Consider the following 57,671-nt stretch of genomic DNA (forward strand, 5'->3'; position numbering starts at 1 on the left):
GAAGCGGTGGTCATCGCTCGCGAAGACCAACCGGGCGACAAACGCCTCGTGGCGTACGTCATTGCGCAAGAAGGAATTGAAATTTCCGCCGCTGACCTGCGCCAGCAATTGTTGCAGACCCTGGCCGAGCACATGCTGCCCAGCGCGTTCGTCACCCTGAAACAGTTGCCGCTGACCACCAACGGCAAGCTGGACCGCAAAGCGCTGCCAGCACCGGATCAATCGGCGCTGGCAAGCCGTGAATACGAAGCGCCGCAGGGCGAGGCGGAAGAAATCATCGCCCAGCTCTGGCAGGATCTGCTGGGTGTGGAACGGGTAGGCCGTCATGACCACTTTTTCGAGCTGGGCGGCCATTCGCTGCTCGCGGTGAAGCTGATCGAGCGCATGCGTCAGCAGAACCTCAGCGCTGACGTACGAGTCTTGTTCGGTCAGCCGACATTGGCGGCGCTGGCCGCTGCGGTGGGCGGCCAGCACGACATCGGGGTGCCCGAGAATCTGATTGACGAAAACTGCCAGCGCATCACCCCCGACCTGCTGCCGCTGGTGGAGCTGGATCAGGACGCCATCGACCGCATCGTCGCCAGTGTGCCGGGCGGCATCGCCAACGTGCAGGACATCTACGCGCTGGCGCCGTTGCAGGAAGGGATTTTGTATCACCACCTTGCCGCCACTGAAGGGGACCCGTACGTCTTGCAAGTGCTGTTCGGTTTTGACGACCGCGAGCGGCTGGAGAGTTTCGCCGGTGCCTTGCAAAGCGTGGTGAATCGCAACGATATTCTGCGCACCGCAGTGGTCTGGAAAGGCTTGAGCGAGCCGGTTCAGGTGGTCTGGCGCACCGCGACGCTGGATGTTCAGGAGGTCGCTGTGGAGCAGGGTGCGGGCGAATCGGTGCTGCAACAGTTGCAGCAGCGCTTCGACCCGCGCCATCACCGGCTGGATATCGCCCGTGCGCCGTTGATGCAACTGGCCTGCGCGGCAGACCCTGACAACAACCGCTGGGTCGGCATCCTGCTGTTCCATCACATGGCCCTTGACCACACTGCACTGGAAGTCGTGGTGCAGGAAATGCAGGCCAGCCTGATGGGGCTTGCCGCCCAACTGCCGCCCGCCGTGCCGTATCGCAACCATGTGGCACAGGCCCGCATGGGCGTGAGCCGCGAAGAGCACGAAGCGTTTTTCCGCGACATGCTGGCTGACATCGATGAGCCGACGCTGCCGCTGGGCCTGCAGGATGTGCAGGGCGATGGCAGTGGCATCGAAGAAGTTCACCTGATGCTGGACGCCTCCCTGAGTGCAAGGCTGCATGCCCAGGCCCGTCTTCTGGGGGTCAGCGCTGCCAGTGTGATGCACCTGGCCTGGGCGCAAGTGGTCGGTCGCCTGTCCGGGCGAGAGGATGTGGTGTTCGGTACGGTGCTGATGGGCCGCATGAGCGGCACTGCCGGCACCGACCGCGCGCTCGGGATGTTCATCAATACCTTGCCGCTGCGTATCAGTGTGGGCAGGCAGGGCGTGCAGGCAGGCGTAAAAGCCACGCACGCCCGGTTGTCGGCCTTGCTCGGGCACGAACATGCCTCGTTGTCTCTGGCGCAACGGTGCAGCGGCGTGCCGTCCGCACTGCCGCTGTTCAGCACCTTGCTCAATTACCGCCACAGCGCCGGGCAGACCTCGGCGCCTGAAACCGTCGCGGTGTGGTCAGGCATCCAGACCCTGGCGATGGAAGAACGGACCAACTACCCGCTCATGCTCAATGTGGACGATCTGGGTGAGGCATTCATGCTCACGGCCCAGGCCGTCGCCGACATTGGCGCGCAGCGGACCTGCGCCTTCATGCAGACCGCGCTGGAAAGCCTGGTACTGGCACTGGAAGAAAGTCCGCAGGCCCCGCTGAGCAGCCTGGCGGTGTTGCCTGAAGCCGAACGAAACACGCTGCTGGTGACCTTCAACGACACCGCCGCGGCCTATCCCGACACGCAGACCATTCACGGCCTGTTCGAAGCCCAGGTCGAGCGCACGCCGGACGCGTTGGCACTGGTGCATGGCGAAGAACAGCTGAGCTACAAAACCCTGAATGAGCGTGCCAACCGCCTGGTGCATCACCTGCGCAATCAGGGCGTCAAGCCGGACGCCCGGGTCGGTATCTGTGTAGAGCGCGGCGTGGACATGGTCGTGGGGCTGCTGGCCATTCTGAAAGCCGGCGGCGCTTACGTACCGCTTGATCCTGCCTATCCCGCCGAACGCATCGCTTACATGCTGCAAGACAGCGCGCCGACAGCGATTCTGGCCCACGCGGCCAGCCATGACAGGCTGGAGGCATCGTCGGCAACGCTGATTTCGCTGGATCACTGCACCTGGCTGAACGAGTCACCCAACAACCCGCGTGTACCCGGTCTTGCCGCCGACAACCTGGCTTATGTGATTTACACCTCGGGTTCCACCGGCCTGCCGAAAGGGGTAATGATCGAACACCGCAACACGGTCAATTTCCTGACTTGGGCGCAACAGTCGTTCGAACCGTCGGTGCTGGCGAAAACCCTGTTTTCCACCTCGCTGAACTTTGACCTGGCGGTCTACGAGTGTTTCGCACCGCTGGTTTCGGGTGGCTCAATCGAGGTGGTGAGAAACGTACTGGCCCTGCAAGACGGCCCACATGACGTCACGCTGGTCAACACCGTGCCCTCGGCCCTGAAAGCGCTGCTGGATTCCGGGGGCCTCAACGCAAGCGTTCACACCGTCAACGTGGCCGGTGAAGCGCTCAAAGGCCAACTGGTGCAGGACCTGTTTGATCGCACGGGTGTGCAACGTCTGTGCAACCTGTATGGCCCGTCGGAAACCACCACCTATTCAAGCTGGGTGCAAATGCACCGCAAGGACGGGTTCGCCGCGCACATCGGCAAGCCGGTGGCCAATACCCGGTTCTATCTGCTGGATGAGCACCATCAACTCGTGCCGCAGGGCGTTGCCGGCGAGATGTACATCGGCGGTGCCGGGGTAGCCCGTGGCTATCTGAACCGTGATGACCTGACCGCCGAGCGTTTCCTGAAGGATCCGTTCAGTGAAGACCCGACGGCGCGCATGTACCGCACGGGCGATCTGGGGCGCTGGCTGGCGGATGGCAACCTGCTGTACCTGGGCCGTAATGACCACCAGGTGAAAATCCGTGGTTTCCGTATCGAACTGGGCGAGATAGAAACCTGCCTGGCGACGCATGCCCGAATCAGGGAAGCCGTGGTGATCGCTCGCGAAGACGTGCCGGGCGACAAACGCCTGGTGGCGTACTTCACCGCCGACGGCGAAGGCCTCGACATCGAGGAGCTGCGCACGCACTTGCTGGCCCGTCTTCCGGAATACATGGTGCCGGTGGCGTACATCGCGTTGCAGGCACTGCCCCTGACACCCAACGGCAAGCTGGACCGCAAGGCGCTTCCGGCCCCCGATCAACAGGCGCTGGTCTCCCGTGCCTATGCCGCACCTCAGGGCGAAATCGAGGTTGCGCTGGCGCACCTGTGGCAAGAATTGCTGGGGCTTGAGCGAGTAGGGCGCCACGATCAGTTCTTCGCGCTGGGCGGCCATTCGCTGCTGGCCATCCGCTTGATCTCCCAAGTCAGGCTGCGCCTGGGCGTCGAGCTGAGCCTGGCCGAGCTGTTCACCCATGCCGAGCTGTCTGCCCTGGCTGACTTGCTGGCGAAAGCAGGGCGCAGCACCTTGCCTGACATCGTCAGGGTGTCCCGTGACGAAGACCTGCCGCTGTCGTTCGCGCAACAACGTTTGTGGTTTCTCGCGCAGATGGAAGGCGGGAGCACGGCCTACAACATGCCGGCGGGCCTGCGGTTGCGCGGCTCGCTGGATGTCGACGCGCTGCAACGCGCCATTTCACGCATCGTGGCCCGCCACGAAGCACTGCGCACGCGCTTCGCCGTACGTGACGACCAGCAGCCGGTGCAGCAGATCGTTCAGGCCGATGAAGCGTTCGCGCTGACGCATGTTGATCTTCAGGCCTTTGACGACCGTGAAGAACAACTGCTGGTCATGGCGCGGGAAGAAGCGGTCACGCCATTCGACCTGGCCACCGGCCCCCTGATCCGCGGACGGCTGATTCGTCTGGGCAGCGAAGACCACGCCTTGCTGGTCACCCTGCATCACATTGTCTCTGACGGCTGGTCGCTGGGCGTACTGACCCAGGAACTGACCGCGCTCTACGAGGCGTTTGCTCAAACGGAACAAGACCCGCTGCCGCCGCTGGCTGTGCAGTACGCGGATTACGCCATGTGGCAGCGCCGCTGGCTCAGTGGCGAGGTGCTGGAGACGCAAAGCCGCTACTGGCAGCAAACGCTGGCCGACGCGCCGGCACTGCTGGCCCTGCCGACCGACCGACCGCGCCCCGCGCAGCAGGATTATGCAGGTGCCACTTTGGGCATCGTGCTTGATGCGCAACTGACCCAAGACCTCAAGGCACTCGGCCAGCGTCACGGCATGACCCTGTACATGACCGTGCTGGCTGGCTGGGCGGCACTCTTGAGTCGCCTGTCCGGGCAGGACGATGTGGTCATCGGTTCGCCGATGGCCAACCGGATGCGCGCCGAAGTCGAGCCGTTGATTGGCTTCTTCGTCAACACCCTGGCGGTGCGCATCGATGTGTCGGAAGCCCCGACCGTCGAGGCGTTGCTGGCGCGGACCAAGGCTCAGGTGCTAAGCGCCCAGGCCCATCAGGACCTGCCGTTCGAGCAGGTGGTGGAAGTCGTCAAACCGGTGCGCAGCCTGGCGCACAGCCCGGTGTTACAGGCCATGTTGAGCTGGCAGGACGCCAGCGGGACCGACCTGACGTTTGCCGGTCTTGCACTGGAAGGCATTAGTGTCGCCAACACCGTGTCCAAATTCGACCTGTCGCTGGACATGGGCGAACTGCAGGGCCAACTCGTCGGCAGCCTGGAATACGCCACGGCGCTGTTCGATGAAACCACCGTGCGCCGCTACATCACGTACTTCGAACGCCTGCTGCGCGGCATGGTGGCCAGTGAACGCAAGCCGGTTTCCGCCATCGACTTGCTGGACAGCCAGGAACGCCAGCACGTGCTGAACGAGCTGAACAGCACACGGACGACCTACCCGGAGACCTGCACCACACACCGGCTGTTCGAAGAGCGCGTCGCCGCCCACCCGCAAGCGATTGCTGTGGTCTGCGAAGGCGAACACCTGACGTATGAGCAACTCAACTTGCGCGCCAACCGCGTGGCACACACGCTGATCGGGCTGGGTGTCAGCCCGGATGATCGTGTGGCGATCTGCGTGGAGCGCGGCATCGACATGGTGGTCGGCCTGCTGGGCATCCTCAAGGCCGGTGGCGCCTATGTGCCGCTGGACCCGGCTTACCCGGCGGATCGCCTGCAGTTCATGCTGCAGGACAGTACGCCGATGGCCATTCTCAGCCATCGCGATCTGCACCACCGATTGCCGAACCTGAACCTCCCGCTACTGGCACTGGACGCACCGCTGACCGGCGCCGAGCACAACCCGGACATCGAAGGCCTGACGGCACGGAATCTGGCGTATGTGATCTACACCTCGGGCTCGACCGGCAACCCTAAGGGGGTGATGATCGAGCATCGCGGGCTGGTCAACTACAGCCTGGACGCCGCGCGCCTGTTCGAACTCGACGCGCACGACACGGTGCTGCAGCAAAACTCGCTCAACTTCGACCTGTCCGTGGAAGAGACCTTCCCGACGCTGCTGGCCGGCGCGACGCTGATGCCGACCCGAGAGATTTTCGGCAGTGAAGGCTTGCCCGGTGATCCGCAGGCAGAACCGAGCATGCTGCACATGACCGCCGCGCACTGGCACACCCTGACCGGCGACTGGCATCAGCAGCCGCAACTGGCGGCGCAGGCGCTGGCCGGCGTCAGGCTGATCAACGTCACAGGCGATGCGCTTTCGGCGCAGAAACTTCAGTGGTGGGACGCGTTGCGCCCGGCGCATACGCGACTGATCAATACCTACGGCCCGACCGAGGCGACGGTGTCCTGCACCGCCGCTTACGTGGACAGCGACCCGCACACCCACAACGTCAGCATCGGCAAGCCGATGGCCAATACGCGGATTTACCTGCTTGACGCCTGGCAGCAGCCGGTTCCTCAAGGCGTGGCCGGTGAAATGTACATCGGTGGCGATGGCGTGGCCCGTGGCTACCTCAATCTCGACAAGGTCAACGCCGAACGCTTCCTGGCGGATCCTTTCAGCGCCGAGCCAGGCGCGCGGATGTACCGGACAGGCGACCTGGCACGTTATCTGGACGACGCAAGCCTGCAATACCTGGGGCGTAACGACTTCCAGGTCAAGGTGCGGGGTTTCCGTATCGAGCTGGGCGAAATCGAAACCCGTCTGGGCGAATGCGCTGGCGTCAAGGAAGCCGTGGTCATTGCCCGCGAGGACATACCGGGCGAGAAGCGTCTGGTGGCCTATGTGGTGCCACACACCGGGCACAGCCTGTCGGCGGCCGGATTGCGTGACACACTCGCGCCGCAACTGGCGGAATACATGCTGCCAGGCGCTTTCGTGATCCTTGAATCACTGCCGCTGACCCCCAACCGCAAGCTGGATCGCAAGGCGCTGCCGATGCCTGAAGGCGATGCGTTCGCCAGCCGTCTGCACGAGCCACCGCAGGGCGCGACCGAAATCGCGCTCGCGCAGATCTGGCAGGACTTGCTGAACATCGAGCAGGTTGGCCGCTGTGATCACTTCTTCGAACTGGGCGGTCACTCTCTGCTGGTGATGCGTCTGATCTCTCACGTTCGTCAGCGTCTAGGGGCGGAGTTGCGGCTGATGGACGTGTTTGCCCAGCCGACCCTGGAAGCGATGGCCAGAGAGCTGGCGCAATCGGCACGCACCTCGCAACCTTCGGTGGTTGCGGTGACACGGGATCAGGCGTTGCCGCTGTCGTTTGCACAGCAACGGCTGTGGTTCCTGGCGCGACTGGAAGGTGACAGCGCGGCTTATCACATCCCGGCGGGCTTGAGATTGCGCGGCGAACTGGATGCCGATGCCCTGCAAAGCGCCCTGGACCTGATCGTGGCGCGCCATGAGTCGTTGCGAACCACCTTTGCTCAGCAGCCAGGCCATGAGGCCGAACAACGTATTGCGCCAGCAGACAGCGGTTTTGAACTGCGTTTGCAGACGCTCGAGGGGCAACCCGACGCCGAGCAGGCGCTTGCGGTGCTGATGGCGGATGAAGCCCGTGCGCCGTTTGACCTGGGCACCGGTCCGCTGGTGCGCGGCAGGCTGATTCGCATGGATGACGAGGACCATGTGCTGCTGGTGACGATGCACCACATCATTGCCGACGGCTGGTCTTCGGACATCTTCACGCGTGAGCTGGGGGTTCTTTATGAAGCCCTGCGCAACGGCGATCCCGACCCGATGCCGGCCTTGGCAGTGCAGTACGCCGACTACGCAATGTGGCAGCGCTGCTGGCTGACCACCGAGGTGCTGCAACAACAAAGCGGCTACTGGCAACAGGCGCTGTCTGGCGCCCCGGCCTTGTTGAGCCTGCCTACTGATCGTTCGAGGCCTGCACAGCAGGAATACGCGGGCGATGCGGTCGGCGTGGTGATTGATCAGGCACTGACCGAACAACTCAAGACACTCAGCCAGCGGCAGGGCACTACGCTGTTCATGACCGTACTGGCGGCCTGGGCAACGGTACTGGGCCGTCTTGCCAGCCAGGATGACGTGGTCATCGGCACACCCGTCGCCAATCGCAGCAGGGTCGAGGTCGAAGGGCTGATCGGGCTGTTCGTCAACACCCTGGCCTTGCGTGTCGATCTGGCGGCCGACCCGACGGTCGAGTCGCTGCTTCAGCAGGTCAAGGCGCGTACGCTGGAGGCCCAGGCCCACCAGGACTTGCCGTTCGAGCAGGTGGTGGAAGCGGTCAAACCGGTCCGCAGCCTGTCACACAGCCCGATCTTCCAGGCCATGCTGTCCTGGCAGAACGGCGCAGGTGAATCGCTGGCGCTTGGCGACATGAACCTGCAGGCCATCGGCGTCAGCAGCCGCACGGCGAAGTTCGACGTGTTGCTCGACATGGCGGAAGTCGGCGGTTGCCTGTATGGCTCGCTGGAGTATGCAACCGCGCTGTTCGACCGCAGCACCGTTCAGCGTCATCTGGGTTATCTAGAGGCCGTACTGCGCGGCATGGTGGCTGACAGTCGAGCGGTCGTGACCCACATTCCGCTGTTGCAGGATGACGAGCGCCAACAGTTGATCGAAGGCTTCAATGCAACCGAGGTGAGCTACCCGCAAGGCCTCACCTTGCACGGCCTGTTCGAAGCGCAAGTGCAGCGCACCCCGGACGCGATAGCCGTGACGTTCGAAGATGCATCCTGGAGTTATACGACGCTCAACGCCCAGGCCAACCGGATCGCTCACCGTCTGACGAGCATGGGCATTCGGGTGGATGACCGTGTCGCCATCTGCACGCAACGCAGTCTGCAAATGGTGGCGGGCCTGCTGGGGATTCTCAAGGCCGGTGCTGCCTACGTGCCGCTGGACCCGGATTACCCTGCTGAACGACAGGCGTACATGCTCGAAAACAGCGCGCCTGTGGCGATACTGGCCCAAGCCGCGTTGCAAGACAGCCTGCCGCCTTGCCCGGCGCCTGTGTTGCTGCTCGATGGCCAAGGCGCAGACGACCTGTTTGCCGGCCAGCCTGACCACAACCCGGTGATCGACGACCTGACCGCCAGGCACCTGGCGTATGTCATCTACACCTCTGGCTCTACCGGCCAGCCTAAAGGCGTGATGAATGAACACGCCGGTGTGGTCAACCGCTTGCTGTGGATGCAGGACGAATACGGCCTGGATGAAACGGACGTGGTGTTGCAGAAAACCCCGTTCAGTTTCGATGTGTCGGTCTGGGAGTTCTTCTGGCCGCTGTTTAATGGCGCCCGTCTGGTGATGGCGCGTCCTGGCGGCCATCGTGAGCCGGCGTACCTGTGCGAAGCCATTCAGGCTCAAGGAGTCACGACGCTGCACTTTGTGCCTTCGATGCTGGAAATCTTCCTGGCCCACGGCACACCGGCGTATTGCGACAGCCTGAAACGGGTGATGTGCAGCGGTGAAGCATTGCCGGGGCATCTGGTGCGACGCTTCAAGGCGCAACTGACCCGTGCGGGGCTGTTCAACCTGTACGGCCCGACCGAAGCAGCCGTGGACGTCACTGCCTGGGACTGCTCAGGGCCAGAAACGCCGGACAACACGCCGATCGGCAAGCCTGTCGCGAACACGCGAATGTACGTGCTCGACAGCGTCGGTCAACCCGTGCCGCTGGGCTGCACGGGCGAAATCTACATTGCAGGTGTGCAAGTGGCGCGCGGCTATCTGGGGCAACCGGAGCTGACCGCCGAGCGCTTCCTGCAAGACCCGTTCAGCGATGTCCCGGCCGCCCGCATGTACCGCACCGGCGATGTCGGCTGCTATCAGGCAGACGGCACGCTGATGTATCTGGGCCGCAACGATGACCAGATCAAAATCCGCGGTTTCCGCATTGAGCTGGGGGAAATCGCGGCCCGCCTGAGCGATCACCCGGGGATTCTCGACGCTGTGGTCGTGGCTCGCGAGGATGCGCCGGGAGACAAGCGACTGGTTGCCTACTACACCTCGGCAGAGGATCAGAGCGACCTGGGTGTGGAGCAGCTGCGAAGTCACCTGGCGGCCTTGCTGCCCGAATACATGGTGCCTGCCGCCTACGTGCGACTCGCCAGCCTGCCTCTGACAGCGAACGGCAAACTGGACCGCAAAGGCCTTCCCGCGCCGGATCGCGACAGCATTGCCAGCCGGGCTTATGAAGCACCGCAGGGTCCGATTGAAATGGCACTGGCCAGCCTTTGGGCCGACCTGCTGCAGGTCGAGCAGGTCGGGCGTCACGACCATTTCTTCGAACTGGGCGGGCATTCGCTGATGGCGGTCACGCTGATCGAGCGCATGCGTCAGATCGGGCTGAGTGCCGATGTTCGTGTGCTGTTCGGTCAACCGACGCTGGCTGCTCTGGCTTTGGCGGTAGGTGAAAACCATGAGGTGGCGGTGCCGGCCAACCTGATCGCTGCACAGGGCTGCACACGCATCACCCCGGCCATGCTGCCCTTGCTCGACCTGACCCAGGACGAAATCGACGGGCTGCTGTCGGCCGTTCCCGGGGGCGTCGCCAATGTTCAGGATATTTACCCGCTGGCGCCGCTACAGGAGGGGATTCTGTATCACCACCTGGCCTCCACCGGCCCCGGCGATTCTTACCTGCAGCAGGCACTGTTCACCTTCGAGGACCAGGACCGACTGGACGCGTTTGTCGCGGCGCTGCACGGGGTGATCGCCCGCCACGACATTCTGCGCACCGCCGTGTTCTGGGAAGGGCTGAGCGAGCCGGTGCAAGTGGTGCTGCGTGAAGCGCCGCTGCCCATCGAGGTCGTGACGCTGGACCCACGCCACGGCGAGCTGGAGACGCAATTGCGCGACCGCTTCGACCCGCGCCAGTATCGTCTGGACGTCCGTCAGGCACCGTTGCTGCGTCTGGCCTACGCCTATGACGACGAGCAGGCGCGCTGGGTCGGCATCCTGCTGTTCCATCACATCGCACTGGACCACACGGCGCTGGACATCGTCCAGGCTGAAATGCAGGCGTTCCTCACCGGACAGCAGGCACAACTGGGCGCTGCGGTGCCTTATCGCAACTACGTTGCTCAAGCCCGGCTGGGTGCCGGCGCACAGACGCACGAAGCGTTCTTCAAGGAAATGCTCGGCGACATCACGACCCCCACGCTGCCATTCGGCCTTCACGATGTGCAGATGGACGGTAACGGGATCGAGCAGGCCCGTCAGGTGCTGGATGAAACCCTTTCGGAACGCATACGTACCTGCGCCCGACAATTGGGGGTCAGTGCGGCCAGCCTGCATCATCTGGCGTGGGCACAGGTGTTGAGCCTGCTCAGCGGCCGCGACGATGTGGTATTCGGCACGCTGCTGATGGGCCGCATGCAGGGCGGCGAAGGTGCTGATCGGGCGCTGGGTCTGTTCATCAACACCTTGCCGATCCGCATCGACACGGGTGAGCAAAGCGTCAGTAACGGCGTGCGCTCGACCCACACAGCGCTGGCGTCCTTGCTGCTTCATGAGCATGCGTCGCTGGCAATGGCTCAACGCTGCAGTGGCATCGCGGCACCCGCGCCGTTGTTCAGTGCGCTGCTGAATTATCGTCACAGTGCGGCGCAGGCCGATGCCCATACCCAGGCGGCATGGTCTGGTATCCAGGGGCTTGGCGGCGAGGAGTGGAGCAACTATCCGCTGGCGCTGAACGTGGATGATCTGGGCGAAGGCTTTGCACTCACCGCACAGGCCGTTCCAATAGCCGGGGCTGCGCGCATCTGCGGCTACATGAGCCGGGCGCTGTACAGCCTGGTCGAAGCGCTGGAGCACACACCGGACAAGCCGCTGCATGAGTTGCAGGTGATGCCGCTGGCCGAACGTCGTCAGGTATTGCTCGAGTTCAATGACACCGACACGGACTACCCGTCGGATAACGCGGTGCATCAGCTGTTTGAAGCGCATGCGAAGCTGACGCCGCAGGCCATTGCGGTGGACCACGCCGGCATTCAGACCTCGTATGAGGTTCTGAATGACAAAGCCGAGGCCCTGGCCCTGCGGCTCAGGCATGAAGGCGTCGGGCAGGGTGATTGCGTGGCCATCCTGCTGAACCGCTCGCTGGAGTGGCTGGTCAGCGCCTTGGCCGTGCTCAAGTGCGGAGCTGTTTATGTGCCGCTGGATCGCCAGGCACCTGAAGATCGCCTGCGCTTCATTCTGCAGGACAGCGCCGCAGTGCTGACGTTGAGCCTGGCCGGTATGCCGATTCCGGAAGGCACCCGCTGGCTGGACCTCGCGGCACCTTCAGAGCCGGCGTTCGAAAGTCAGGTGACGCCAGTCGAGACGGACGCTGAAGCCCCGGCGTACATCATGTACACCTCCGGCTCCACCGGCACGCCAAAAGGTGTCGTCGTGCCGCACCGTGGTATCGCCCGACTGGTGGTGAACGCCGCTTATGCGCAGTTCCGGGCCGATGATCGAACCGCCTTTGCGTCGAACCCGGCATTCGACGCCAGCACGCTCGAAATCTGGGGCGCGCTGCTGAACGGCGGCCGGCTGGTGATCATCGACCACGAGTGCCTGCTGGATCCGGCGCGTTTCGCTTCCACGCTGGAGAGCAGCAGGGTGAGCGTGCTGTTTTTGACCACCGCCGTGTTCAATCATTACGCGGACCTGATGACGCCGACGCTGGCCGGCCTGCGCCTGCTGATTTCCGGCGGCGAGCGTGCCGACCCGCAGGTGTTCAGGAAGATGCGCGAAGCGGCACCGGCGCTGAAACTGATCAACGCCTATGGCCCGACGGAAAACACCACGCTGAGCACCACCTACAGCGTGGAGGATGTTTCGTCTGACGTAGACAACCTGCCGATCGGTCGTCCGATCTCGAACACGCAGGCGTACGTACTGGATCAGCGGCAAAAACCGGTTCCTGTCGGCGTTGCCGGGGAGATCTGCCTCGGTGGCGACGGCGTGGCGCTGGGCTATCTGAACCGTGCGGACCTGACCGCCAACGCCTTCATCGAGGACCCCTTCGGCGCTGGCGACGGTGCGCGTCTTTACCGCACCGGTGACATGGGCTGCTGGAGAGCGGACGGCACGCTCGACTATCTGGGCCGCTCCGACAATCAAATCAAACTGCGCGGCTACCGAATCGAGCCGGGCGAGATCGAATCAAGGTTGAATCTTCATATGTCTGTCAACGAAACCTTCGTGGTCGCACGGCAATCAGCGGCGGCCGGGCACTACCTGGCCGCTTATTTCACGGCTCATGGCGAGGTGGCCATTGATGACCTGCGAGCACACATGCAAGGGCAACTGCCCGATTACATGGTGCCGACAGCCTTTGTACGGCTCGAACGCCTGCCACTGACCCTGAACGGCAAGGTGGACACCAAGGCCTTGCCTGTACCGGACGAACTGGCGCTGGTCGGTCGGGGTTATGAAACACCTGAAGAAGGCCTGGAAACAGCCCTCGCACAGGCATGGGCGCAGGTCCTGCACGTCGAGCGAGTGGGGCGCCACGACCGGTTCTTCGAGCTGGGCGGGCATTCGCTGCTGGCTGTACGACTGGTCGGCGCGCTGGCGCAGATCGACCCGGCGGTCACCCTGTCCGAGGTGTTCGAGCACGATAGCGTCGCAGCAATGGCGCAGTTGATCCAGAACCGCACGGCCACACAGAACGAGCGCGATGCCGCAGTCCCTGTCCGTCGCAGCGGCAGCCGTTCACCGATCTTCCTGGTTCATGAATTCAGTGGTCTGGACGTGTATTTCCCGGTACTCGGCAAGCACATCGACCCGGACACCCCGGTCTACGGGCTGCCCGCGCTGGCGTGGGGCGAAACGCAGTTGCAGACGCTGGAATGCATGGCGACCCGGCTGCTGGGGTTGATGCGCAACGTGCAGCCGCAAGGGCCTTATCGTCTGGCCGGGTGGTCGTTTGGCGGGGTGCTGGCGTATGAGATCGCCAATCAACTCATCGCCCAGCAGGAGCAGGTCGAGTTCCTCGGGCTGATCGACAGTTACTACCCGCGCTGTGTGGATCAGGGACGTGAGCGCTGGAACCCCGAACGCGCGCATGCCTTGCACCTGCTGGACCGTTGCGAAGTGTTGAACACGGCCAGTACGGCTGAAGGTGCCGAGCGCGCCCGAATCGGTGCCGCACTGTCAGCATTGCACTCGAACGCCAGCGCAACGGATTTCGACACGCTGTTGGCCGCCTGCCGTGAGCAGCGCGTCTTGCCGGCCGAAATGACCACGTTGAGTCGCGATGAGCTGTGGGCTTACCTGGACCGCGAAGTGGCACATGGTCGTGCGCTGGCCAATTACACGGTTTACCCGATCCCGGTGGCCGTACACCTGTTCGTCGCTGCCGAGCGCGCTGCGGATGCTCCGGCCCATGAGGGCTGGCTGGGCTGGGAGGCGGTCATGCCCGCTGCACAGCTACGCTGCGTCTCGGTGCCCGGTGATCACCAGACCCTGATGCAGGTGCCCCATGTCGAGGTGCTGGGTCAGGCCATCAGTGCAGCCCTGGCTGAAGGCAAAGCGCCGATGACAGCGACCTCTTTCAAGCCTTTGCTGACGATTCAGTCGGGCCGTAGCGATCATGTTCCGGTGTTCTGTGTACCGGGCGCCGGGGACAGCGTGACCGGGTTCATAGGATTGGCGGACGCGGTCGGCCCGCATTGGCCGCTGCATGGGCTGCAGCCGCGAGGCCTGGATGGCGCGAGCGTTCCGTTCGGGCTGGTGGAGACCGCTGCGCAGGCTTACCTGGCCGAGATCGAACAGATCCACCCGCGAGGTCCGGTGCATCTGCTCGGGCATTCATTCGGCGGCTGGGTGGTGTTTGAAATGGCTAACCGCCTCAAGGCCGAAGGACGCGAAGTGGCGTCGCTGACCCTGATCGACAGCGAGTCACCCGGCGGCAACGGCGTGGTCGGCAGGCCTTACACGGGGAGCGGGGTGCTCAGGCGCCTGATCGAGGCGATTCAGCTGTCGTCCGGCAAGTCGCTGCACATCGACGCTGCTGCATTCGCCACTCAGGACGACGCTGGCCAGATGCGCATGCTGCACGCCGGCATGGTCCGGGCGGGCATCCTGCCAGCCCGTTCGCCGGTCAATTCGATGTCGGGTCCGGCGCGTGCCTTCGGCATGGCACTGCGTACCCGCTATCAACCGGTTCACCAGTACGACAGCCCCGTCAGGCTGGTGCTGGCTGAAGACCCGACGCTGGATGCAGCGAATAACCAACGTGAGCAGCAGGCAATGATCGATGGCTGGAAGGCACGGGTACCCAACCTGAGCGTCTGGTATGGCCCAGGCAATCATTTCACGATCCTCAAGGAACCCAACGTACGACGCCTGGCGCAATGGTGGCGCGAAGGACTGGCGGCAGAAGGCAGGGAAGTCAGCCATGACTCGGTCCCTCAGTAACAAAGGGATGGATGTATAGCCGCTTTAACCTTGTCCCGGCTGCCGGCCAGCCGGGTTTGTCCTAAACCTATTTGTGGTTCTTTATGCCAAAGTTCAAATTTCGCAAAACCGTCATCGTCCTGGGTCTGCTGACTCTTGTCGGGCTGGTCTACGCCAGCACGCGTTCCGAGGACGCTCCACCGCAATACCTGACGGCCAAGGCCGAGCGCGGCGACATCGAAAACTCGGTCCTGGCCACAGGCATTCTGCAGGGGGTCAAACAGGTCGATGTCGGCGCCCAGGTGTCCGGTCAGTTGAAGTCGCTCAAGGTCAAACTGGGTGATCAGGTCAAGAAAGGTCAGTGGCTGGCAGAAATCGACCCGGTCGTTCTGCAGAACTCGCTGCGCCAGGCCGAAGTCAACGAAGAAGACCTGATCGCCAAGAAGCAGGCCACCGCCGCCCAGCTCGCCAAGGCCAAGGCCACTTATGAAAGGGCCGTCAAATTGCGTCCGGACGATGCCGTCTCGAAACAGGATTTCGAGACCGCCGAATCGGACTATCAGGTCGAGGCGGCCAATCTTCGCTCTCTGAATGCGCAGTTGAAAGACGCGCGCATTCAGGTCGAGACGGCACGGGTCAATCTGGGCTACACGCGCATTGTCGCGCCCATCGACGGGGCGGTGGTCGGGATCGTTACTCAGGAAGGCCAGACGGTCATCGCTCAGCAACTGGCACCGGTTCTGCTCAAGCTGGCTGACCTGGACACCATGACCGTCAAGGCGCAGGTCTCCGAAGCCGACGTCATTCATATCAAGCAAGGCCAGGAAGTCTATTTCACGATTCTGGGTGAAGCCGATCATCGCTATTACGCCCAGTTGCGCGGCATCGAGCCTGCACCACAGAACTTTCTGGAGACACAGGCCAACAATGCCAGTCGCCAGAACACGGCGGTGTTCTACAACGCCCTGTTCGAAGTTCCCAATCCGGACCACAAGCTGCGGATCTCGATGACGGCGCAGGTGCGCATCGTGCTGTCCAAGGCCAAGGACGTGCTGACGGTGCCGGTCGCGGCGTTGGGCGACAAGGACAACGAAGGCCGTTTTGCGGTTCGCGTGCTGGATGCCGAAGGGAAAGCCCAGGTTCGTCAGGTGAAGACCGGCATCAATAACAACGTCCGTGTGCAGATCGACGATGGCCTGCAGGAAGGCGATCAAGTGGTCATCGGCGAACCGTCGACTGCAACCGCCGCCACCACGACGGGAGCGGGGGCATGACGACCACTCAACCGCTATTGGAACTGCAAGGCATCACTCGACGCTTCAGCGCCGGCGACAAGGATTTTCTGGCGCTCAATGACATCAATCTGACGATCAACTCCGGTGAACTGGTGGCGATCATCGGGGCTTCAGGCTCGGGCAAGTCGACATTGATGAACGTGCTGGGTTGTCTCGATCAGGCCGATGAGGGCAGTTACAAAGTCAGTGGCCGTGAAACGCACGCATTGGCCGACCATGAACTGGCCGCGTTGCGCCGCGACCACTTTGGCTTCATCTTCCAGCGCTATCACCTGCTGAGCCACCTGAGCGCCGTCAGTAACGTGGAAATGCCCGCTATTTATGCCGGCGTCGGCGAGACCGAGCGCACAGATCGTGCAAAGGAGCTGCTGTCCCGTCTAGGACTGAGCGATCACCTGAGCAACCGCCCCAATCAGCTGTCCGGCGGGCAGCAACAGCGGGTCAGCATCGCACGCGCGTTAATGAACGGTGGTGAGATCATTCTTGCCGATGAACCGACCGGCGCACTGGATACCGCCAGCGGCCGGGAGGTGATGAAGATCCTGCTGGAGCTCAATGCCGCCGGGCGGACCGTGATTCTGGTTACCCACGATGAAAAAGTCGCGGCCTATGCGGAACGTGTCATTGAAATCTCCGATGGCAAGATCATCAATGATCGCGTCAACCCCGCACGCCCCTCGATGGAGGTCGAAAAGCAAAGTGCCTTGCCGGTGAAGAAGCCACAGGGTAACCGTCTGGTGGCCAGCTTCGAACTGTTCCGCGAAGCCTTCACCATGGCCTGGGTCGCGCTGATATCACACCGAATGCGCACGCTGCTGACCATGCTGGGGATTGTGATCGGCATCACCTCGGTGGTTTCGATCGTGGCGGTGGGGGAAGGCGCCAAGCGTTATGTGCTCAACGATATTGCCGCCATCGGCAGCACGACCATCGAGGTGTTTCCAGGCACCGACTGGGGCGACAGCCGTTCTGCGGCAATCGAAACACTGTCGCTGGGCGATGTCGCTGCGCTGGGGGATCAATACTACATCGACAGCGCCACGCCGAATGTCGGGCGCAACCTGCTGCTGCGTTACCGCAACCTGGACGTGACCGCCACCGTCAACGGCGTGGGGGACAATTACTTCCGGGTACGCGGCATCAAGATGGGCGAGGGCGTGGGCTTCAGCAAGGAAGACAGCGTCAGGCAGGCGCAAGTCGTGGTCATTGACCACAATACCCGCACCCGGTTGTTCGGACCGAACGTCAACCCGCTGGGCCAGGTCATTCTGGTCGATAACCTGCCGTGTACGGTGATTGGCGTCACCGAAGACAAGAAAAGCGTGTTCAATACCAGCAAGAACCTCAACGTCTGGATGCCTTATGAAACAGCGTCGGGCCGATTGCTGGGCCAGCGTTACCTGGACAGCATCACGGTGCGCGTGAAAGATGGCCAACCCAGCAAGCTGGTGGAAGAGAACGTCACGAAACTGATCGAGAAGCGCCACGGCACCAAGGACTTCTTTACTTACAACCTGGACAGCATCATGCAGACCGTCCAGAAGACCAGCCAGTCGCTGGCGCTGCTGCTGTCATTGATCGCGGTCATTTCCCTGGTAGTGGGCGGCATCGGCGTGATGAACATCATGCTCGTCTCCGTCACCGAGCGAACGCGGGAAATCGGTATCCGTATGGCGGTAGGCGCACGACCGTCCGACATTCGGCAGCAGTTTCTGGTCGAGGCGGTGATGGTCTGTCTGCTGGGAGGCCTGATCGGGATCGGCCTGTCCTTTGCCATCGGCTACATCTTCTCGCTGCTGGTCAAGGAATGGCAGATGGTGTTTTCGATGGGCTCGATCATTACCGCGTTTGTCTGCTCGACCCTGATCGGCATCGTGTTCGGCTTTGTACCCGCCCGTAATGCTGCACGGCTCAACCCTATCGATGCGCTGGCCCGGGACTGATACAACCTGGCGCCGCACATTCCTCTGAACGCGCTCTTGACCGCTGGCCCTCGGGCCGGCGGTTTTGCATTGAAGCCCACGGAAAAAACCTGAACCTGATGGACGAGAATGCTCCGCGCCCCCGAACGGGACGAACAGTGCATTGATGAGAGGTGGCGAGTGCCGGATGGTGCAGCGGTCGCGGATCGAGCCCAGTAACAATCGGCCCAGACACCGGTGCCGCTGCATAATAGAAGAGTCTGTCAAGCGTTAAAAAATGAAAACAGGCGTCTGCTCAGACGGCCTTCTGAAACACCTCCATCGGACGTTGCACTCTGTGGGCTGCATGCAACCAGCGGAGCAGCGCACTGCGACCACCGATCCCCATTTTTACTGCCGCGCGTTTGAAGTAGCTCTCGACCGTGCTGACCTTCAACGCCAGCCTTTCCGCCAGCTGGGGCACCGTAAGACCGGCCAGCAGGCCGACGCAGACTTCGGTTTCGCGCAGAGACAGGCTCAGCCCTGATGCATCCAGGCGGCCGAGAAACCGCTGACGCAGACCTTCCATCGCATCACGGTCTTCCGAGCCACTGGAGACCGGCGCGGGCCGGGAGGAAACGAGGGTAGGGGTGACGGTCGCAATATGTTGCTTGACGATGGGCAGCACCACCCAGGACAAATCCTTGAGTTGAGCGCGTTCCTGGGGAGTGAATGCTTTGGCGGAAGGTGATCGATACACCGAGAGTACGTAATGCCCTTTCCCCGGATCAGCAAGGTGGACCTGAGGCGGTGCGGCGTGAGAGTGGATCTGGTTCGGATGCTTCTGCGAGTTGTAGGCCGGCGACTCGAACCTGATGGATTTATCGACTCGGGTATCTGCCAGCTCGGTAGGGCTCAGCAGAATGGGCTCAAGACGTCGGATGTCGATGCCTGACGTCACCGACGGATGAAGGTTTTTGGCGAGCGAGCCATTCGAGGAAAGGCCGGTGGGTTCACCGGCGGATCGCGTAAGGCCCTGAATGACATGCGTGGCATCCACGGGCAGTGAGGCGGTTATCATTTCGTGAAGCAGACGGGCGAACTGGCGGCTTCCAATACCAGAGATGACCTTGCCAAGGTGCGGAAAAAGTTGTTGTACGTTCATCGGAATTCCTTTTTCGTTTTATGAAAGAGACACGCTGAAGTAAAGCCAGGCACCGCAATGGTTCAGCAACTTAATTAATGGGCGCATGGGTTTTTTCCCAACCCTGCGGCTGCACAGATTACATGTCGACATTAATATGACTTTCACCCCCCTGAACAAGAGATTAAAAGTTGGACACTCGCGGTCCCGAAAAACATTCAACATTGAACGGGTCACGGTGTCACGTGAAACAAGTAGATTAAGCACACTCGGTACGCGTCCACCCTCAACAGTTATCGAGTCTGGCGTTAAGCGGGCACTCAGGAGCGGCGTTCATCTATTCCCGAATGACTGAATCAACACCCACAGGCCGCTGGCCAGTCGCCAGGACGCGCCGAGGGATTAAGAGGCTTTTCGATATCATTCAAGAGCATAGGCATGAGGCATGGACCTTATCAATATCCCTGTCGTTGGTGCATCCGAACACGTCGCTGGCTGTACAGAGTTCACGTTTAAAGCGCGAGCGTGTTTATATTAAGGTGACCATATGAGTGACAGAAACCGGTGACTAATCAACGCTGCTGTGTGACCGGCAGTCACCAACATAACCCAGGATCCGAACGCTAATCTCCCTGCCAGATTCCACTAGTAGAGCGCTTGCTCACACCGCGATTTTCGCGACGGCCTGATCTTCACACGGCCAGGTTTCAAAAACATGACAACTAAATTGGTACGGCAGTACACACAAGTAACGGAGCACGGGTTTCTTGTTTGTTAGTGTATGCTCAATTTTTTATTCTTCGATCATCTTTTGCTATGGCGTCTATTGTTTAATTCTATCCCTGCACAACCGATGTCTCGGTTGGTTTAGCCGTTCGAGGGCCGAACGGCCTGGTGCGAGAGAGAAGGGGTGAGCTCGGTCCAGCCTCCGCCGAGCGCTTTGTACAGATTGACCTCAGCCGTCAGTTGGGCGAGGCGATCAGCGATGAGGCTGCTCTGAGCAGTAAAGAGTGAGCGCTGGGCGTCCAGCAGCGTGAGGCTGCTGTCCAGACCGTTCCGGTAACGTGCCTCTGCCAGTCGATAGTAATCTTCGTTGGCTTTCAATGAGTCACGTTGCGCAATGAGTTGCTGCCTGTACGTCTGCCTGGCCGCCAGACCATCGGCGACCTCTTTGAAAGCGGTCTGTATGCTTTTTTCGTATTGCGCGATGCGAATGTCTTTCTGGATTTTTGAGTAATCCAGACTGGCTCGCAGGTTACCTGCGTTGAAAATCGGGATATTGATCTGTGGTTCGAAAAGCCATCCGCCCGAACCGGCCTTGAACAGGCCGGACAGCTCGGTGCTCGACGTACCTGCGCTTGCCGTCAGACTGATGCTCGGAAAAAAAGCGGCACGAGCCGCTCCGATATTGGCATTGGCGGCTTTCAGCAGGTGCTCGGCTTCCAGAATATCCGGACGGCGCTGCAGCAGTTCAGAAGGCAACCCGGCAGGCACGCCTCCCAGCAGCTCTTCACTGAGGGCGGTGGCCGGCAGGTTTTCCGAAACATCGGCGCCCACCAGCAATGTGAGGGCGTTCAGGTCCTGAGCGACCAGCCGCTCAAAATGAGCCGCGTTGGCCCGGGCACTTTCAACCGAGGTACGCGCCTGACTCACGGCCAGCGCAGAGGCTGTGCCAGACGAGTTTTGCAGCGAGGTCAATTTCAGGCTTTGCTCATAGGCTTTCAGCGTATCAAGCGTCAGCTTGAGCTGCTCCTGATCTGCACGCCAGGTCAGGTACGCCGTCGCCACATTGGCCACCAGACTCAGGTGCGTACTGCGCCGGGCCTGTTCGCTGGAAAGATACGTCTCCAGGTCTTCTTGAGCGAGGCTGCGATTTCGACCGAAAAGATCCAGCTCGTAAGCACTGATGCCCAACGATACTGAATAGGTGCTGCTGATCGCGCGCTCATCAAGCAATGACACATCGGTGGGCAGACTTTGCCGACTGCCCGAGCCACTGACCGACACCGCAGGAAACAGGTCACTGCGCTGGATGCGGTACTGCGCTTGATAGGCTTGTATGTTGAGTACCGCGACCCTCAGGTCACGATTGTTCGAAAGGGATTGCTCGATCACCCGGGCCAGAACCGAGTCCCGAAAGAAACTTCGCCAGCCCGGCAGTTCTGTCGCCTTATCGGCGGTGGTCATCGGCGCATAGGCTGATCCGGTCGGGTAGCCGGAAGCTACCGGGGAGGGAGGCCGCTCATAGTCAGGAATAAGCGAACAGCCACTGAGCAGTGATGTCGCCATTGCGCCTAGCACAAGATACTTCATATAAGATGCCTTTAAGGTCGTGCAGCCAAAGCTCAAGCCGTTTGAGTCACACCTGTCATCCACTTGACCAGACCGTGCCGCCCTTTGACGCCCAGTTTGGCGGCGGCGCGCTTCAGGTAGGTTTCGATGGAGCTGTTTTTAACGTGAAGCTTGTCGGCAAGTTCCGGAACGGTTGCCCCGGCAAGCAAGCCCAGGCAGATTTCCTTTTCGCGCAGCGACAACCTGACCTCCGAATGGCTCAGCTTTTCGTTGAACTCCCGTTGAAGCTGCTGACCGCCCTGGGTAACGGCATCGTTGTCGGCGTGTGCGGTACACAAGGTCCGCGTTGCCTGGGCATGTCGCTCCAGCAGCGGCAACAAAGCCTCTGAGAAATTCTTCAGAAATGATAATTCGTGCAGCGAAAAGTCACGCTGGGGATGCTGGCGGTGCAGGGAAATGACACAGCGTCTATTCGACTTGCGCGACACCAGGTTGCACTGATAAGTCACGGCCGAGCAGTTGCTGACCGGGGTGCCGCTAAACGGCGGCTTTAAGTGAATCAGCAGAAAGTCATCAACATTGACCATCCGGGCGAGCAGCATCTCGTTGTCCTGCGAGACGGGCGACGTCGCCGGCTTTTGCTCTGAGGTCTCTCGCCCAAGGGGCTGAATGCTGATGATGCTTCCTTCATGCTCATCAATCGTCCACTCACTCAGGTCCAGAAAATCAATGGGCACGGTGGCCGCGATCATCTGATACATATTCGAAGCGAACCTTGCATCGCCCACACTTGAGATCAACCTCCCCAGCTCCAGAAAATACGCTGACTGATTCCCCGTCATTCGTAAATTGGCTTTCATCACACATTCGCCCCCATGGCAATAGTCTCCAAATGATCCAAAAGCGACCTCACATAAAGGGCAGCCCTCTCGACGTTAAGCAGTGAGCATAATGTCCGATTGTAGGACAATATTACTAACGTATTAGAGAATTTACACATAGCGATCATTCCTAGTCTGTAAGGGAAATCGGGGACAAGCGTCCCTCTACAGAACGGGATGCAACTTTCAAACGCATGTTCCACCCCCTCACAAGTTCGAGAACGCCCGCCTGGCAAGGCCTCCGGGACAATGTCCCCGAATGCGGGGACAGACGCCCGCTCGCCCGGATGCTTCCATTGGCACAAGGCAGCAGGCTGGGTCCTGCTGGAAAATAAAGTCCTGGCAGCGAGGTGCAGACGCTCATGTACGCCCTTTATTCCAACGCCGCAAACTTGATCCGCCCAGGATCCGGACCGAATGCTGAACGGGATGTACGGTGAAGATCTTCCGATTTTTCAGAAATTTGAATTACCGCAAAATCATCTTGAGGATGATATTCATCGACCTGCTGGTCTCGCTGGCCGGCTATGCCTTCTATAAAGGCATCAGTGGCGAAGACGAGCCTGCTTTTCTCTCCGCCGCGGTTGAAGCCACGAACATTGAATACGCCGTGCAAGCGCAGGGCGTTTTTCAAGGAAGTCATCAGGTCGACGTGGGTGCTCAGGTGTCGGGGCAGTTGCAATCGTTGAAAGTCGCTCCCGGCGACAAGGTCCGAAAAGATCAGCTGTTGGCCGAGATCGATCCGCTGCCGGCGAAAAACGCACTGCGCCAGGCCGGCGTCAAAAGCGAGCAACTTGCCGCTGAAAGGGATGCAACGCTTCATAAACTGAAGCTTGCCGAGTCGACCTACCGCCGGTATCAAGCGCTCGAATCAACGGTCGCCGTCTCCAAAGAAGATCAAGACAAAGCGCGATTTGAATACGAGGCCGAGCGCGCCAACCTCACTTCGCTTTCCGCACAATTACACACGGCCCGGATCAAAGAAAAAACCGCGCAGATCAATCTCGATTACACACGCATCCTCGCGCCAATGGATGGCCGGATACTTGCCATCGTCACTCAAGAAGGCCAGACCGTTATCGCCGAGCAACTGGCCCCGGTCATTCTGAAGATGGCCCAAATCGACACCATGACCATCAAAGCACAGGTGTCCGAGGCAGATGTAGTGAAGATAAAACCCGGTCTTCCGGTGTACTTCACTATTTCGGGAGCCCCGGACACACGCCAAACCGCTACTTTGCGGTCCATAGAGCCAGGCCCTCTGGATGCAGCAAGCCAATCCAGTGGGTCAGGCAAAAACAAGGCCGTCTTTTATAACGCTCTTTTCGATGTTCCCAACCCTGATGGCCGGTTCTACATCAACATGACCGCCAACGTCAGAATCGTGCTCGAAGCGAAAGAGGGTGTGCTGACGATTCCTGTCTCGGCGCTGGGTGAGCGGAGCAAGGACGGACGCTACAGTGTGCGGGTGCTGGGGGAGGGTAATGAGGTCACAACCGAACAGGTGGGTGTCGGTATCAATAATCAGGTCCGGGTCGAGGTGCTTTCAGGGCTGAAGGCGGGGGACAAGGTTGTGATCGGGGAGGCGGCAGGAAGTAGCAAAGAGGGTTGATGTCCTTCGCAGGTAACATGGCTCTTTATGCCGGGAAGAGCTGACGCAATAAATTTGAAATATCCTGAAACATTCATCCGGCGACGCGGGTCAATGGGGTATGTCTCCTCAAGGTTTTCCGATGAAAACGCCTCGACCCAATGCACGGCTTCCCTCCTTGACCCACCTGCGCAATCTGAAGATGGCCCGCTCTGCGCACGCGTTCGTTCGAGGCAATACCGCTCAATTCTACGAGTGGCTTCACAGTCAGTCCGGCAGGCGCCTGCCCAGCGGTCCGCCGGTATGGATCTGCGGGGATTGCCATGCCGGTAATCTGGGGCCAACCGGGGATTTGAAAGGCCGTATCGACATCCATATCCGCGACCTGGATCAATCGGTGATCGGCAATCCTGCGCACGACCTGGTCAGGCTTGGATTATCGCTGGCCACGGCTGCCCGGGGCTCGGATCTGCCTGGGGTCACAACCGCGCGGATGCTCGAAGAGATGATGCAGGGCTATGAGCAGGCTTTCATGCACAAGCGCGATGAAGAGCCCGAACGCCCTGCACACGTGAAAGCCGGTATGCGCAGTGCGGTACAGCGCACCTGGAAGCATCTTGCCCAAGAGCGAATTGAAGACATGCGACCGAGCATCCCGCTGGGTAAACATTTCTGGGCGCTGTCTCGTGCTGAACGCGATGCGCTCAAAACACTCTGTGCCACGCCAGAGATTCATGCCTTGGTGACATCGCTCAAAGGCCGCTCCACAGATGATCGAGTGCAACTGATCGACTCTGCTTATTGGGTAAAGGGATGCAGTTCTCTGGGGCTGCTTCGCTACGCGGTGTTGATGGGCGTTGGCGATGAAGATGATCAAGAATTCTGTCTTCTCGATATCAAGGAAGCAGTCGCGGCAGCAGCTCCGCGAACGGCCAGGGCGCGCATGCCCAGAGACAACGGCAAGCGGGTGGTGGAGGGCGCCAGGCACCTTTCGCCGGGCCTGGGGAGCAGAATGGTTGCCGCACGGATGCTGGACCACTCGTTCTTCATACGTGAGCTGCTTCCTCAAGACATGAAACTGGAACTGGATGAGCTCACTCAGCCTGAAGCCATGCAAGCAGCGGCCTACCTCGCGAAAGTGGTTGGCATTGCTCACGCCAGACAGATGGATCTGGCGACACGCACAGCGTGGATCCGAGACTTGCAAACCAATCGATCACGGACACTGGACGCGCCTTCGTGGTTATGGTCGAGCGTTGTACAACTGGTAGGCAGTCACGAGCAGAGCTACCTGGAGCATTGCCGGCGTTATGCGCTCTAGCGTTTGATGCTGTCTGAATCGAGAAGGTGCAGGTAGATCCACTTTCTCGGATGGCCGTTCGTACACAGGCGTCGCTGTACGGATCGGCCAGCCGGATGATCTACCTTGGCAGGGTTCTCAGGGTCTGCGTCATTTATTGTGACGCAGAATATAGAAGTTCAGTGCAGCGGCCACCGAGAGCCACACCAGGTAAGGGAATAGAATCAGCCCTGTCACGATGTCCATCTGCAAGGCCATCACGACCATTGCGGCCACGACAATCCAGAGCACAACAAGCACTGCCATCGCAGTGACAATGCGGTTCGCTCCAAAAAACACGGGCGTCCACAATGTGTTCAGTGCAATTTGTGCTGCCCAAAGAGCCAGCACGGTCTCATTGCCAGGGAGCAGGGTCATGCGATACCCGGCCCAGGCAAGGAGCAGGTAGATCGTCGTCCACACTACCGGAAACGCCCAGTCAGGTGGCGTGAAACCGGGTTTTTTAAGCGCTTTGTACCAAGCCCCCGGTTTGAAGATGATGCCAGTGGCGGCGGCGGCGCAGCACGCCAGAAGAAAGATGTAGAAGGTCATGTGTGGTCCTTGAGTGAAGCAGTCCGGGTACGTAGAGGCAGTGGCTATCGAAGGTTGGACGTCTGCGCGATGAAAAAGTCCATTGTTCAGGTGGACAGTTCATCGAGAGGACAAACGAAAGACCTCGGAATGCACGCCTGCTAAGGCCCGTTGCGCAGGACTTTCTCCTCCGCTTCCATGACCAGACGAGCACGGTCTTCAGGCAGCAACATCCGCGCGCTGACCAGCGCGTCTGCCGCTGCGCGCACGGCCTCGACATAAGCGTCTTTGGTCGGGTAGCGCTCTTCAAGGGACGCTCGAGGGTCTCCAGCATCAATTCGTTCAGCCTTGGTCGCGGCGAACGGAATGAAGCTGCCCTGAAAGTTACAAAACCCACCATCGAACAGCTCGGGCCGGAAAGTGTTCCAGCCGGTATAGGTGCCAATAGGGGCGCCCAGGTACACATTGCGCACGCCGCCAATATCGATGCCGTCTGCGTCGACTTGCGGGACTAAAAGGTTGTAGCTGCCGACGCCTGCTTGCGGTGGTTCGCGTGTGAGTATCCCGGAACTGTCCTCCGGGCGGAAACGCGGGCCGAAATCAAGCACGTGGAGGCTATTGACGGCGCCGGTATAACGCAGCTCTGGCCGCGAGACACCGGCATAATTCGTCGCAGGAATCAGAGGAAAACGTACTTGATCCGCCGGCACGAGCGTGCCATCCGCCACCGACGGCTTTAGCGAAGCGGGCGGGGCGACGTCGTCGCGGACCCAGCTAATGAGGTCGGTGAGTGCGGCACGCATCGTCCAGGTATGGGGGTTCGGGTTCGATTGAACCTGGCACAATCCAAACACAGGAGTGACGGGTAATGGCAAAGGCGGCGGCGCGTGCTGCGTACTCGCCATGATAAATGTCCGTACGTTTTTCGGCTCATCAGCATCGCGCAAGCCCAGTGGGTCGGTAAGTCCGAGCGACTGGCGCCCCTCCCAGAGTTCGAGGGCCGTCGCCATATGAAATATAAGCGGGCAGGTGCTACTGGCGTCGCAGCGATCAAGCAGCCCCTGCGAGCGTCCGGTGATCGGATCTGTTTCGCGACCATAGGTAAACGGAAAATCGTACGCCGGGTAGTCATGGTCAACCTGCTGGCCCCAGGCACGACCGGGCTGAGCGAAGCGAATGTTGAGCGGCATCAGGCCGCCGCCAATATGTGGCATCGCGCCATCATAAACCTGATGTCCCTCCTCACTACGGTTGAACCCCAGCGCGATCATGCTGCGAATAAAACGCCCGGCTTGCGAAGAGCCGGTGATGATTGATTTGACCTCAGGCCCATGAACTACAGGGTTGGAAACCCCTGTATCGTCGTGCGCAGCGTGCTGGAAAAACGCGCCGACGTCCCGCGCAATCGCGAAGCCGATTCCCATGACCATCGGGTCTCTGGCGCGATAAATCAGTTCGTAGAGTTTTCCGGGTTGAAAGCCGGACGGCAGACATATCTGGGTTTCATTGGGCGTGTCACAGTCACCGAAACGCCAGTCGTTCGCAGGTATTTCCTGCCGAGGTGCATTCGCGCGCGGCCGCACCGTCAGGGTGGGACGGAAACCGTCCGCAAGCACCTTGGTATTGTCGGTTTCGACAGGTTTGTAGGTCGTGTGAGGAGGCGTGGAAGTAAACCATCCAGCGGACAGGCCAAGCCTGGTAGTCGGCGACAAGGTGGTCAACTCGCTCCGCACCACGCCTGTCACCGGCGAACCGTCCTTATTGATTGCGATCGGCAGCTGCACGATCATACGATTGTCGCCAGGGGCAACGTCCCCCTGCCAGGCAAACGAGATCAGCGTTGTACCGAGCCGTTGCAGAAAACCGTCCCCGGCGACTTCGAAATTGTTAAGCGCGCCAGGTTTACCTTGCATGTCAGCGTTAAACAACGACATCGCGCGCTTGCTGCCCCGATTGGGCACGTCGAACAGCAGGATGTTATTCGCCTTTGCCACGTCAGCGGGACGCAAGATTGCGATATCAGTCGTGTATTCGACCATCCCGTTTGCGTTACGCGGTGCGAGCTCAAGGTCCTGGATGATGCTGTTGGCGGCCTTTTCCGGATCCAGCTCTCCATAAGCACGCGCGAAGACACGCTCATAGGCACCGGTATTACCGAAACTCACACCATCGAAGGCGGGCTCGGTCCGCAGGATCTCAAGCCGCGTGATATGCGCGTGGGCCGGTAAGGCGACGATCATCATGACGCTGGTAAAGGTTATAGCCTGGAATAGACGGACCATCTCAACCCCCAAGTCTTTTTTGCGCCGAGGTTATCACAACCAACCTTCAGAGCTTTAAGGGAGGGTCGCCTTCACATCAAGCTCCAGCGGGAGAGGGCGCCGAAGACTGCCATTTCAGAATCGAGACGGTGATCATCGCCGCCTCTCGAAGTTCGCACGTAAGAGCTTTGTACTCAAATCTTCCCAGTGTTCGACAAACGCAGCCCGAGCCGTTTCGAAATCCCGGCTGCGCAAGCACTCTATCAAGTGCTCATGGTCGACAACGATATCCTTGGGGTCTTCATAACAGGGTTGCTGCAGCACCAGCAGCAACTCGATTTCGCTTTCCAGCATGGCATAGCTTCGCTGCAAACGCGGACTGCCGCTGGCACGGATAATTGCGCGATGGAAGTCACCGTCGGCAACCACAATGTCTGAAACAGGCGCATCGTCAGGGGCATTGCGCAGTTTTTCCACAGCGCTCAATGCCTCGGGAGGAACGACACCCCCCAGAATGATCAAGCGCACGGCCTCGGTTTCCAGTACCCCTCGCAATCTGGCGATGTCCACGATGTCGTCCGGCCCGAACTCGGGAATGCAAAACCCTCGATGCGGCACCTTCACCAGCAAACCCAACGAAACAAGCAGCTGCGCAGCACTGCGGAACGTGTTGCGTGCAACCTCGTATTCGTCGGCCATTTTGACGTCGCGCAGGAACTCACCCGGCTCGAAATCGCCATTCAGGATCCTGAGCTTCAGCTTTTCAGCCAGCACCTCGACCGCCGAAAGCCTGACGGGATGGGGCTCAATGTTCGTGCTGGGAAACGTCATTTCATTCAGGACCTGGGGCACTCAGCGGAGACGTGATTCTAATACAGCTGTGCGTGATGACACCAGCAGTGAAGCGTCGCCACTAAAAGATTGTGCAACAATTTTATCCAAAGAGTAAAAACAGAAAAATTAAATATTGATTAAAAACAAATAGTTAAATTTAAATATTGAGAAAACTCAAAAAACACACAAGGATCCCCTTCCAATATTAAAAGTTGTAGCACAATATTTGTCGACCAAAGGCGGGTGATGCACAAGCTGCCCAAAGCCAGGAGCTCTACGATGCGTGTGAATCAAGAACACCGGCTCAGTGAAGAGCTCGGGGTGCTGCAGGGAGATTTGGCGGCCTCTTTCACTTCAGTTTCACTGGAGGAAGGTGCGCGGATTCTGCAAGAGCAATTCGGGGTCGACGCTGACCTGACACGGTTTGCGACGGAAAAAGACGATACGTTTCGATGCGACAGCTCGAATGGCCAGTCGTATGTGCTCAAAATCGCCAACCCGCAAGAAGCTCCCGTGGAGCTTTCCCTGCAAATCGAAGTCATGCGGCACATCGAGCGCACATCGCCACAGCTTCCGATTCCCAGAGCCTATAAAGCGCTGGACGGTGAGTACCTGACTCGAATCGAAACCAGTCATGGGGAATCAAGGCAAGCGCGGCTGATAAGTTTCCTGCCAGGCACCCCGCTGGATAAAGCCAGCGTGAACTCGGTGGGGCGCGAACACATCGGAGAGTTACTCGCCCGTCTGAGGCTCGCCACCGCTGACTTTTCCCATCCAGGAGAGTCGCGCAAGGTGTGCTGGGACGTGCAAAACCTGAGGACGCTTGAACCGTTGATCGCGTGTGTGACTGACCCAATGCGCCGTACGCTGCTGGAAAGGGCACTTGAGCGTTTTTTTGCCATTGAAGGCTTGATCGACGGCTGCAGGAAACAGGTTCTGCACAACGACTTCAATACGTCAAACATTGTGGTCGACACACACAATCCGCAGGTTGTCAGCGGCGTCATTGACTTCGGCGATACCGTCAAGACGGCCATCGCCATTGATGTGTCCACCGCCATGATGAACCAGCTGGGCACAGTGGGGGCTGAAAGCGAGACCGATATTTTCGCTCCGGCAAAAGATGTGCTCAGGGGGTATCTGCGTGCTGCCGACCTGACCACCGAAGAGCTGGCTCTCATCCCGCACCTTGCCATGGCGCGCTTGACTACGAGGGCGTTGATTACCACGTGGCGCTCGCAGCTCTTTCCGCATAACAGTGCCTACATCTCAAGGAATGCCGCACCAGGATGGGGGCAGCTCGACTGGATGCTTAGCCGATCACCGTCACACATGTCAGAACTTCTGATGCCCTTCGCAGAATGATTCGTCCTTATTAAAGGAGCGTTAAATGAAGCACTCAAAAATCGAGGCTGTTCGCGGCGACATGCCCAATGGCTTTAACCCTGCCAATATCGATCATCTGGACGAATCCACGCGCGAGCATATTCGACGCCGGGTCGATCTTCTGGGGCCTGGGTATCGGTTGTTCTACAACGAGCCGGTGGGCGTTGTCCGTGCCAAGGGCGCTTATCTGTACGACAAAGCCGGGAATGAATACCTGGATGCTTATAACAATGTGGTGTCAGTGGGGCATTGTCATCCGCGGGTTGTGAATGCAATCACTGAGCAAATGAATACGCTGTGCAGCCACACCCGGTATATGCAGGACGGGATTCTGAATTATGCCGAACAGCTGCGCGCGACAACCGACGGCGAAATGGCTGCTGACGGTCAGATGATGTTCACCTGCAGCGGTTCGGAAGCCAATGACCTGGCCATCCGCATTGCGCGTCATCACACCGGCAAAACCGGTGTCATTGTGACTTCCGAGGCGTATCACGGAAACTCGGCAACCGTCGCGGCCTTTTCACCCTCGCTCGGCATCAATGCCACGCTGGACCCCTATGTTCGCCGGGTGCCGGCTCCGGACTCTTATCGAATACCGCGTGAATCACTGGGACGCTACATGGCAGACCAGGTCGCTGCACAGATCAAGGATATTCAGCGCCATGGCGGTGGCCTGGCAGCGTTCATTGCAGATTGCCTGTTTTCGTCCGACGGACTGTTCTGTGAGCCGGTCGACGTGTTCGGGCCGATTGCCGAGGTGGTCCACAAGGCCGGCGGCTTGTTCATTGCCGACGAGGTTCAGTCAGGTTTTGGCCGCAGCGGCACGCATTTCTGGGGCCATCAGCGTCATGGTGTTGCTCCGGACATTATCACCATGGGCAAGCCTATGGGTAATGGCTATCCCGTCGCGGGGCTGATGGCAAGACCGGAAGTGGTGGCCGGCTTTGGACGTGACATGCGGTATTTCAATACCTTTGGCGGCAATAGCGTGGCCATTGCCGCCGCCCAGGCAACCCTAGACGTCATTCAGCAAGAGCAACTCATGCTTAACGCCAATCGTGTGGGCGGCCTGATCATGGCCGGTCTTGAAAACCTGTCTGATCGATATGAGCAGATAGGCGACGTGCGAGGCACCGGTATGTACTTCGCTGTGGAATTGGTCACCGATAGGCAGAGCAAAACGCCTGATATGAAATCGGCCCTGAGCGTGGTCAACCATCTGCGTGAAAAACGCGTACTCATTTCCGCCACAGGACCCGATGCGAGCATCCTGAAAATTCGCCCTCCATTGATCTGGGCTGAAAGGGAAGCGGGGCGGCTGCTTGATGCGCTGGAGAGCGCCTTTGCCGCGTTATAAAACAGACGTCTGCTTCATCGAAACATTGGCCTGACCAAGTCTGTCAGCTGGCTTGTTTCAGGTTTGCCCCGTAATGATCTTAATGCCCATCAAGGAGCGCACCCATGAGTTTTCTTCGCCCCAAGTACATTACGTTCGACTGCTATGGCACGTTGACCAATTTCAAAACCGCAGCGCTTACACGTGAGCTGTTCGCTGATCGCGTCCCTGCCGAGCAGATGGATCAGTTCGTCAAGGACTATGCTGCCTACCGACTGGACCAGGTGATGGGCGATTGGCGACCTTATGACGAGATCCTCAAGACCGCCTTGGCGCGAACGTGCAAACGCTGGGGTATCGAATACCGCGATGAAGGCCAGCATTACTACGACGCCGTGCCGACCTGGGGCCCACACCCTGACGTACCGGCTGGGCTGGCAAAAATCGCCGACAAGATTCCCCTGGTGATCTTCTCCAACGCGATGGACGAGCAGATCATGTCCAACGTCGAAAAGCTCGGCGCACCGTTCCATAAAGTCTTCACCGCCCAACAGGCTCAAGCCTACAAGCCACGCCTGGCTGCGTTCGAGTTCATGCTCGATAGCCTGAACTGCGGGCCGGAAGACGTTTTGCATGTGTCCTCAAGCTTTCGCTACGACCTGATGTCGGCTCACGACATGAACATCAAACACAAAGCTTTCGTTGCACGCGGGCATGAACAGCCGGCGAATGCCGCTTTTGGCTACCACCAGATCACGGATATTGGCGGGCTGGCAGCGCTGGTCGGGCTTTGAGTACTCATTGCGTTTGAGGGGTATCACACCGCAGTAGGTCCCGGGCGAAGATCGCTCACCCAGACAGCGCCTGCAGCGCGCTTAGGGTATGTGAAACTTCGCCCGGGAGGCGTGCTGCGCTGTCGGCGTTTTGGTAGGCTCGGTCTTTATTTGGGGATATCAAATGACAGTCAACGCCCAGCTGAAACTGGCCGCCCGCTATGGCACGTCGGACGTCTCGCCGCTCAAACCATGGAACGAGACAATCGATCAATTGCTCGATCATCGCAGCGTTCGTGCCTTCACTGATCAGCCGCTGCCCGAAGGCACCATCGAGACCCTGATCGCCGCGGCGCAATCAGCCTCAACCTCGTCAAACCTGCAGGTCTGGAGCGTTGTTGCTGTTCAGGATAGCGATCGGAAGTCGCGTCTCTCGGCATTGGCAGGAAACCAGGCCTACATCCGCCAGGCGCCTCTGTTTTTCGTCTGGCTGGCAGACCTTTCCCGGGTGGCTCGAGTGGCTGAGCAGCAAAAGGTGGAACTGGAAGCGATACCCTACCTTGAAAGCCTGCTGCTCGGAACCATCGACGCCGCGCTGGCGGCTCAAAATGCAGTGGTGGCGCTGGAGTCGCTTGGGCTCGGAAGCGTTTACATAGGGGCCATCCGCAACGACATTGAAGGGGTGGCCAAGGAGCTTGGCTTACCTCCCCAGGTCTATCCCGTTTGCGGCCTCTGCGTAGGGTATCCCTCTACGGAACGACCAGCGCAGGTGAAACCACGGCTGCCTCAAAGCGCAGTGCTGCACCACGAGATCTATTCGGCGGCGGCAGATGTAGAAGCAGTTGCTGAATATGATGAGCGCCTGGGTGCGTTCTATCAACGTGAGGGAATGAAGGCTTCCGGGTGGTCGGAGCAGGTGGTCAACAGACTTCGCAGTGTGTCGAGCCTTCATGGCCGGGAAGAGTTGGTTGAGGAACTGAAGCGGATGGGGTTTGGATTGCTCTGAGCCAAATGCGCCATACATGATGTTGGACGCGACATGGATTGCGGATGGGAAGAGGGCATGCAGAACCCGATTAACCTGGTCGACAACCTCCCTCATGGCCGTGCCAGAAACGATGAGATGAGCGGGTTCAGTGCTGATGCGCATTCCTCCGGAATCCAGTGGCCGCATGCTGGCAACACGTGCGCTTCAACGTCGGTAGCGTAGCGGCGGATGTTCTCCGGCTGTTGGGCACCAAACCCACCATGACCACCACCGCCAACGGCAAGGACGGGCAGGGTCACCTTGGTCTTCGCCAATTGCTCGTTCTGCGTAATTGACCGGGGGAGAGCGCGATAATATTCAAATGCGTGGTGGAAGGTCCGGGGCTTCGAGTATGACCGGACATACCAACGGTGATTCAAAAGGCGAAAGCGGCGATACCAGATGAAGACGTGGTGGGGTTTCTTTTATGCGCGCTGTATCAACCTCCGCGGATGACCGGGTTGATCTTCTGTAATCGCATAAGCCTCTTACCCCCGGGTCTGCCTGCCCACACGCCGCCAGTCGTAAGGCGGTTTCACCGCAACGGTTACCTGGTGGTGAGGCGGACACGGGCGGATTGTTCGTGGTGGCCCACCATTACTTCGAAAACGGTGCTATCAGGCCTTTTTTCGAAGTGCATTGAACACAGGTCATCAACACAGGACATCACGCTGGGACAGATCGAGTGAATTGCTATGCCTACAGACTATAAATCCTTGAACAGCTTGCAGACCGCCGCGGAGGTCAAGCCGACCTCGATTCCCGCGAGTGTCGAGCGTGCTATAGCCGTGCAGTTTCAATTTTCGGCCACCGCTTACATGTGCTGCGCGAGCGTGGATCACGAAATCAACTGCCTGGTAGGTGTGGTTTACCAGGAACAACGCGGGCGTTTTCGAGATGGAGCGACCGTTCGGACGTCCTCGCTACGTCGAAGGTTCGAGAGTCACGGATACCACGTCTTCGAAACAAGCAATGGCAGCTCATACGTTGTTTGCGAGTGGGCACCTGACGGAATGAGCCCACGATTTTCTGGCGTACGCCACTAGGCATTGGGACGCGAATCCCGCAAGCCAAGCCGTTTAAGGCCACATGAACTATCAAGCGTATTCGGAAACAGCAAAGCTCATAACGGTGCCGGCGAGGTGGTCAAACAGGTGTGGAACTACTCCCACCCTGCAACGTGAAAACCACATTGATACACAGCAAATTCCAAAGTGACCGACCGATGAAGCTACGAATCTACTCAGACCTGCATAACGAATTTCACCGCTTCGATCCGCCGGCGCTCGACTCCGACGTCGACCTGGTCATTCTCGCGGGAGACATCGACAAGAAGGCCCGTGGCGTGAAGTGGGCAAATGACACATTCCAGTGCAGGGTCGCTTACATCAGCGGCAACCACGAATTTTATGACGGCCACATCGATCGAACTCTTCAAAAAATGCGAGACGCCGCTGAGCCCCACGTCCATCTGCTCGAGAACCAAAGCATCATCATCAACGGCACTCGCATCTTGGGCACCGCAGCGTGGACGGACTTTTCCGCAACGGGCGACCAAGTGGCTGCGAGCAGGATGGCTTGGGAGTGGATGAACGACTTCAATTACATCCGGGCTGATGCGGGATACCGACGCCTTAGACCCGATGACCTTGTCACTCGCAATCATGCCGCCAAGGCCTGGCTGACCCAGCAGCTTGCGCAGCCTTTTGAAGGCAAAACGATTGTCGTCACTCACCACGCCCCATCACCTGTAGTTGTAGGAACGAAGCATGACGGGCATCTGAATGCGGCTTACACCAACGACTGGCCCAGGCTCATTGAGAAAGCGGATTTGTGGGTCTTCGGCCATACCCACCAAGCTGTGGACGTCGAGCTTGGCGGCTGCAGAGTGGTCTCCAATCCCCGGGGTTATCCCAACGAGCAGACTGGTTTTGACCCATTTTTTGAGATTTCGATTTGATGACCAATTTTTCCCATAAGCGTGTCGCGGAGAAGGAAGCCGTCGAGCATCAGAGCCAAGAGGTTCCTGGTGCGGTCATCCGAGCTCAAGCCATGGATTGGGGTGTAACCATTGATGCATACCTATACGATGCGGCAAGGGTAGGGCAGCGATATGCAGCGATCGTGTATGGGGACAAATCCGGGGCTAGTCTCGACGGCATGACCGTTGCCACCCCAACGCTTGAACTTGTGAAAGCCCAGTCGGGATTTCAGCTGATGCGTACTCCCAACGGGGAGCATCACTTTCTGATCGTGAGTGAGCTCGGCGCCGAAGGACATACTGATGACATTCAGCATTGAGGTTCCTAGAGAACTTGTTCAAGCTGCATCGCTGAGCTTCAAATCTAGGATCAGTGGATTTCTATGGCGGGCGTTCCCTCACGGGGCGTGCCTGGCTGGTGAGATCCATGGAGATTTGAGCGAGCGCTTCTTGGAGGGTGGTCTGATACAGACCTCAGCCATCATGCAACTGACTAGCGAGCATGGGTGTTTGCTCGCCCATACGTTTACGGGCAGCTGTTATGTGCTCATCCAGCCGGCCGGCGCCGTGGAACAGAATTTTGGACACCTCTATAGGCACGAGGTACCACAAGGATTGGAGGATTGATGCATCTACTACATATCGCGGAAGCCATCGCGCTCGACGGCCAGCCGCTGCCTGGGGCGTCCGAAGCGGAAGGCGAGCTCATCAAGACACGTGTCGCAGAAACGGGCAAAGCATACTGTGCTGCGGTTGCTTGGGTCATAGTTGATGTACTCGATGTGGATGCCGAGCCATTGGCTGCCCTAGGAAGTTTACCCATTGTCTTGTTTAGCCATAGCGTGCTGCTTCACAGCACCGGAGACTATGAGAACAACGAGCGCATCAAGACCGGCTACGCGACCAGCTACGAGGGCCGGGGCATCTTTGAAACCAGTGACACGATCTTTGTGCTTGTTGGTCAGGGCTTCAGAAAGTCTGTCTCGATCAAGCTCCTGAATCAGGTTCCCTCCAGATCTTGGGCTCCTTAACTCAATTGCCTTCCTCCGGCGTCTCAGGGTCGAAGGACGAGATGCCCGAGTAGCCCCCACAGAGCTGCTGCTTTAAAGGTTAAGAATAGCGATACGCAAAGGAAGACGTCCCAGTGAGGTCAATATGAATACGGATATTCTCGATGCTCTAAAGAAGCTATGGGAGCTCCAGCAGCTTGGGCCTGAGGGGCTGTGGAAGGAGCCTGCCTTCGACAAGCTGCGAAAGGCGTGTGCGGCCAAATATCAGCAAGGTAAGGTAACGTTCGGGCTCACATTCGCCTTGGATCATGCGCTGAAATCGTTGGGCGTGGCGTGCTTGTCTCCATCGTCAAGGCAGTCTAGCTCGTTTGACCCAACCCTCGCCTCGAGCATGCTTGAAGCCGCGTTCACCCAGAAGACGATACGCCGTCGTTACCTGTGCCCGCTCGACCTGGCTGAGCAGATACCACCAATGACTTTCGGAAATGCTAGGGTCGCGGTGCTCACTGCTGCGGAGCTGGATGTGCTCTTCGATAGGTCGCGACTCGCCAGGTACTATCCCAATCAGGATCTCAATTTCGACGGTTTCTCTCAATTTCACTGGCTCATAGTTGAAGAGGGCATTGCCTTCGCCGATCCGCTGAATCGAATACTGATCAAGTCGTCGATGCCGCATGCGCTAATAGCTCAGCCTTGAGCTCGTCGAAGAATGCCGTCACCATGGCTGAATACGGCTTCTCATCACCCTGCAGATGCCGCAAGCCCTCGATTTCACGCAGCGCATCGCGTAGGTAGTCTGCCTCAGGATCGAGAGCGTCCTTCTCTAGCGCTCGAAGAATTTTGTCCTTGTGGTATCGCAGCTCGTTGAGTCTGCTCGTTCTGCTTTGAACGAGTCGGAGGCGATTGAGCGCAAAAACACTGATGTTGCTAAGGGCACGAGTACGGTCTGGCTGGTAGTCAGGTTTGGCCAATACGATGCTGTAATGTCCCCTGGCTGACCACATGAAGAAAGGGTCTGGATCTTCTTCGGTTGGATTGATCAGGTGCGCACGCTCAGCATTCAGATCCTGAGCGGAGTAGGTCGCGCGGGCTCCGTCGATAGGAAATTGGTTTAGCTTCCCGTACGCCACTTTGGCTTGCGTTGATTGAAGCTTAAGAAACTCAGCCTCCGTTATTTCTTCGGTGATCAAATGCTGTCGACGAGATTGGTTGCAGTGCTCGCAGGACGCGAGAAGGTTGTCCCAGGAATGCGCGAGCCACCAGTATCCCGGGTGATTGGGATCATCTGTTACCGCCCCTTTAGGGCGAAAATGCTCGACATCGACATCGCCCAACAGCTCCCCCTCACAGTAGGCGCATTTGTTTTTGAACAACGCCCTCAGTGTGCTTTGTACGTCGAATGCTTTGTACTCCTCAAAGACGAATGCTTTGCTGCCGGCGGCCCCAGGGACATAGGTCTGATAAAAAACTACAGCGGCATCCATCTCCGCCTTCACAACCGCTGCAGGTGTAGCGAGCGACGCTGGGATTCCGACAGTGCCACGATCTACATATCGCATACCTTAGCCATCCCTGCGCAACAATGCTGTCAGTACTTCTTCTACTGCTTCTGCGCGCAATCTTGGCCGAAGCTCGCCATTTCGCGCCTCTCGTTTTTCCAAATACTGCATAAGCGCATCCTGCACAATTTGGCTAGTCGGAGAATCCCCAATCGTCAGCCTATGGACAAGATCTACTGTCGACTCAGATAGCGCGATTTCTAGCTCTCCGGTTTCCACGGAGCGACGGGCGACATCTCCTGCTAGCGTTGCGAGTTCAATTTCTGCACCCGGATCAGTAGTGCTGGCCAACCCAAAATAGTCCGAGGTGAGCAGTTGCTCCGCAGTCATTCCGCTAACGGGAGGCAGCTCACTCAGTGATACTATTTTGTTTTGCATATCGCGCTGGAGTACGACCACTTCTCCGTCATCCATCCCTCGAAGGCAGAGAGGGTCGTGAGTTGTTACTATAAATTGAACTTTTGGAAACACCCTGCGCAATGAGGTCATTACCTGCATTTTCCACCGAGGATGGAGATGCGTTTCCAGCTCATCAATCAGGACGACCGCTTGGGCTTCTTCTAGATGATCCCAATTATCGATCAGCTCCCGAATGATGTCGACAGTCATTACAAACACAGAGCGATAGCCTTCACTCAGAGCGTCAATAGACGTCACTTGGCCGTTGGCACGAACGGCAAGCCGTGTTGGTTCGACAATAAGTTCGTCATCATCATTGAGAGCGAGAATTGTCCGAAGCGCAGATGAGATGGTCGCCAGACGCTTCCCCGTTTGCGCCCGTAGCCATTCCCCTGGATACGGGATTGTAGCCAGTGGATCGAAAAGTGTTCTTACCCGAGCAGCTGCGCCACTTCTACGATCTTTTATATTGGTATTGAAAAAACGCCGGGCTCCGTAGCCTAAGACAATGACTGCAGGCTCATCGCCTCCCTTTGCGCTACGGTGCACTGGATCATATTCGAACCACGCAGAAGCTTTTTTGAAAAAGAAGTCCACCTTCACCGATACCCGCTTATCATCAAGTTGATCGAAGGTGTCGGTGTCAGTGCTTTGGACTAGGCCTGGGAAATAATTTTTCAGTTTTTCGGCTTCGCGATACCCGATCAAAGCGAGGGCAATAGAGCAGAGCACGCTAGATTTCCCCATGGAATTTTCACCGAGAATTATCATCGCAGGCATACCTGCTTTCTTCGCACGGCTTGTTGGGAATCTGAGAGTCAGCTCTTCAACAGCCTTGAACCGAGAAATGCGGATCCTAGAAAGCTCGTGGCTATGAATCGTGACAAATGGTTCTACGGCTGTTTGCCTTCGAAACGCCAACGGCGCGCTCGTGTCCTCAATTTGAACAAGCCGACCACTAACTTCTGCTTCGGTTGCGAGTCGTAATCTACGAATCTCCTCGTCGCTGGCAAACCGGATCGCTGACATCAAATTGTGTACGAATCTCTCGCCGTTTCCACGTATTGGTGATTCTGGCCGCCAATATCTGGTGATTCGTTTCAAGACCTGGAGAGCGGCTCCTAGATGTGCTGAATCATCGTTAAGCAAATAATCCAGCCGTCTCAGCTGCACAGGGTCATCAAGGTATGCAAGCATGTCTGCAATGACGCGCTGTCGCTCAGTAACCAATTCAATCCGGTTCAGGTAAAAGATGATTACTGTCTCATCCCCCTCCTCGGATATGGACTCGATGGTACCGTCCACTAAGAATCTAAAATGTTTATCCGGATTCTGAGCTGTGGGGTCGACAATTAAAGATGCCTCTTGTTTGAGAACCTCATCGAAGGTCGCCAGGTAGTCAGCGCGGTCGCCCGCCACGGGGAAGCGGTTGCCCTTGGCTTTGATGCAGGCATAACAGGCGTAGAAAAGGTTGCGCCATTCGAATGCGAGCCATAAGTAGTAGTCAAGCTGCCCATCATTAGCTCCGTCGACGTACCGTTGCGGTCGGAAGTGGAGGGTGCGGCCTTGACCATCCAATTTAGTCTCGCAAAAAGCACATTTCCCTTTGAAGGCTCGGCCAATTTCGGAGAGCCATTCTGAATCGAAGAAAAGATCCTCGTTTAAGCCATCCCGTCGCTCACGCCTCTCCGATTCACCGCGTCTGAGGTAAGTCAGTAGCTCTTTCCGATGCGACGTCACGCGATCGGAGGTGAGAAACGATGGTGGCTGCTTGGGCCTAGAAATGCGTATCATTCTGTTCCTTGCTAATGTTCCATATTCTCAACGTGAGAGCACATGACCGCGTCCCTACGAATACAAGGTGCGAACGGTTGCGTCCATAGAAGCGAAAAGTAGCCTAGTGCTACTATGGCTGTCCAGATGGATACAAACGTCCTCACCTGAGTTGCTCACACGCACATCCGACGAACCATTCGATAGCGCTTACGTTCGTACCCTATTGTGAAAGCTGCCGGCACCGGACTAGAGCGCTGGCGAGTAAGTTGGGGTTCAGTTACATCTGATAACCTACCTGCTTGTCGCAGTGTGGTCGACGGATAGCAATGGAGTGGCAGCGTTCTTCTCTGTCACGGCTTTCCAGAAGAGGAGAGCCGTGTCGGTTGGTGATCGAGAACGATGAGCTGAGTGGCACGCTGGCCGGGCAGAGGTATCCGATTCAGCAGCTCATCGTACCGCACTAGTTACCTATTTCCGTCGCAACGCCACCCTGTAGGATGAGGAGCGGAGTGACGACATGCCTGCCGACTGCGACATCGGTGATTCGATGGGTCGCTTGCATAGACAAGCCCTGCCGGCCTAGACCCAGGCAGGGCTCCACCTTCATACCCCTAACTATGCGGGCTGGCGTGAGCCGGTTAACCAACAGACGAATCAACCGATTCGCTGGCTGATTATCGGAGTGGGATCAGTAAGCTACCTCAGGCCATGGGCGATTCCTTCGTCCCTGAGCTTGTGAAGATCAATATCCGAGACACCTGCCGGAAAAAGTATTACAAAAGCAAATCCTCGTACTCCGGCGTCTGCCTTATGACCTTCGCTTCTTCTCCACCTCCTGCCATTCGGCGAACCTTCTGCGCCATTCCTGAATCCGGAATGGATGATATTGAGGCTTGGTTGGTTCGAGATCACCTCGGGTTTCTGCCGTCAATCACTTGGGACGAGGTTTCGGAGTCGATGCGTGTGTTGATCGTGTCGGAGGCCGGTGCCGGAAAAACGTACGAGTGCAAGACTCGACAAGAGCTCCTGTGGGATCGGGGAGAGCCAGCTTTCTATCTGGAGCTGTCAGAGCTGGCGATGGCTTCCCTCGAAGACCTGCTGACGTCTGAAGAAGAGTCTCGTCTAAAGGTCTGGCTTACATCGCAATCAGATGTTGCAACATTTTTTCTTGATTCGATAGACGAACTTCGTCTTACATTAAAGTCGTTCAAAACGGCACTGAACAAGCTGAGCAAAGCTTTGAGCGGCCATTTGGCTCGGGCACGAATAGTGATCACTACTCGCCCGATACCCGTAGATCTAAAGCTAATCAGTCGCTACCTCCCGCTTGAATTGGTTCCGGAGCAAGACGTAACGCCGAGCGCCGAAGGTTTCGCGCAGGCTGTAATGGGTAAGGCCGTAGAATCTCGCGATGCCGATTCGGAGGTAGCCAGATCAGACCTTTTGGTTGTTACCCTTTTGCCACTCTCAGACCTACAAATTCGAGGAATGGCAGCGCTGGAGAGTGTCACAGAAATTGACGACTTTCTCTCCGCCATCCATGCTCGAAATGCTCAAGATTTTGCCCGGCGACCGCAAGACCTCATTGAGCTCTGTGTGGATTGGAAGGAAAGCCGAAGGATCAGAACTCACGCTGAACAAGTGCATCATAATGTGCTCGTAAAGCTCAAACCCCGCGTTGAGCCACCAGAACTCATCGACCTGTCGCCAGAACAGGCCTATGAAGGCGCCAGCCGGCTAGCTCTAGCGGCCTTACTCACTCGAAAACTTACAATTAAACACAACACCCAGTCAGACCTGAAGGTAATGTCTGCCTCTGTCGCATTTGATCCTACCCGCGTCTTGGCTGATTGGGAGAATGACAAAGTCCAAGTACTCCTTGAACGAGGACTGTTTGGGTTTGCAAATTATGGCAGGGTGAGGTTTCACCATCGGTCGGTAGTTGAATACCTAGCCGCTGCACGCCTAGAGAATCGTCTGGCGCAGGGCATGTCTTTCAAAGCCGTAAAACGCCTGCTTTTCGCCGAAACTGCCGAAAATGTGCCTGTCATTAGACCATCCATGCGACCAGTGGCGACTTGGCTTGCACGGTCGCATCGGAGCATTTTCGAGGAGGTAAGGAATCGCGAACCAGAGCTTCTTTTCCTTCACGGCGATCCAGAAGTGTTGACTCTCGAACAGCGAAAAGAAGCGCTGAGCGCTTTCGTTTCGCGATATCGCAACGGTACTTGGCGAGGCATCAGGATTCCGGCGCTGCAAGCTAGTCGTTTCGCATCCACTGACCTGTCGCCATTGGTCAAAAAATTTTGGGAAAGTGGGGTCGAGAACTTTGAGGTTCGGGAACTCCTGTTGCAATTGGTCGGCGCTGGCCGGATGAGTAACTGCGCCGATTTTGTGTTGTCGGCTGCTATTGACGTGTCGCTTTCCTCGGACGAGCGGTGGGCTGCAATCGAGACCTTGGTGCAGATACAGGACACGCGGGTTCTAACGATAGCGCAAAGCATGGAAAAAGAACCGAAGCTTTGGACGGAGAGGTTGATTCGGCTCGCGCTCCCTGAGTTCTTTCCTAATCTCATTTCATCTGACCAACTTGTGAAATTGTTGGTGGCACAGCCCGCCGACTCTAGAGACTCTAGCGGGCTCATGCGATATCTCTGCCGGATGATCAGAAATGTAAGTATCGAAAAAGAGGCTATTCGAAGGCTGCTTGAGCTCCTTCTGGAGGTTGTGGAGGCCGAACTCACATGGTCGGAGGGCTGGCCTCATATCAAAACTTCGCGTCCTGACCTGTTGCCCTTGCTGGCTATTACTTGTTTCCGATCTTTAAGCTCTAGTGCAACTGATGAGGTCGTGATCCGTGCCTCTATTGTACTGTTGTCGATAGTCTCCGGTCAGCATTCTGACGACGACAACTCCAACGAGTTAAGAAAATTTTTTGATGAGGCACCAGCTGTTCTCCGTGAGCGCGTCTTCTGGTGTGAGGACGCTTGGCGTCAGAGGCTCAATCATCAAATTGACCCTTGGCAGCGTCTGTTTCCAACTGCTCATTATGGCTCGCTGCACCTCGATTTTAATGGTGATCACGCCTGGATGTTAGCGTCATTGGCACAGACCCAAAGGCGCCTCGATGAGCGCCAACTAGTTTTAGAAGCACTGCTCCATGCATTACCAAATAGACCATCAGAGGAAAGTTGGGTCGGGTATGTCGAGTCAATCAAGCCAGCCACGGGTAATGATCCAGTCTTGCTTGCAAGGTTGGAGGAGGCGTTGATGCCCGTGATCAAGTCTGCGCAAATGGTTGCGTTTGAGGAAAGGGGCCTGCGAGCTCGTCGAGACGCTGAACTTCGCGCTGAACAAGATCGGCGGTATTGGACTGAATTCTGGGGGCTGATCGTTGAAAACCCAGAGCAAATACTCGAGTGCAATAGATTCGAAGATCTTTGGGATGTCATGGGTAGGACGCCGGGCCAAAACCAAGCCTCCGGTTGGAATCGACGTTTTCTGGAACGGCATTTTGGCAGGGCTGTAACGGATCGAATCAGGGATAACATCAAGGTGCTGTGGCGCCAGCACCCCCCGAAGTTGCCGATGAATCGCCCACGAGATGAAGTTGGATGGCACTACACTAGCTGGCGAATCGGGCTGGCGGCTCTCTGGGCAGAGGCTGAGGATCCTCTCTGGGCGACAAAAATCAGCGAGGACGATGCCCGGATAGCTGCCCATTACATTTGTGTAGAGAATCTTTCGTCACCTGCCTGGTTTAATCAGTTAGTGGATAGTTGGCCTTTGATTGTTCAAGATACGCTGGGCTCTCAACTGCGCTGGGAGCTGACCAAGACAGCCGAACCAGGTGACCAATCTTGGGTATTGCATGCCCTCCGGCGCTCACCGACATCAGTGATGCAGCCTTTCATTTCCGTTTTCCAGCATTGGATAGTTAGCTTCATCGAGCCGCAAGTTGATACTGGGGAGCACCACGCTGCGTGGGAGCGTGCAAACGCGGTGCTAAAGATCCTAGTCTCCCTTAGAAATGAAATAGGGCCTGATTTTCTATTGACCACTGTGGGGGACAAACAGCGCGCCGCGACGACTTCTGCATTTTCGCAGCTCTGGCTTTCAGCTTACTTGGCTCTCGATCACGATGCGGCCATCGTTGAGATTACTCGTATTCTTGCCTCCGAGGCTCCGACTCCAATGGGAGCGGGCGTCGTGCTTTTTGCCAATCTGTTTGGTGGGAGGTGGAATAGCTTGCCGTTCGATTTGGACTTTGGTCGTTTCTCTGTCGATCAGCACGTCCGCCTTCTCAAGCTAGCTTACCAGCATATTAGGGCCACCGACGATGCGAGGAGGGAGGGCACATTTACCCCAGATGTTAGGGATGATGCTCAGCAAGCGCGTAACACCTTGTTGGGAAGCTTCTTGAGGTTAGAGGGGGCCAAGGCATGGAAGGCGAAGATGGCATTGGCGGCTGATCCACGTTTCTCCCATTTCCAAGATAGGCTCCGTGCACTCGCGGTCGAGCGTGCCGCGGAAGAAATGGACAAAATGGAGCTGACCGAGCACGAAGTTCGCTTGATAGACACCATTGGTGACGCTCCACCAAAAACGCGAGATGACATGTTTGCGTTGATGAGGGACAGGCTCGACGACATCGATGATTTCCTTCTGCGAGACACATCCTCCCGCGATACCTGGGCACTGATCAACCTGGAGAAACTGATGAGGCGCGAAATTGCTCGTTGCCTTTCCGATTCAGCCTATGGGCTCTACACCGTAGATCAGGAGGCCGCCACGGCAGATGAAAAAGAGACCGACATTCGAATGCGCGCAACATCCGGCCAGCAGGCCACGATTGAGTTGAAAGTTGCCGAGAAAGGGTGGTCAGGCTCTGCCCTTTTTGAAACCCTTCGCAAGCAATTAGTGCAGAAATATATGGCAGCTGTGACCTGCCGAAGCGGTTGTCTGATAGTAACAGTGTCGAGTAAGACGACTTGGCAGCATCCAGTCACTGGCGTGCTCATTGGTATTCAGGAGCTCCGGACACTTTTAGAAGCAGAAGCCGAGGCCATCATGGAGGAAATGGCGCGCGAGGTGAGGTTGCTCGTCAGGGTCATTGATCTGAGACCACGCCTTAAAAAAGAGAATTTCTGACCAGCCCTTTGCCACGGCGTATACGTTCTCGCTCTCTGCTAGTCGTAAATTTTAGGAAGGCTTCAGTCATGTAGCGCTCAACGTCGATGACGTTCCCGCACCCGAAATAACGTTTCCGGCTCCGGGCGTACTTGGTGGCGGGGCGGTCGTTCGCAGGAAAATGGGGCTTCCATGAGTGAGCTGGTATGCGTCGAATGTCTCAGTGACAGCTATTTGTAGGCGAATTTTGCGGACAATGATTTCGACGAATGCGACTATTGCAACGAGGAGCGGCCGGTCGTAACGCTGGTAGTGGTGGTTGAGGAGCTCGAAGAGGCAATTCAGGCTCATTTACCTGTGCTGAGCAACCTCCTGCAATTATTCATCATGGATACCCCGAGGTAGGGTATTAGATCTTTGACGTGCTGCAAATCGTGCTCGGCGCTGATGGCATGGATTTGCTCAGCGATCTTGACCCAGTGCAGGTTTTGAACACCTCCAGGGGGAATGGCAAGGCCCGGATCCAGTGATCGAGGCCTTACTTCCGTGGCGACCTTACGTCAAACGCGGACGATTGTACGAAGGCTCGGGGCTCAAGAACTGCGGCACCTTCGACAACATAAGGTCGCATTCAATCAATGCTGGCCCGTGCCAGAAAAGCGTCCAGCGCTGGTAGTCTTCCTCCGTCTCGATCACGTAAAGCGTTTCCTCCCTGGATTCCCTGAAAAAACGGATAAACCAAGCGGGGTTGACCTTGGATGGCACTCGAAGCTCATACCCATCGTCCGACCACCCCACCCAGTGACTGAAGCAGCTGCGCTCAAAGTAGTCATGCATCTGAACGAAGTAGTACGAGTGACCCTCGTCAGCCGGTGCTGTTGCGCAGAGGTCTTTTCCATGGTCACGCCACGATTTGAAAGCTTCCTGGAATGACTTAAGGCAGGTCTCCCATGACTCGAAACCATAGCGTCGCGCGACTATGGCCAAGCAGGCTCTGTGTCGGAGAGTCTTTTGGCTTTTACGCTTCAGAATCTTGGCTTCGCGTTTGATTCTTTGCATAAGCTGAGGAGTGAGGGGGTGCGAGGGAGCAAGAGATTTAGACATAGCTATCCCATAAATCCAATACGGAACACTGGCCCGCTCAGGCCCTAGATTTTGGGAAGTCGTCAGATTTTTGCTTACAGTGTTCTCACTTGGCCAGCGGGCGGCTTAGGCACCTGTAGTCGTACCTGTGGCCGAAATGGTGCTGCAAGTCACTCGAAGCTGTCAAGGCACAGGGTAGGCACAGATCCTCCGTAGCGGTCACCGTGATTTCGCGTCCGTAGCGCGGTTCGCCAATCCGTCAAAACGGTGCGATTCGCTCTCAAGGTAAACTGTACTCATAACAGGGCTGTGTTGGTGATCCGCATTTTCGGGCGCCTGCCCCGATCGCAGACGGCCGATCGTAATGATGCGTCGTGAGAAACGACTAGCGCGGGGTGGCGAATGCAAGATGTTGACGTGGTGTGGCAGAAGGCCGAGCAGGTGTTTGGTGACAAAGCCAAGGCAGTTGTGTGGCTGTCGACGCCCAAGCATCAATTCGGTGGCGCGGCAGCCATTAGCGTTCGGCAGTTGCTATTCCTCTAGAGAATTGGGGAGAGAGGCTTGCTGATGTCGGTGATCTTGGCAGATGATAAGCATATGCTTTGACAGCCTACGGCTTCATGCCACGCTGATCACTTGGTGCTTTGCGCCGTTAAAATCCCCATTCAGGGTTTTTATCCAGGGAAGGTTCAAACCATGGCGCCAAACCATGAGTACAGTCTGCTCGGCGGCATCAACCGAGCCTCGGTAGGCCGTTATCTCTCGATCTTGGCAAGTAGTATCTCTGCTGCCCTTGTTTTCGCGATTCTCACTCTCGTCGACTTGGCAAAGACCTTCGGTCTAAACGCTAATGTCCCCCCTACCATTCTCTCCCTTGTTGGGGCCGGTGCTGTTTTCGCTGCGCTGTACGCCGTTTTCGACAAAGCGATGTGGCGTTGGTCGTGGGCATCCAAATTTCTGAAGGTGCCCGATCTCTCCGGTGAGTGGGAGTGCGCAGGTACCACGCTAGATAACGATGGGAATGTAGCCCGTACGTGGCAGGGAAGTGTGGTCATAACACAAACGTGGGACAAGATCCGCGTGCGCTTGGCTACGCATCAGTCTTCGTCCTACAGCATCACTGCGGCCCTGGCCTACGACGAGGCAGATGGCTACACGCTCCTCTACAACTACAAGAATGAGCCGCGCCCAGGGGAGCCTGAAATCAGAGGGCATTCAGGGAGCGCTAGTCTTGTGTTTGGTCAGGCTTTAGATACGGCCTCAGGGAACTACTTCAACGGCTACGGGCGGCCCACCTATGGGCGAATGGAGTTGAGGAGAAAGCATGAGTAACGGAGTAAGTGACCGAATCAGCCGACTGCGCTCACGGCGCAATGGTCTCGATCGAGCCTCGGTGGTCACCCAAGATGCCAGGGATCTGATTAACAATCGTAGCCAGCAGCGGGAAACGTGGGAGTCCAGAGTTGGGGATAAGCCTTTCACAACCTATGCATTGGGTGCGATGCAAGAGGTCGATCCGACATACACACGGATCAGCATTGAAACGGCGGAGCGCGTCAGTAATCAGCTGGAAAAACGTCTCAGCGCACCCCTCGAGTTCAAATTACAGGGCTCCGTCCCGCTGAACGTTCACATTCGAGGTGTCAGCGATGTGGATTTACTCGTGTTGGACACTAGCTTTCTGACTTACGCGAGAAGCGGGGTTAATAGCGTAGCGGGCCACTATATCGCGGCGCCTGGGCGTACCTCTGCTGAAGTGCTGCGCGTCCTCCGTAATAACTCACAATCCGCCCTAGGTGACGCGTTCCCAGCGGCAACTGTCGATGCCAGTGGCGCCAAAGCACTGAAAATATTTGGTGGGTCGCTGGCCAGACCCGTCGATGTGGTGCCTGGACATTGGTATGACACGGCGGCATACCAATCGTCCAAGCAGCAGCATGATCGCGCGGTGACAATCCTCAACGCCCACACGATGAGCACAATTGATAACTGGCCATTTCTGCACATTCAGAAGATTACAGACCGATGCAACACTACCTACGGAGGCTTGCGAAAGGCGATTCGTTTGTGCAAGAACCTCAAGGCAGAGCGGGAAGCTGAGGGGCGATCGATCAATCTTTCCAGCTTTGACCTTGGTTCGATCATGTACCACGCGGAAATGGCAAATTTCACCGCCGGAATCGTTTACGAACTCGCAATCCTTGCCGAGGCACAGCGCTACCTGGATCACCTCTGGATCTACAAGGAAGAGGCAAGGCGCCTTATGGTACCTGATGGCTCTCGCGCCATTTTTGACTCGGAAGAAAAGTTCGATGGACTGCTGGCGCTCTCGGCCGCCATGGATGACTTGCTCCGTAATGTAGCTCAAGAGCAGAGCGCTGAGCTGAGCGTCGTTTCCCAACCTGACCTCGGCGCGAGCCGTAGCGCGGTCATGCGCTCGATCATCGTATAAGCGCGTTGAATTTAATGAGAGCCCGGTGAACACAGTCTCCAAACTCTGGGATGGAGTGCCACGCTGTCCACCTGTTTAATTGGACACCGTGGCCTCCGGCGATGGCGTCAGGACGTTCTTTATGCCGTATATGTACCTTGAAGGCTCTTGGCGCTGGTGGGACACCTTCCGCCATACTGTTAGAATCAGGAGAGTCAAATGTGGCTCCCATCGAGACATTGCATGAACCCCGATCTAACTGAAGATGAGATGCGCAGAGCGCTTTTTGGCGACGCCGAGCCCTTAACGAAAGTGGCTGTGCTACCGGAACAGGAATTGGCTCCTGAAGTGGTATTCGTGAAGCCTGCTCCGCCTGTGGCAAAGAAGAAGACCGCTAAAGCTTTCACACCCAGGCTGCAGGTGACCCTGCGTGTCGGCAATGAGTTCGAAGGCAAAACGTTTGAGCTGATCCACGAAGCCGACACGCTCAGCAAGCTTTTAGCAGAGCAAGACGCAGTGAAGGTCGCCAGAAAGAAGTACCGATATGTCGAGGTGGTTTCAGTCAAGTCTATGTAGGGGCTGGTTCCGCTCACCGCAACGGTGGCAATCGAGTGTAAACAGCATCTGGCTGCGCAAGCTTGGCAGGGCGAAACGCTCTGAATGCTCATATCTAGGGCAGACGGCGCGGCACTCTGTGCCAGCTGTTATCAGTTTTGGCAAACCCTTACGCTGATTGATCAGAAAAGGAGAATTGCTATGTCCCCATTTGCTGCAGCTCTGATGAATTCCAGAATTGCGCATTCAATGTCCAGGTTCAGAGCCGCAGAGTGCGCCGGGGTAAGTGAGCGTACCTGGAGGTCTTACGAGCAAGGCCAGCGAGCACCTCGCAAAAGCGTTGTTCGAAATTTCTATGACCGATCAGGTATCCCGATGACGGAGGATACCGCCAAGATGTTGAGGGCTTCGCACGTAGCCCGCGTGATGAGTATCACTTCACTGAAGGGAGGCGTCGGTAAGTCTCCGATCACTGTAGACGTCGCAGCGTGTCTAGTGGAGCGAGGTAACAGGGTGGCCGTCATTTCCCATGATTGCTGCTATGAGGACGGCTTATCACAAGGGGGACGCCCCAGAGCCGGCGGCTTAACGGCAAGCGTCGATTTTTTTGGCTACTCAGATGTGTTCTTCTCGGTGGCCGAAAAGGAAACCTTTACCAAACGTTTGAGACACATCGTGGATCATGGATCCCTCATGGATCGTAGCGGGCTTGAGTTCGAGATGGGTGGGACACTGGGTTCGATGGTCGAGCGGATTGGATCATGCAGGATGTTTAAAGACCTGCACGCTGATTACGACTACATCCTGCTCGACCTCAATCTCAAGGTAGATTTGATTCGTACTCACTCAGAGCTTGTTGCGATCGTCATCGACAGCGCCTGCCCTCAATCCGTAGCCAGTGCCGAGCGACTGAATCAGCGATTGCAAAGGAGCAAAGGAGGGCGCCGGACACCCAGCTGTTTCGGATTGATCACACGCAACGATGTCGGGGGGAAAAGCCGAGAGCTGGAGGAGTACCTGGGCAGTTTGGATTTACCTCCTGGCACGGCCGAGGCGCTTGAGGTTGCGAGGCTTGCCTCCAGTAAATTCCGTGAGCATATTCTCAGCGACATAATGGCGCTTCCCTTGACACGTCTTATGACCCACTTGACCAATGCGCACGAGATCGTGATCGACAAGTACAATTATGAGCAGCAGTTCATGGAGGGCTATTCGTATTTTGACTCCGTTCTAGATATCGCTCCCCATTCGCACGCAGCAGACGAGATACGTCGCCTGACCATCGAACTCGTTGATCTGCGGCTGTAGGCAATATGGCAGTGTTGGGTCATTGAGAAGGAGCCGCGACGAAACATGACACGAGAACAGGCGCTCACGCTTGAGGAGTTCGAGACGATGATGCGTGAGTTTGACGAAGCCGGAGAGTGGATGGCGCGGGAGCTGAAAACTCGCTTGGGTAACCGCCCGGGGCTACAGCCCAACTCGCCGAGCTGTCCCCAAGGCGGTGTTTTATCTAAAGGTGCTCAGGTCGATCACTCCAGGCAAATCATGCACCCGAAGGCTCCAACTTCTGTACAGCCGGCGAATAAGAACGATAGGAACCAGTAAAACTGGACTAAGCAGCGGTCGCCCTGTTGGCGCTGATTGAAAACTGACCCACCCTGCCGATTGAAAATTGACCCAGGACGGATTGCTGATTTCTGTCCCAGCAATTGTGGATAAGCTTAGCAGCAGTGGGCCGATTCAAGACGCATCAACCCCCACCGCATGTAGGCATGCAGCAGGGTATTTATGGTGCGGATCAAAATGGCTCATCGTCCTCGACATCATCTCCGTCCTTGCGCTTTCGTTCCCGTGACTTGATCTTTGTCTGGGCGGCCAAGGTGCTGTGTTGTAGGCGGTAGGACTCGTTGCCCGTTTCGACGATGTGGCAGTGGTGTGTCAGCCGATCCAGCAACGCGGTGGTCATCTTGGCGTCGCCAAACACACTCGACCATTCCGAGAAGCTCAGGTTGGTGGTGATGACCACGCTGGTGTGTTCGTACAGTTTGGACAGCAGGTGAAATAACAGGGCACCGCCGCTTTGACTGAAGGGCAAATACCCCAGCTCATCCAGTATCACCAGGTCTGTTCGTAGCAGTCCCTGGGCGATTCGCCCTGCCTTGCCATCGTACTTCTCACGCTCCAGCAGATTCACCAGATCCACCGTGGAAAAGAAGCGCACGCGTTTGTTGTGGGCCGTGATTCCGGATACAGCCAAGGCACTGGCCAGGTGTGTTTTCCCGGTTCCAGGGCCGCCGATGAACACGACATTCTGCGCGGTTTCAGTGAACGCTAAGCTGGATAGATCGCTGACCAGCCGGGCATCAGCGCTGGAAGCGCTGAAGTCAAAGCCAGCTAAGTCAAGGTGCATGGGGAGTTTTGCCATGTTCATCTGATGATTCACCGAGCGTACCGCGCGATCCGCATGTTCCTGCTGAAGCAGATGTTCCAGCAGCCATTTCGATGAAGCCGTCGACGCTGTTCCTTGAGAGACCAGTTCTTCCCAAGCACTGGCCATGCCGTGCAGGCGAAGTTCTTTGAGTTCAGTCATTAGGTCACGCATTGCGATTCTCCTCATCGGTCGCACGGAGCCGGTCGTAGCGTGCCGTATTGGCAACAGGCGCGACCTTGAGTTGCAGGCTGGTTTCTACACAGGGAGGTGGTGTGGTGGAGGTCAGGCGGGCAACGACATTGAGGATGTGATCGGCGCTCAGACTTCCCGATTCAAGTACCAGCTCCACCGCCACCAGCACTGGTTCGAGACCCGCAATTGGCACAGCAGAGCTCCCTGTCATGGACATGGAAGAGCTGGTGGAACTCTGCGAAACAGCAATCCATGCCTCGTTCCGGGCTATCCAACAACCCGGCTCAGTGATTCATCACGGCTATCCTCCAGTCGGTGTCAGTTTGTATGACATTCTGGAGCTCATGTTGGGTGCCGATCAGGCCCTAATTTCTGATATCCATGAACGCCTGCTCGATTCCTGGAGCTACACGGGGGGCGATGACGACCCTTATTTTGTCGAAGAGACGGAGGCATCGTCGGAGCTGACGGTAGGCTGGCGAAAAATGGAGCACAGCCTGCAGTTTGAATCCCGACTAGCAAATCCCTTAGTGGGGTCAATTCTGACTATGGTCTTCGACGGCATAGAAGATTTGCGCTCGAAGGATGACAGGTCAGCCATTGTGATCGCAGGCCAAGGGCATCAAATCTCATCATTCCAACGGGGTAGGGTGTTTCAGGATGAGCAAAGCATGGAGGAAGCGCTGAGTCACCCTGAAAAGCATCTCGGCCCGGTACCAGGAGGCAAGGGATCTCCTGGCCGAATGAACGCCAAGGGAATTTCGGTTTTTTACGGCGCAACAGATGACCACACGGCAATTGCGGAGGTGCGCCCACCCGTTGGCAGCACGGTGGTTACCGCACGGTTCGACGTAATCCGGCCTCTGAGGCTTCTCAACCTGAACGACCTGGCTTCAATGCGTCCGCACCGGGGGTTGAGCTATTTCAATCCGATTCGCAGGAGCCTCACTGAACGCTGCGCGTTTCTGAAAGACTTACAGCGCCAGCTGACGATGCCAGTTATGCCGGACTCGGCGGAAAGCGGGTATCTGATCACGCAAGCTATTGCCGATTTCCTAGCAACCCATGAAAAGCTGAACCTCGACGGTATCTTATTTCCCTCTGTGCAGGTGCAACAGGATACGTCACCGGGGCAGAACGTCATTCTTTTCCACAAGGCCAGTGGTATAGAAAGGCTCGAGGACACACAAAAGGCTGAGTACGTGAGTCTCTGGGAGTCGGATGAGGATAGGTGGGTGTATTACCCAGAGTTCTGGGAAGCCGAACCCAAAAACTCAGATCAGGCCTCCCAGTACGTCCCTCTGGTACCTCCGCCGGAGCCAAGCCTGCGTCTAGCTCGAGACGGCATCGTGATCCACAAAATCCAGGGAGTTCGGTTCAGCACCGAGATCGACCCAGTCCGCTACGTTCCTTGGTCGAAGGATAGGAAATACCATGAGTTTCGATAGCCTGGCTGCTTTCTAACGAGAGCTCGGATCTTGTAAGGGATCTCTAAACCCATCGGAGTTTGGCGGGCCATTACCAGCCGTACCGTTCATCGGCAAAACCTATATATTGGGTTAAGCACAGATTGAAAGCACTACATATTGGGCCGGATTGTGCTTGAGAGCCTACATCTGGTGTTTTGCCATGAACGAAGCCCATATCGAGAAAGCAGCGACTGATCTGCTCATGCAGATTTACCGTGATCGCCGTTAGTGGCGGGGGTTGTAGGGTCGCCTGGAAAGGCATCCACTTTTTGGGTAAAAAAAGGGCCTTCACGAGGCCCCTTATCTTTGCTTCTGAAGGGTTACTTAGCTAACCAGCTCTCGACTTCGTCAGCACCATGCTGGCTTTTCCACTCTTTCAAGGTCTTGTGGTTACCACCCTTGGTCTCGACGCGCTCGCCTGTGTGAGGGTTCTTGTAGACCTTGAGCTGACGGGGCTTGCGGCTGGACTTTTCAGCCACAGCGGCTGGTGCACGTCGACTGGCAGATTGTGGGTCAAGAATGGCTATGATGTCGCGCAGGCTGTAGCCGTACTCCGAGAGCAGGCTACGGAGCTTTTTTTCAAATTCGATTTCGCGCTTAAGGCCATCATGGTTTTTGAGGGTCTCAAGTTCGGCCAGCTGAGCAGCCAGTTTTTGCTCCAAAGCACGGAATTCGGCGAGTCTGGACATTTGATGCTCCTGTATATGGTGCCTCGAGTATAGGTGTGGGGCTACAGGCCATCAATGTGCGGATCGTGCAGAGGTAAACTAGGGCCTAGCTCTCGCCTGGTGAATAAAGGGTTCGCAGGCGAAGATGGCGGTGAGCTATCATCCCAAACGCCTTCGTCTTAAGGCCGGCCATTTCTATCAGCTGCCATCGATTACCAGCTCTACAAAGCTAGTCATTTGAGTGGGCTAGTGCATTGACCAGCACAAGTGTACGTCTTGACCGGCAGAAATCGACCCAAAGCTGCCCTTCACGAAGGGCAGCAATCGGCCAGGAGCTGCCAGTCAGGTCATCCAATTTTCGGCATCATGTGGCGGTAAGGAGTAAATCACCGAGTCGTATTTCGCCGCTGTACGTGTCCCTGTTACGACCCCGCCAAAGGCCTCGGCGATCAACCGACTAGGCTTATTGTCCCTTGCAACAGGATAGATGAAGCCGGATGGGGCCACGTGTTCACAGGCCCATTGCACCACCGCGCCAACAGCTTCCTTGCCAAAGCCTCGCCGATGTTTGTCCTCTCTTATCCATATCCCCAACTCCGGCGTTCGATCATTAACATTGTGCAGCCCGACCAGGCCTAGAAAGCTCGCATCGTCCAACTGTCGAATCGCGAAAACAATATCGCTGCCATCGGCTATAGACGGTAGCCACTGGGCCCACACTTGCGCGTACTCCTCGCGGGACGCTGGCGGCTCCCAGGACATATAACGTGTTAACGAGGTCGTGAGGCTATCGAAGGACTCGATAGCGTCTGCGGCGCAGAAAGGCTGGATCGAAAGGCGTGATGTTCGGATTATGAGTACGCGCGTATCAACGGACATAAAGACTTCCTCCCTAGCAGTGGTGCTCCTATTGGAGATGACAATAACTTATTGCTCGCTGCTGCGGGATATCGAGCGTCCGCTTCGGGTCGATAGCGGTCACACTCGGCCGGCAGCTTTCGACCCGAAGCTGCCAGCCGGGAGCATGCCGTAGACAGGCAGAATTGGCCGCTCATCGGGGCCACTCGTTACACCAAATTCTTCACTGCGAAAGGTCGAATTGGCCAGGAAAACCATGGACGCTGCACAAGAGACCGCAGTAGTATACTTGGATAATATCTTTCCGAGCTCTGTTTGTGGCGAAAGCGAATAATTCCGAAGCTGATTATTACAAGGAGGTTTTATGCCCATTCAGTGTCAATGTGGACTCTAGAGACTCAAGCCCAAGGCTAGTCACCTAGGCACACCAAAATAAAAATATATAAAACCCTCATTCGGATTACGGGGCGTAACAATTCATGGATTCAAACGCTAAGCCACAAAAGACTGAGTATGCGAATCAACACTTCGTCCCCAGGCTGCTCCTTAAACGATTCTCGCATGAAGACAAAATTAACATTGGCCTTATGAGTGCTGCGAGTGGAGAGATAAAGTCGTCGATCCCATATAAGCCGCAGTGCGCAAAGCACTATTTTTACGGGAAGGACTTAGTTATAGAGAAAAAGCTGGGAGAGATCGAGGGCGAGGTTGGGAAAATTATCGATCTAATAAGTTTAGTTCCCATCCCTAATATAGAGCGATTGAGTCGCGCTCATATTTTGCTGACAGTATTTTCTGTTTATCAGTACGTACGAACTGACAAGGCATTGAAACTGGCTGAGGAGGTTGTCACAAAAAACTATTCCATTATCAAGGAGCATGCAAGGCCTGAGCTTATGCCTAAGCTTGCAGAGGTGGCGAATGGGCAACTCTCTGAGCAAGAACTGCATGAGTTCTACGATAGTGTAGCTGTATCTATGACCAATCCGCACTCCATTCTATTTGAAAGCGCCAATAGCATCATGGTTCCTAGCTTGAAGCTTGAAATGAAGCTGCTCATAAACGAAACAAGAACGCCTTTCATTATTAGCGATAACCCCCTGATCTACATGGATGCAGAAAGTAATAGCTGTTTCTATAGAATGTTACTACCACTAACGCCAAAGCTTTTACTTGTCTTCTATGATAAGTGCAATCACAAAATAGGACTAAGAAAGACTAGCTTTCACAAGCTAACAAACGAGGTTGATGTGTTTTATCTCAATGCTCTTCAATATCTAAATTGTCAAAAAAATATTTACTTTGGGCCGGGCACCTCTAGAGCACATCTCGAATCTCTTGATAAGTCTTTTAAAAAAAATCGATTTAAAGAGTCAACGACAATGACTGAGTTGAATGGGCAAGCGTTTCTAGAAACCAATAGGCCTAGAGTAAATTATAAATTTAGCTTTGTTAGAAGGATTGCTTCTTAGGGTAGCGTGCCAAAATAAAGGCCGCCTGCAATCGGCTGTGAAAGCCAATTCTTTTGGGCGGCAGTTATGGGACGATACCTGCGGGTCAAGGCGTACCGTGCGCTGGTCAAGCCCGATGCAAATGGCTGGTCAAGTCGAATGCAACCAAGTGGTCAAGTGGGATGAAAACGCTTGGTCAAGTCAGGTGCAATTTCCCAGGTGGCCTGCCAAGTGTTGAATGTGATCGTGCGTGCAGGCTTTCCGTGACTGCTATCCGATCATTTCGAACCGGTGGGATCACCTGGATCGAGCGCGTCCCCGGTCATGAACTTGCTCGACCGAGGCTTGAGCGCTCAGGAGAGTAGCGGGCTCGTATTTTTCAAAGTGGCTCGTCAGTGACAGGTGACCGAGCAAGCGATCTACAGTGCGTCGCCTTCAAGCCCAGGCGATCCAACGCTCCATCTTCCCTTCAAACCCATCCGCGCAAAACTCCAGATTTGGCCAATAGTTCTGGTACACCTCATAGTCGAGCGCCGTTGCGATCCCGCGGTTCTCGGCGTTCAAAACGCTCCATGCTCGATACATCCGGTGCTGCCAGTCGGTCTCTGTCACCAACCGGTGCGATGTGTTCGATGACCAGCCGTCCTTCATAAGCGTTGTAACGAAGAATTCCGCAGCCGCATTTGCACAGCCGGCGTCGTGGGCAATCATCCCGTCCAGGATCGAATAGGAATACCAATCGCCTGGAAGATCGATACCACTTGGCTGTCCAGCTTGTCGCTACATTGGGGAGCTTTCGAGGCAAGAGTCTGCTGCGGAATGAAGCGAATACGGTGGCGATGCTGAGCTAAGATTCTTCAATCTTATGACCAAGTGCAGCGAGGGGCTATGGCAGTTGTGTTCTTTCTACCGTGGGTATCTGCTACCAAAGAGGTGCGAATAGCAGATCTTCGTTTGATCCCTTACGAGCGAGGTCGACTTCCGGGTGAGTTGCTGGGCATACCGCAGGAAGCTTTCGACGGCGTACTAGGCAACTACGACGACCGAGGGTACG

General features: G+C 57.2%; 36 protein-coding genes and 1 pseudogene (1 of these 37 running past the window's edge). 24 read left to right on the top strand and 13 right to left on the bottom strand.

The window, feature by feature from the left end; translation table 11 throughout:
• The 3 genes from BW686_RS07125 to BW686_RS07135 form a co-directional block, all read left to right on the top strand.
• A partial coding sequence (locus BW686_RS07125; protein ID WP_143514159.1) for a non-ribosomal peptide synthetase occupies positions 1-15,048 on the top strand: 15,048 nt, incomplete at its 5' end.
• An 83-nt stretch (positions 15,049-15,131) separates the two neighbouring features.
• Positions 15,132-16,301 carry a macrolide transporter subunit MacA gene (gene macA / locus BW686_RS07130; protein ID WP_084915652.1) on the top strand — a complete coding sequence of 390 codons (1,170 nt, stop codon included), beginning with the start codon at positions 15,132-15,134 and terminating at the stop codon, positions 16,299-16,301.
• The gene (locus tag BW686_RS07135) at positions 16,298-18,265 is read left to right on the top strand and encodes a MacB family efflux pump subunit (protein WP_084915653.1); all 1,968 of its coding nucleotides are present in this window, start codon (positions 16,298-16,300) and stop codon (positions 18,263-18,265) included. Before macA ends, BW686_RS07135 begins: the two co-directional genes overlap by 4 nt.
• A gap of 274 nt (positions 18,266-18,539) precedes the next feature.
• Here BW686_RS07135 and BW686_RS07140 read toward each other — a convergent pair whose 3' ends face one another.
• The 3 genes from BW686_RS07140 to BW686_RS07150 all read right to left on the bottom strand — a co-directional run bounded on the left by BW686_RS07140 (position 18,540) and on the right by BW686_RS07150 (position 22,519).
• Positions 18,540-19,388, bottom strand: a complete 849-nt coding sequence (locus BW686_RS07140; RefSeq protein WP_084915654.1) for a helix-turn-helix domain-containing protein — start codon at positions 19,386-19,388, stop codon at positions 18,540-18,542.
• Between the two features lie 846 nt (positions 19,389-20,234).
• Positions 20,235-21,680, bottom strand: a complete 1,446-nt coding sequence (locus BW686_RS07145; RefSeq protein WP_084915655.1) for an efflux transporter outer membrane subunit — start codon at positions 21,678-21,680, stop codon at positions 20,235-20,237.
• Positions 21,681-21,712: 32 nt separating this feature from the next.
• Positions 21,713-22,519: a helix-turn-helix transcriptional regulator gene (locus tag BW686_RS07150; protein WP_084915656.1), complete on the bottom strand. Its 807-nt coding sequence runs from the start codon at positions 22,517-22,519 to the stop codon at positions 21,713-21,715.
• A 457-nt stretch (positions 22,520-22,976) separates the two neighbouring features.
• On the opposite strand from BW686_RS07150, the gene BW686_RS07155 reads away from it, so the two are divergent.
• On the top strand, positions 22,977-24,152 hold the full coding sequence (locus BW686_RS07155; protein ID WP_218775742.1) for an efflux RND transporter periplasmic adaptor subunit: 1,176 nt from the start codon (positions 22,977-22,979) through the stop codon (positions 24,150-24,152).
• Positions 24,153-24,273: 121 nt separating this feature from the next.
• Entirely contained in the window at positions 24,274-25,452 is a 1,179-nt protein-coding gene (locus BW686_RS07160; protein ID WP_084915657.1) for a DUF2252 domain-containing protein, read from the top strand.
• A gap of 129 nt (positions 25,453-25,581) precedes the next feature.
• Here BW686_RS07160 and tspO read toward each other — a convergent pair whose 3' ends face one another.
• The 3 genes from tspO to BW686_RS07175 form a co-directional block, all read right to left on the bottom strand.
• On the bottom strand, positions 25,582-26,022 hold the full coding sequence (tspO, locus tag BW686_RS07165) for a tryptophan-rich sensory protein TspO (RefSeq protein ID WP_084915658.1): 441 nt from the start codon (positions 26,020-26,022) through the stop codon (positions 25,582-25,584).
• A 140-nt stretch (positions 26,023-26,162) separates the two neighbouring features.
• A complete protein-coding gene (locus tag BW686_RS07170; protein ID WP_084915659.1) occupies positions 26,163-28,283 on the bottom strand; it encodes an alpha/beta hydrolase domain-containing protein in 2,121 nt (706 codons plus the stop codon).
• 132 nt (positions 28,284-28,415) lie between these two features.
• A complete protein-coding gene (locus tag BW686_RS07175) occupies positions 28,416-29,093 on the bottom strand; it encodes a GntR family transcriptional regulator (protein WP_084915660.1) in 678 nt (225 codons plus the stop codon).
• Positions 29,094-29,375: 282 nt separating this feature from the next.
• Between BW686_RS07175 and BW686_RS07180 the strand changes: the two genes are divergently transcribed.
• The 9 genes from BW686_RS07180 to BW686_RS07230 all read left to right on the top strand — a co-directional run bounded on the left by BW686_RS07180 (position 29,376) and on the right by BW686_RS07230 (position 37,309).
• On the top strand, positions 29,376-30,461 hold the full coding sequence (locus BW686_RS07180; protein ID WP_084915661.1) for a phosphotransferase: 1,086 nt from the start codon (positions 29,376-29,378) through the stop codon (positions 30,459-30,461).
• 25 nt (positions 30,462-30,486) lie between these two features.
• Positions 30,487-31,842, top strand: a complete 1,356-nt coding sequence (locus BW686_RS07185; RefSeq protein WP_084915662.1) for an aspartate aminotransferase family protein — start codon at positions 30,487-30,489, stop codon at positions 31,840-31,842.
• A 104-nt stretch (positions 31,843-31,946) separates the two neighbouring features.
• On the top strand, positions 31,947-32,615 hold the full coding sequence (locus BW686_RS07190) for a haloacid dehalogenase type II (RefSeq protein WP_084915663.1): 669 nt from the start codon (positions 31,947-31,949) through the stop codon (positions 32,613-32,615).
• A gap of 163 nt (positions 32,616-32,778) precedes the next feature.
• Complete coding sequence (locus tag BW686_RS07195; RefSeq protein WP_084915664.1) at positions 32,779-33,600, top strand: NADPH-dependent oxidoreductase; 822 nt, start codon at positions 32,779-32,781, stop codon at positions 33,598-33,600.
• A gap of 158 nt (positions 33,601-33,758) precedes the next feature.
• Positions 33,759-33,917 carry a hypothetical protein gene (locus tag BW686_RS26775; protein WP_179149194.1) on the top strand — a complete coding sequence of 53 codons (159 nt, stop codon included), beginning with the start codon at positions 33,759-33,761 and terminating at the stop codon, positions 33,915-33,917.
• Positions 33,918-34,846: 929 nt separating this feature from the next.
• Positions 34,847-35,581, top strand: a complete 735-nt coding sequence (locus tag BW686_RS07210) for a metallophosphoesterase (RefSeq protein WP_084915666.1) — start codon at positions 34,847-34,849, stop codon at positions 35,579-35,581.
• Complete coding sequence (locus tag BW686_RS07215; RefSeq protein WP_084915667.1) at positions 35,581-35,922, top strand: hypothetical protein; 342 nt, start codon at positions 35,581-35,583, stop codon at positions 35,920-35,922. The genes BW686_RS07210 and BW686_RS07215 overlap by 1 nt, the downstream gene beginning before the upstream one ends.
• A gap of 306 nt (positions 35,923-36,228) precedes the next feature.
• The gene (locus BW686_RS07225; protein WP_084915669.1) at positions 36,229-36,633 is read left to right on the top strand and encodes a DUF6957 family protein; all 405 of its coding nucleotides are present in this window, start codon (positions 36,229-36,231) and stop codon (positions 36,631-36,633) included.
• 124 nt (positions 36,634-36,757) lie between these two features.
• On the top strand, positions 36,758-37,309 hold the full coding sequence (locus BW686_RS07230; RefSeq protein WP_084915670.1) for a hypothetical protein: 552 nt from the start codon (positions 36,758-36,760) through the stop codon (positions 37,307-37,309).
• Here the strand turns inward: BW686_RS07230 and BW686_RS07235 are convergent.
• Complete coding sequence (locus tag BW686_RS07235; RefSeq protein ID WP_143514163.1) at positions 37,269-38,096, bottom strand: hypothetical protein; 828 nt, start codon at positions 38,094-38,096, stop codon at positions 37,269-37,271. The two genes, BW686_RS07230 and BW686_RS07235, sit on opposite strands and share 41 nt — an antisense overlap.
• A 78-nt stretch (positions 38,097-38,174) precedes the next feature.
• On the bottom strand, positions 38,175-40,364 hold the full coding sequence (locus tag BW686_RS07240; protein ID WP_084915672.1) for an AAA family ATPase: 2,190 nt from the start codon (positions 40,362-40,364) through the stop codon (positions 38,175-38,177).
• Between the two features lie 717 nt (positions 40,365-41,081).
• On the opposite strand from BW686_RS07240, the gene BW686_RS07245 reads away from it, so the two are divergent.
• The 7 genes from BW686_RS07245 to BW686_RS26780 all read left to right on the top strand — a co-directional run bounded on the left by BW686_RS07245 (position 41,082) and on the right by BW686_RS26780 (position 51,153).
• The gene (locus BW686_RS07245; protein ID WP_143514165.1) at positions 41,082-45,497 is read left to right on the top strand and encodes an ATP-binding protein; all 4,416 of its coding nucleotides are present in this window, start codon (positions 41,082-41,084) and stop codon (positions 45,495-45,497) included.
• A 1,464-nt stretch (positions 45,498-46,961) separates the two neighbouring features.
• Complete coding sequence (locus tag BW686_RS07260) at positions 46,962-47,102, top strand: MbcA/ParS/Xre antitoxin family protein (RefSeq protein ID WP_081028677.1); 141 nt, start codon at positions 46,962-46,964, stop codon at positions 47,100-47,102.
• Between the two features lie 153 nt (positions 47,103-47,255).
• Positions 47,256-47,891, top strand: coding sequence for a Cap15 family CBASS effector (locus BW686_RS07265; protein WP_084915676.1), 636 nt, complete (start codon positions 47,256-47,258; stop codon positions 47,889-47,891).
• Positions 47,884-49,011, top strand: coding sequence for a hypothetical protein (locus tag BW686_RS07270; RefSeq protein WP_084915677.1), 1,128 nt, complete (start codon positions 47,884-47,886; stop codon positions 49,009-49,011). Before BW686_RS07265 ends, BW686_RS07270 begins: the two co-directional genes overlap by 8 nt.
• A gap of 222 nt (positions 49,012-49,233) precedes the next feature.
• Entirely contained in the window at positions 49,234-49,566 is a 333-nt protein-coding gene (locus BW686_RS07275) for a hypothetical protein (protein WP_084915678.1), read from the top strand.
• Between the two features lie 405 nt (positions 49,567-49,971).
• Entirely contained in the window at positions 49,972-50,853 is an 882-nt protein-coding gene (locus BW686_RS07280) for a ParA family protein (RefSeq protein ID WP_256898357.1), read from the top strand.
• Between the two features lie 45 nt (positions 50,854-50,898).
• The gene (locus tag BW686_RS26780) at positions 50,899-51,153 is read left to right on the top strand and encodes a hypothetical protein (RefSeq protein ID WP_084915680.1); all 255 of its coding nucleotides are present in this window, start codon (positions 50,899-50,901) and stop codon (positions 51,151-51,153) included.
• 193 nt (positions 51,154-51,346) lie between these two features.
• Here BW686_RS26780 and istB read toward each other — a convergent pair whose 3' ends face one another.
• Positions 51,347-52,150, bottom strand: coding sequence for an IS21-like element ISPsy20 family helper ATPase IstB (gene istB / locus BW686_RS07290; protein WP_084915681.1), 804 nt, complete (start codon positions 52,148-52,150; stop codon positions 51,347-51,349).
• Positions 52,143-52,370: pseudogene (locus BW686_RS07295) on the bottom strand (IS21 family transposase); the annotation flags it as partial. The pseudogene BW686_RS07295 and the gene istB, both read right to left, overlap by 8 nt.
• A gap of 10 nt (positions 52,371-52,380) precedes the next feature.
• Between BW686_RS07295 and BW686_RS07300 the strand changes: the two are divergent.
• The gene (locus tag BW686_RS07300) at positions 52,381-53,619 is read left to right on the top strand and encodes an RES family NAD+ phosphorylase (protein ID WP_256898305.1); all 1,239 of its coding nucleotides are present in this window, start codon (positions 52,381-52,383) and stop codon (positions 53,617-53,619) included.
• 341 nt (positions 53,620-53,960) lie between these two features.
• On the opposite strand, the gene BW686_RS07305 is transcribed toward BW686_RS07300, so the two are convergent.
• Complete coding sequence (locus tag BW686_RS07305) at positions 53,961-54,329, bottom strand: histone-like nucleoid-structuring protein, MvaT/MvaU family (RefSeq protein ID WP_084915682.1); 369 nt, start codon at positions 54,327-54,329, stop codon at positions 53,961-53,963.
• A 321-nt stretch (positions 54,330-54,650) separates the two neighbouring features.
• On the bottom strand, positions 54,651-55,187 hold the full coding sequence (locus BW686_RS07310) for a GNAT family N-acetyltransferase (protein ID WP_084915683.1): 537 nt from the start codon (positions 55,185-55,187) through the stop codon (positions 54,651-54,653).
• Between the two features lie 458 nt (positions 55,188-55,645).
• Here BW686_RS07310 and BW686_RS07315 point away from each other — a divergent pair, with 458 nt between their 5' ends.
• Complete coding sequence (locus tag BW686_RS07315; RefSeq protein ID WP_084915684.1) at positions 55,646-56,638, top strand: DUF4238 domain-containing protein; 993 nt, start codon at positions 55,646-55,648, stop codon at positions 56,636-56,638.
• A 414-nt stretch (positions 56,639-57,052) separates the two neighbouring features.
• Here the strand turns inward: BW686_RS07315 and BW686_RS07320 are convergent, their stop codons facing one another.
• Positions 57,053-57,328, bottom strand: coding sequence for a hypothetical protein (locus BW686_RS07320; RefSeq protein WP_153338034.1), 276 nt, complete (start codon positions 57,326-57,328; stop codon positions 57,053-57,055).
• Between the two features lie 177 nt (positions 57,329-57,505).
• On the opposite strand from BW686_RS07320, the gene BW686_RS07325 reads away from it, so the two are divergent.
• Positions 57,506-57,671, top strand: partial view of a hypothetical protein gene (locus BW686_RS07325; protein WP_084915685.1) — the 5' end (the start) only. 977 nt of this gene lie beyond the right edge of the window; the window shows 166 of its 1,143 coding nt (coding positions 1-166); its start codon is at positions 57,506-57,508; the stop codon falls past the right edge of the window.

Source organism: Pseudomonas syringae (assembly GCF_002157375.1).
GTDB classification, from domain to species: Bacteria; Pseudomonadota; Gammaproteobacteria; order Pseudomonadales; family Pseudomonadaceae; genus Aquipseudomonas; species Aquipseudomonas syringae_T.

Coding starts and splice junctions, on each gene's coding strand:
- macA (WP_084915652.1), top strand. CDS start 15,132: ATGCCAAAGTTCAAATTTCGCAAAACCGTCATCGTCCTGGGTCTGCTG.
- BW686_RS07135 (WP_084915653.1), top strand. CDS start 16,298: ATGACGACCACTCAACCGCTATTGGAACTGCAAGGCATCACTCGACGC.
- BW686_RS07140 (WP_084915654.1), bottom strand. CDS start 19,388: ATGAACGTACAACAACTTTTTCCGCACCTTGGCAAGGTCATCTCTGGT.
- BW686_RS07145 (WP_084915655.1), bottom strand. CDS start 21,680: ATGAAGTATCTTGTGCTAGGCGCAATGGCGACATCACTGCTCAGTGGC.
- BW686_RS07150 (WP_084915656.1), bottom strand. CDS start 22,519: ATGAAAGCCAATTTACGAATGACGGGGAATCAGTCAGCGTATTTTCTG.
- BW686_RS07160 (WP_084915657.1), top strand. CDS start 24,274: ATGAAAACGCCTCGACCCAATGCACGGCTTCCCTCCTTGACCCACCTG.
- tspO (WP_084915658.1), bottom strand. CDS start 26,022: ATGACCTTCTACATCTTTCTTCTGGCGTGCTGCGCCGCCGCCGCCACT.
- BW686_RS07170 (WP_084915659.1), bottom strand. CDS start 28,283: ATGGTCCGTCTATTCCAGGCTATAACCTTTACCAGCGTCATGATGATC.
- BW686_RS07175 (WP_084915660.1), bottom strand. CDS start 29,093: ATGACGTTTCCCAGCACGAACATTGAGCCCCATCCCGTCAGGCTTTCG.
- BW686_RS07180 (WP_084915661.1), top strand. CDS start 29,376: ATGCGTGTGAATCAAGAACACCGGCTCAGTGAAGAGCTCGGGGTGCTG.
- BW686_RS07185 (WP_084915662.1), top strand. CDS start 30,487: ATGAAGCACTCAAAAATCGAGGCTGTTCGCGGCGACATGCCCAATGGC.
- BW686_RS07190 (WP_084915663.1), top strand. CDS start 31,947: ATGAGTTTTCTTCGCCCCAAGTACATTACGTTCGACTGCTATGGCACG.
- BW686_RS07195 (WP_084915664.1), top strand. CDS start 32,779: ATGACAGTCAACGCCCAGCTGAAACTGGCCGCCCGCTATGGCACGTCG.
- BW686_RS07210 (WP_084915666.1), top strand. CDS start 34,847: ATGAAGCTACGAATCTACTCAGACCTGCATAACGAATTTCACCGCTTC.
- BW686_RS07215 (WP_084915667.1), top strand. CDS start 35,581: ATGACCAATTTTTCCCATAAGCGTGTCGCGGAGAAGGAAGCCGTCGAG.
- BW686_RS07225 (WP_084915669.1), top strand. CDS start 36,229: ATGCATCTACTACATATCGCGGAAGCCATCGCGCTCGACGGCCAGCCG.
- BW686_RS07230 (WP_084915670.1), top strand. CDS start 36,758: ATGAATACGGATATTCTCGATGCTCTAAAGAAGCTATGGGAGCTCCAG.
- BW686_RS07235 (WP_143514163.1), bottom strand. CDS start 38,096: ATGGATGCCGCTGTAGTTTTTTATCAGACCTATGTCCCTGGGGCCGCC.
- BW686_RS07240 (WP_084915672.1), bottom strand. CDS start 40,364: ATGATACGCATTTCTAGGCCCAAGCAGCCACCATCGTTTCTCACCTCC.
- BW686_RS07260 (WP_081028677.1), top strand. CDS start 46,962: ATGCAAGATGTTGACGTGGTGTGGCAGAAGGCCGAGCAGGTGTTTGGT.
- BW686_RS07265 (WP_084915676.1), top strand. CDS start 47,256: ATGGCGCCAAACCATGAGTACAGTCTGCTCGGCGGCATCAACCGAGCC.
- BW686_RS07270 (WP_084915677.1), top strand. CDS start 47,884: ATGAGTAACGGAGTAAGTGACCGAATCAGCCGACTGCGCTCACGGCGC.
- BW686_RS07275 (WP_084915678.1), top strand. CDS start 49,234: ATGAACCCCGATCTAACTGAAGATGAGATGCGCAGAGCGCTTTTTGGC.
- BW686_RS07280 (WP_256898357.1), top strand. CDS start 49,972: ATGAGTATCACTTCACTGAAGGGAGGCGTCGGTAAGTCTCCGATCACT.
- BW686_RS26780 (WP_084915680.1), top strand. CDS start 50,899: ATGACACGAGAACAGGCGCTCACGCTTGAGGAGTTCGAGACGATGATG.
- istB (WP_084915681.1), bottom strand. CDS start 52,150: ATGCGTGACCTAATGACTGAACTCAAAGAACTTCGCCTGCACGGCATG.
- BW686_RS07300 (WP_256898305.1), top strand. CDS start 52,381: ATGGACATGGAAGAGCTGGTGGAACTCTGCGAAACAGCAATCCATGCC.
- BW686_RS07305 (WP_084915682.1), bottom strand. CDS start 54,329: ATGTCCAGACTCGCCGAATTCCGTGCTTTGGAGCAAAAACTGGCTGCT.
- BW686_RS07310 (WP_084915683.1), bottom strand. CDS start 55,187: ATGTCCGTTGATACGCGCGTACTCATAATCCGAACATCACGCCTTTCG.
- BW686_RS07315 (WP_084915684.1), top strand. CDS start 55,646: ATGGATTCAAACGCTAAGCCACAAAAGACTGAGTATGCGAATCAACAC.
- BW686_RS07320 (WP_153338034.1), bottom strand. CDS start 57,328: ATGATTGCCCACGACGCCGGCTGTGCAAATGCGGCTGCGGAATTCTTC.